Annotated in this window: 49 protein-coding genes (1 of these 49 cut by a window edge); 34 read left to right on the plus strand and 15 right to left on the minus strand. The window is 71.6% G+C overall.

Annotation, left to right across the window (positions count from 1 at the left end; all coding sequences use genetic code 11):
* Positions 1-1303: the 3' portion of a bifunctional 3-(3-hydroxy-phenyl)propionate/3-hydroxycinnamic acid hydroxylase gene (locus KSO97_RS07775; RefSeq protein ID WP_232677602.1), read on the plus strand. The gene continues 221 nt to the left of window position 1, outside the view; 1303 of the gene's 1524 nt are visible here — the last part of the coding sequence; its start codon lies beyond the left edge, outside the window; its stop codon occupies positions 1301-1303.
* Here KSO97_RS07775 and KSO97_RS07780 read toward each other — a convergent pair.
* Together KSO97_RS07780 and KSO97_RS07785 are read right to left on the minus strand one after the other, a co-directional pair.
* Positions 1282-2637: an HNH endonuclease signature motif containing protein gene (locus tag KSO97_RS07780; RefSeq protein ID WP_232677606.1), complete on the minus strand. Its 1356-nt coding sequence runs from the start codon at positions 2635-2637 to the stop codon at positions 1282-1284. The genes KSO97_RS07775 and KSO97_RS07780 overlap by 22 nt on opposite strands.
* Before the next feature lie 86 nt (positions 2638-2723).
* Complete coding sequence (locus KSO97_RS07785) at positions 2724-4538, minus strand: CocE/NonD family hydrolase (RefSeq protein ID WP_232677607.1); 1815 nt, start codon at positions 4536-4538, stop codon at positions 2724-2726.
* 103 nt (positions 4539-4641) lie between these two features.
* Between KSO97_RS07785 and KSO97_RS07790 the strand changes: the two genes are divergently transcribed.
* Complete coding sequence (locus KSO97_RS07790) at positions 4642-5412, plus strand: PaaX family transcriptional regulator C-terminal domain-containing protein (protein WP_232677609.1); 771 nt, start codon at positions 4642-4644, stop codon at positions 5410-5412.
* A gap of 103 nt (positions 5413-5515) precedes the next feature.
* The gene (locus KSO97_RS07795; RefSeq protein ID WP_232677616.1) at positions 5516-7138 is read left to right on the plus strand and encodes an acyl-CoA dehydrogenase family protein; all 1623 of its coding nucleotides are present in this window, start codon (positions 5516-5518) and stop codon (positions 7136-7138) included.
* 21 nt (positions 7139-7159) lie between these two features.
* Here the strand turns inward: KSO97_RS07795 and KSO97_RS07800 are convergent, their stop codons facing one another.
* Positions 7160-7732, minus strand: coding sequence for a hypothetical protein (locus KSO97_RS07800; protein WP_232677617.1), 573 nt, complete (start codon positions 7730-7732; stop codon positions 7160-7162).
* Between the two features lie 241 nt (positions 7733-7973).
* On the opposite strand from KSO97_RS07800, the gene KSO97_RS07805 reads away from it, so the two are divergent.
* Entirely contained in the window at positions 7974-12329 is a 4356-nt protein-coding gene (locus KSO97_RS07805) for an Ig-like domain-containing protein (protein WP_232677620.1), read from the plus strand.
* 12 nt (positions 12330-12341) lie between these two features.
* On the opposite strand, the gene KSO97_RS07810 is transcribed toward KSO97_RS07805, so the two are convergent.
* Together KSO97_RS07810 and KSO97_RS07815 are read right to left on the minus strand one after the other, a co-directional pair.
* Positions 12342-13244: an AraC family transcriptional regulator gene (locus tag KSO97_RS07810; protein ID WP_232677623.1), complete on the minus strand. Its 903-nt coding sequence runs from the start codon at positions 13242-13244 to the stop codon at positions 12342-12344.
* An 88-nt stretch (positions 13245-13332) separates the two neighbouring features.
* The gene (locus KSO97_RS07815) at positions 13333-14049 is read right to left on the minus strand and encodes a TetR/AcrR family transcriptional regulator (protein WP_232677625.1); all 717 of its coding nucleotides are present in this window, start codon (positions 14047-14049) and stop codon (positions 13333-13335) included.
* A gap of 87 nt (positions 14050-14136) precedes the next feature.
* Here KSO97_RS07815 and KSO97_RS07820 point away from each other — a divergent pair, with 87 nt between their 5' ends.
* From KSO97_RS07820 to KSO97_RS07830, 3 genes are all read left to right on the plus strand, one after another.
* Positions 14137-15600 carry an MFS transporter gene (locus tag KSO97_RS07820; RefSeq protein ID WP_232677627.1) on the plus strand — a complete coding sequence of 488 codons (1464 nt, stop codon included), beginning with the start codon at positions 14137-14139 and terminating at the stop codon, positions 15598-15600.
* 107 nt (positions 15601-15707) lie between these two features.
* Positions 15708-16970, plus strand: a complete 1263-nt coding sequence (locus KSO97_RS07825; protein WP_232677629.1) for an MFS transporter — start codon at positions 15708-15710, stop codon at positions 16968-16970.
* Positions 16971-16994: 24 nt separating this feature from the next.
* Entirely contained in the window at positions 16995-17429 is a 435-nt protein-coding gene (locus KSO97_RS07830) for an HIT family protein (RefSeq protein WP_232677631.1), read from the plus strand.
* 67 nt (positions 17430-17496) lie between these two features.
* On the opposite strand, the gene KSO97_RS07835 is transcribed toward KSO97_RS07830, so the two are convergent.
* Positions 17497-17955, minus strand: a complete 459-nt coding sequence (locus KSO97_RS07835) for a PaaI family thioesterase (protein WP_232677633.1) — start codon at positions 17953-17955, stop codon at positions 17497-17499.
* A 140-nt stretch (positions 17956-18095) separates the two neighbouring features.
* Here KSO97_RS07835 and KSO97_RS07840 point away from each other — a divergent pair, with 140 nt between their 5' ends.
* The 3 genes from KSO97_RS07840 to KSO97_RS07850 are packed head-to-tail and all read left to right on the plus strand — an operon-like array spanning position 18096 to position 20922.
* Positions 18096-18857: a hypothetical protein gene (locus KSO97_RS07840; protein WP_232677636.1), complete on the plus strand. Its 762-nt coding sequence runs from the start codon at positions 18096-18098 to the stop codon at positions 18855-18857.
* Between the two features lie 35 nt (positions 18858-18892).
* Positions 18893-19162, plus strand: a complete 270-nt coding sequence (locus tag KSO97_RS07845; RefSeq protein ID WP_232677639.1) for a DUF3039 domain-containing protein — start codon at positions 18893-18895, stop codon at positions 19160-19162.
* The gene (locus KSO97_RS07850) at positions 19159-20922 is read left to right on the plus strand and encodes a DEAD/DEAH box helicase (RefSeq protein WP_232677641.1); all 1764 of its coding nucleotides are present in this window, start codon (positions 19159-19161) and stop codon (positions 20920-20922) included. Before KSO97_RS07845 ends, KSO97_RS07850 begins: the two co-directional genes overlap by 4 nt.
* Positions 20923-20941: 19 nt before the next feature.
* Here the strand turns inward: KSO97_RS07850 and KSO97_RS07855 are convergent, their stop codons facing one another.
* Positions 20942-21454: a helix-turn-helix domain-containing protein gene (locus tag KSO97_RS07855; protein WP_232677642.1), complete on the minus strand. Its 513-nt coding sequence runs from the start codon at positions 21452-21454 to the stop codon at positions 20942-20944.
* 55 nt (positions 21455-21509) lie between these two features.
* On the opposite strand from KSO97_RS07855, the gene KSO97_RS07860 reads away from it, so the two are divergent.
* The gene (locus KSO97_RS07860; protein WP_232677643.1) at positions 21510-21971 is read left to right on the plus strand and encodes a PaaI family thioesterase; all 462 of its coding nucleotides are present in this window, start codon (positions 21510-21512) and stop codon (positions 21969-21971) included.
* Positions 21972-22008: 37 nt separating this feature from the next.
* Here the strand turns inward: KSO97_RS07860 and KSO97_RS07865 are convergent, their stop codons facing one another.
* The gene (locus KSO97_RS07865; RefSeq protein ID WP_232677644.1) at positions 22009-23625 is read right to left on the minus strand and encodes a GMC oxidoreductase; all 1617 of its coding nucleotides are present in this window, start codon (positions 23623-23625) and stop codon (positions 22009-22011) included.
* Positions 23626-23795: 170 nt separating this feature from the next.
* Between KSO97_RS07865 and KSO97_RS07870 the strand changes: the two genes are divergently transcribed.
* The gene (locus KSO97_RS07870) at positions 23796-25232 is read left to right on the plus strand and encodes a CAP domain-containing protein (RefSeq protein WP_232677645.1); all 1437 of its coding nucleotides are present in this window, start codon (positions 23796-23798) and stop codon (positions 25230-25232) included.
* A gap of 53 nt (positions 25233-25285) precedes the next feature.
* Positions 25286-25834, plus strand: coding sequence for a DUF1697 domain-containing protein (locus KSO97_RS07875; protein ID WP_232677646.1), 549 nt, complete (start codon positions 25286-25288; stop codon positions 25832-25834).
* Between the two features lie 27 nt (positions 25835-25861).
* Here the strand turns inward: KSO97_RS07875 and KSO97_RS07880 are convergent, their stop codons facing one another.
* The gene (locus KSO97_RS07880) at positions 25862-27100 is read right to left on the minus strand and encodes an MFS transporter (RefSeq protein WP_232677651.1); all 1239 of its coding nucleotides are present in this window, start codon (positions 27098-27100) and stop codon (positions 25862-25864) included.
* Between the two features lie 66 nt (positions 27101-27166).
* A complete protein-coding gene (locus KSO97_RS07885; protein WP_232677652.1) occupies positions 27167-27940 on the minus strand; it encodes an enoyl-CoA hydratase-related protein in 774 nt (257 codons plus the stop codon).
* A gap of 26 nt (positions 27941-27966) precedes the next feature.
* Here KSO97_RS07885 and clpS point away from each other — a divergent pair, with 26 nt between their 5' ends.
* From clpS to KSO97_RS07910, 5 genes are all read left to right on the plus strand, one after another.
* The gene (clpS, locus tag KSO97_RS07890; RefSeq protein WP_232677654.1) at positions 27967-28275 is read left to right on the plus strand and encodes an ATP-dependent Clp protease adapter ClpS; all 309 of its coding nucleotides are present in this window, start codon (positions 27967-27969) and stop codon (positions 28273-28275) included.
* Entirely contained in the window at positions 28272-28865 is a 594-nt protein-coding gene (locus tag KSO97_RS07895) for a DUF2017 domain-containing protein (RefSeq protein WP_232677656.1), read from the plus strand. Before clpS ends, KSO97_RS07895 begins: the two co-directional genes overlap by 4 nt.
* Positions 28866-28928: 63 nt before the next feature.
* A complete protein-coding gene (locus tag KSO97_RS07900) occupies positions 28929-29459 on the plus strand; it encodes a hypothetical protein (protein ID WP_232677657.1) in 531 nt (176 codons plus the stop codon).
* Positions 29460-29467: 8 nt separating this feature from the next.
* The gene (locus KSO97_RS07905) at positions 29468-29698 is read left to right on the plus strand and encodes a hypothetical protein (RefSeq protein WP_232677659.1); all 231 of its coding nucleotides are present in this window, start codon (positions 29468-29470) and stop codon (positions 29696-29698) included.
* Positions 29699-29722: 24 nt separating this feature from the next.
* Positions 29723-30292: a hypothetical protein gene (locus KSO97_RS07910; protein WP_232677661.1), complete on the plus strand. Its 570-nt coding sequence runs from the start codon at positions 29723-29725 to the stop codon at positions 30290-30292.
* A gap of 22 nt (positions 30293-30314) precedes the next feature.
* Here KSO97_RS07910 and KSO97_RS07915 read toward each other — a convergent pair whose 3' ends face one another.
* On the minus strand, positions 30315-31595 hold the full coding sequence (locus KSO97_RS07915; RefSeq protein WP_232677663.1) for a S1C family serine protease: 1281 nt from the start codon (positions 31593-31595) through the stop codon (positions 30315-30317).
* 72 nt (positions 31596-31667) lie between these two features.
* Positions 31668-32957 (minus strand): citrate synthase, encoded by a 1290-nt coding sequence (locus KSO97_RS07920; RefSeq protein WP_232677666.1) that lies wholly within the window; start codon positions 32955-32957, stop codon positions 31668-31670.
* Between the two features lie 271 nt (positions 32958-33228).
* Here KSO97_RS07920 and rplM point away from each other — a divergent pair, with 271 nt between their 5' ends.
* The 8 genes from rplM (at position 33229) to KSO97_RS07960 (ending at position 41624) form a co-directional block, all read left to right on the plus strand.
* Positions 33229-33672: a 50S ribosomal protein L13 gene (gene rplM / locus KSO97_RS07925; RefSeq protein WP_232677668.1), complete on the plus strand. Its 444-nt coding sequence runs from the start codon at positions 33229-33231 to the stop codon at positions 33670-33672.
* Between the two features lie 44 nt (positions 33673-33716).
* Positions 33717-34217: a 30S ribosomal protein S9 gene (gene rpsI, locus KSO97_RS07930; protein ID WP_232677670.1), complete on the plus strand. Its 501-nt coding sequence runs from the start codon at positions 33717-33719 to the stop codon at positions 34215-34217.
* A gap of 91 nt (positions 34218-34308) precedes the next feature.
* Positions 34309-35694: a phosphoglucosamine mutase gene (gene glmM, locus KSO97_RS07935; protein ID WP_232677672.1), complete on the plus strand. Its 1386-nt coding sequence runs from the start codon at positions 34309-34311 to the stop codon at positions 35692-35694.
* 138 nt (positions 35695-35832) lie between these two features.
* Positions 35833-37194 carry a collagen binding domain-containing protein gene (locus tag KSO97_RS07940; RefSeq protein ID WP_232677673.1) on the plus strand — a complete coding sequence of 454 codons (1362 nt, stop codon included), beginning with the start codon at positions 35833-35835 and terminating at the stop codon, positions 37192-37194.
* Between the two features lie 60 nt (positions 37195-37254).
* A complete protein-coding gene (locus KSO97_RS07945; protein WP_232677674.1) occupies positions 37255-38715 on the plus strand; it encodes a glycosyltransferase in 1461 nt (486 codons plus the stop codon).
* Positions 38712-39443, plus strand: a complete 732-nt coding sequence (locus tag KSO97_RS07950) for a hypothetical protein (protein WP_232677675.1) — start codon at positions 38712-38714, stop codon at positions 39441-39443. The genes KSO97_RS07945 and KSO97_RS07950 overlap by 4 nt, the downstream gene beginning before the upstream one ends.
* A gap of 46 nt (positions 39444-39489) precedes the next feature.
* Positions 39490-40476 (plus strand): glycoside hydrolase family 6 protein, encoded by a 987-nt coding sequence (locus KSO97_RS07955; protein WP_232677676.1) that lies wholly within the window; start codon positions 39490-39492, stop codon positions 40474-40476.
* 128 nt (positions 40477-40604) lie between these two features.
* Positions 40605-41624, plus strand: coding sequence for a response regulator transcription factor (locus tag KSO97_RS07960; protein ID WP_232677677.1), 1020 nt, complete (start codon positions 40605-40607; stop codon positions 41622-41624).
* A gap of 50 nt (positions 41625-41674) precedes the next feature.
* Here KSO97_RS07960 and coaA read toward each other — a convergent pair whose 3' ends face one another.
* Positions 41675-42664: a type I pantothenate kinase gene (coaA, locus tag KSO97_RS07965; RefSeq protein ID WP_232677678.1), complete on the minus strand. Its 990-nt coding sequence runs from the start codon at positions 42662-42664 to the stop codon at positions 41675-41677.
* A gap of 76 nt (positions 42665-42740) precedes the next feature.
* Between coaA and glmS the strand changes: the two genes are divergently transcribed.
* From glmS to rimI, 8 genes are all read left to right on the plus strand, one after another.
* Entirely contained in the window at positions 42741-44609 is a 1869-nt protein-coding gene (glmS, locus tag KSO97_RS07970) for a glutamine--fructose-6-phosphate transaminase (isomerizing) (protein ID WP_232677679.1), read from the plus strand.
* 13 nt (positions 44610-44622) lie between these two features.
* A complete protein-coding gene (locus KSO97_RS07975) occupies positions 44623-44976 on the plus strand; it encodes a holo-ACP synthase (protein WP_232677680.1) in 354 nt (117 codons plus the stop codon).
* Positions 44973-46412 carry an NAD(P)H-hydrate dehydratase gene (locus tag KSO97_RS07980; protein WP_232677681.1) on the plus strand — a complete coding sequence of 480 codons (1440 nt, stop codon included), beginning with the start codon at positions 44973-44975 and terminating at the stop codon, positions 46410-46412. Before KSO97_RS07975 ends, KSO97_RS07980 begins: the two co-directional genes overlap by 4 nt.
* Before the next feature lie 4 nt (positions 46413-46416).
* The gene (gene alr / locus KSO97_RS07985) at positions 46417-47571 is read left to right on the plus strand and encodes an alanine racemase (RefSeq protein ID WP_232677683.1); all 1155 of its coding nucleotides are present in this window, start codon (positions 46417-46419) and stop codon (positions 47569-47571) included.
* Positions 47568-48656, plus strand: coding sequence for an alpha/beta fold hydrolase (locus KSO97_RS07990; protein ID WP_232677685.1), 1089 nt, complete (start codon positions 47568-47570; stop codon positions 48654-48656). The genes alr and KSO97_RS07990 overlap by 4 nt, the downstream gene beginning before the upstream one ends.
* Before the next feature lie 8 nt (positions 48657-48664).
* Positions 48665-49651, plus strand: coding sequence for a tRNA (adenosine(37)-N6)-threonylcarbamoyltransferase complex ATPase subunit type 1 TsaE (tsaE, locus tag KSO97_RS07995; RefSeq protein ID WP_232677687.1), 987 nt, complete (start codon positions 48665-48667; stop codon positions 49649-49651).
* 99 nt (positions 49652-49750) lie between these two features.
* The gene (gene tsaB, locus KSO97_RS08000) at positions 49751-50389 is read left to right on the plus strand and encodes a tRNA (adenosine(37)-N6)-threonylcarbamoyltransferase complex dimerization subunit type 1 TsaB (RefSeq protein WP_232677689.1); all 639 of its coding nucleotides are present in this window, start codon (positions 49751-49753) and stop codon (positions 50387-50389) included.
* Positions 50386-50862 carry a ribosomal protein S18-alanine N-acetyltransferase gene (gene rimI / locus KSO97_RS08005; protein WP_232677691.1) on the plus strand — a complete coding sequence of 159 codons (477 nt, stop codon included), beginning with the start codon at positions 50386-50388 and terminating at the stop codon, positions 50860-50862. Before tsaB ends, rimI begins: the two co-directional genes overlap by 4 nt.
* 6 nt (positions 50863-50868) lie before the next feature.
* On the opposite strand, the gene KSO97_RS17885 is transcribed toward rimI, so the two are convergent.
* Both KSO97_RS17885 and KSO97_RS08015 read right to left on the minus strand, forming a co-directional pair.
* On the minus strand, positions 50869-52209 hold the full coding sequence (locus tag KSO97_RS17885; protein ID WP_269782151.1) for a hypothetical protein: 1341 nt from the start codon (positions 52207-52209) through the stop codon (positions 50869-50871).
* Positions 52209-52712 (minus strand): hypothetical protein, encoded by a 504-nt coding sequence (locus KSO97_RS08015; protein WP_232677698.1) that lies wholly within the window; start codon positions 52710-52712, stop codon positions 52209-52211. Before KSO97_RS08015 ends, KSO97_RS17885 begins: the two co-directional genes overlap by 1 nt.
* Positions 52713-53008 lie beyond the last annotated feature (296 nt).

The following is a 53008-nucleotide window of genomic DNA, read 5'->3' on the forward strand; positions in this document are numbered from 1 at the left end:
AGGGGCCGGGCTCCGGCTGCTGTCGCCCGCCCATCGCACGCTGGCCCAGTTCGATCGCACCGACCCCCGAACCTCGAACGGCTATCCGCAGGCGAACATGTTCGACCAGCCCGACCTGGAGGTGCTCCTGCGTCGCCGCATGCAGGAGCTCGATCTCGTCACCTTCGTGGGCGGGGTCGACGTCACCGCCGTCCGCTGGGATGCGCCGACCGGGCCCGAGGTGGAGTACGTCCAGCGAGGGGACGGCGAGAGGCACGTCGTCCGTCCCCGATTCGTGCTCGGGTGCGACGGCGCGAACAGCCTGACCCGGGCTGCCATCGGCGCGACGATGCGCGACCTCGGGTTCGGCGAGCAGCGCTGGCTCGTCGTCGACGTCGCCACTCCCCGGGACCTCGGTCACTGGGGCGGCGTGCATCAGGTGTGCGACAGCCGGCGGGCAGCCACCTACATGCAGATCGGCCCATGTCGGCACCGCTGGGAGTTCCAGCTCCTCGACGACGAGACCGCCTCGGACTTCACGACGCTCGAAGACCTCGCCCACCTCCTGGCGCCCTGGGAGACCGACCTCGGCGACCTCGAGGTCCTCCGGCTGGCGGAGTACACCTTCCGCGCGCAGCTCGCCGACACGTGGCGCCGCGGGGACGTCTTCATCGCGGGGGATGCCGCGCACCTCACGCCGCCCTTCATCGGGCAGGGGATGGGTGCCGGCATTCGCGATGCCGCCAACATCGCCTGGAAGATCGCCGGCGTCCTCCACGGTGAGCTCTCGCCCGAGGTGCTCGACAGCTACGAGCGAGAGCGCGCACCCCATGCACGGTCCATGATCCGGCTGGCGACCTTGGTGGGTCGCTCGATGACCGGAGGGGGCCGTCTCGGTGACGGGCTGCGCAGGCTCGCACTGCCGCTGCTGCCACGCCTACCAGGCCTGCGCAGCCGGGTCGTGGAGAGTGCGACTCCCCGTCTGTCTGCCTCGGCGGTGAACCGGCGTGGCGCGTTCGGCCGCGGTCCGGCGGGGAGCCTGTGCCCCAACGCCCTGCTGGCCGCGGGCGGTCGGCTCGACGATCTATCGCCCTACTCCTCCCTGCTCCTCCACCAGTCGTCGGTCGCCACGACAGCGGCCGGGCTCGCCGGTTCACCGGTACGCCTGCTCGACGTCGGAGAGTCGCCCGAGTTGGAGCGTTGGCTGGGAGACGCGGAGGCGGCCCTGGTGCGCCCCGACCGGTATGTGCAGGTCGTCGGCGACATCAGATCGGTGATGGAGCAGGCGCCGGCGTGCTCTGCTCAGAGCAGACGGGTGCCGTGACGCGTCACCAGGTACTCGAACCCGTGAGGCGTGCTCCAGTGCACGACCCCCGGCTCGACGACGGCGGGCAGATACCCCGCATGGGTCTTGAGTCGATGGTGGTGGCGGCAGAGCGCGATCAGGTTGTCGCTGGACGTCGGTCCGCCGCGCGCGTGGGGGATCACGTGGTCCTTGTCGGCGCGACTCGCCGCCCGGCCGCAGTGGGGGAAGCGGCAGGTGACGTCGCGTAGCTCGACCTGCCGAGCGAGTGCGGCGCTCGGCCGGTATCCGTCGCTGCGGGCCGTCTCGTGGAGGTCGATCACCGGGTGGACGGTGATCGCCGTGCTCGGGCGACCGCACCACGCCGCCACGGCGTCGGCGAACACCGGCGTCGGGGTGGCCCCGAGCGAGTGGCCGATGCCCGCCAGGACGTCGGTGCCGGCGAGCGCCGCGTCGGAGAGATGTACGACGAGGTGCACCCGACGGGCGGGCGCCTCGGCGCCGTCGGCCGCGCCGCTGCCGTCACCCGGCATCGACGCGAGGAGGGCCGCCGCGGAGGCGGGGTCGGAGAGGAGGCCGAGCGCCCGCGCGCGTCGGTACTCCTGCGGAGCGTCGACCGGGATCGTCTCGTCGTAGACGTCGATCACGGCGGCGAGCCGGGTCAGTGTGCGATCGAGATCGTCGAGCTCGGCGTACTCGCCGCAGGCAGCGAGGTGGGTCAGCCCGGTCTCGGTGATGTAGCCGGTCTCGACCCGGACGTACATCGCGTCGAGTCGTTCCAGGGATGCCGCCTCGACCTCGTCGGGATAGAGCGCGATCATCGCCGACCGGATCGCGCGGGTGAGGGCGACGGTGCCGAGCGTCTCGGCGCGATCCGCCACGGCGGCGTCGACGTGTGCGCAGACGTCGTCCGGCGCGCCGGCGACCGCCGTGGTGATCAGGCGTGCTCGCCAGGCCGGCACCGCGCCGGCGCGGACGCGCGCCCACGTCGACGGGAGCCGATGGGCGAGGATCAGCGCGTCCCGCAGGATCGTCGAGGCGGCGACGGTCGAGATGTTGGCTGCCGCCCCGAACGCCGCGGGTGCGTCCCACGCGACGCGAGGCAGGCCCGCCCACGCCGCGGAGTCCAGCGGCTCCTCAGGGTCGATGCCGACGAAGTGCGCCGCCAGCACGTGAGCCGCGACGCGCGGGGTCGGCACGATCTCACCGGTGCGCTCGTCGACGAGCGGGTGCGCATGCGCCCACTGCACGGCGAGCTCGAGCACGGCGATCTCGTGGCGCTGTGCGGCCGCCCGATGCTCGGCCACGGCGGCGAGCAGGCCGGTCTCGGAGAGCTCGGTCGTCGCGATGGGCATGGGGAGATTCTACCCGAACATATGTTCGAATACCAGTATGATGTGCCCGCCCTGTGGACCGGACTCGCCCCGAGAATCCTCGGTGCTCAGCGCAGTGGGTCGGGCCGACAGGGCTGAGACACGAGCGTTCCGCAGGCTGGTGCGTTGCCGGGGGCGTCGTCGCCCACCCGTCCGACGACCAGGGCCGAGGGGTGCTCGGCGTCGTGCAGCACCTCGAGGCGACTCGGCGGCGTCAGCCCGGTCGGCAGGGAGTTGGGCAGGAACGCCCAGAGGCCTGTGGCGCTGGGGCTGTCCACGTAGATCCGAAGCCGGGATCCGGCGCGGAAGGCCTGGGCGAACGGAAGGATCTCCACCCGCGCGAGGACGGCGCGCCCGATCGGCAGGTTGCGCTGCGCACCGCGAGTGAACGGGTGCACCGGCCGACGCGACGTCGACTCGGAGCGGACCAGGGCGCGGTGCGAGAGTCGCAGCCAGCCGCGTTGGACGTAGACCTCCTGGCCGTCCGGCCGCACCTCGGTCACGGTGACCTGCACGTCGGCGTCGCGAGTCTGGGCTCGCACCCACAGGTCCAGGCTCGCCGACCCCGCGAGCAGGAGGTCGCGCTTCAGCGGCGGCGTGGTGAAGGCTGCTGAGGTGCCGGGCAGTACTGGCGAGAGCTGCCAGGTCAACCCGCCGGCGAAGGTGGCGGGGTCCACCACGAGTGCCTCCGAGACGAGCGACGGCGAGATCCCGGGCGTCAGGTAGCCCGTCGCGGGCGACGCCGTCCGCGGTCGAGCGGTGTCGAGGCGGCCACCCGCGCCGAGGTAGAGCCGGCGTGTCGTCGTCGGCATCCGATGCCGACGGGTCGACACCACGAAGCGAGGCTCGTAGTCGGGCAGGCTGCTCTCGAACCACAGTTGGTGGTGCGGTGTGCGCTGCCAGCCGTTCTGCTCGCCCTTGAGGAAGTGGTCGAAGTACCGGTGGAGCAGGCGCCGCGACGAGGGCGAGGCGGCGTACATACCGTGGATGCCGTTGGTGCCGACCGTCCAGGTCGTCTCCGGATTCGTCTTCTCGAAGGCCAAGCCTCCGCGTGGGCCGGTCTGCTCGTCCTGCCAGGCCATCTCGCCCAGCACCGGCACCTGGATGCGACCGAGCCCGCGTTCGGGGCTGCGGCTGGTGAAGAAGGCGTCGCGGTAGGGGTGGGCGAGTCCGGAGAGCACGACTCCGCGCGGAAGCCCGAGCGCCTGGTGCCGCAGCACGTTGACGACGCACTCGACGTCGCCGTCCGCGCGTGCCTGGGTCAGCGCCTGGGCCCACGACACGTGCAGTGCCGCCTCCCAGGCGACGGGGAAGCCCGAGTTCGCGATGCCGCCGGGATAGCCGACGTCGCGGTACATGTCGCTGACGACCATGCCGGGGGCGATCGCCGCGAGCCCGGCCGGGCGTCGAGCCGCGGTGAGCAGCTGGGCGATGCCGGCGTAGGAGAAGCTGAACATGCCGACCTTGCCGGTCGACCACGGCTGACGTGATGCCCAGGTGACCGCCTCCGCGCCGTCGCTGCCCCATCGAGGGTCGAACAGCTCGAACTCCCCACCTGAGCATGCCGTGCCGCGGATGCTGACGCCGAGCACGGCGTAGCCGTCGGCGAGCATCTCGGCGACGAACTCCTCGTTCACCCGGCCCGGGTTCGACCCGGCGTTGTAGCCCTCGTACTGCATCAGGACCGGGTACCTACCCGGGCCGGGGGAGAGCAGCGTCCACTTCAGGCGGGTGCCGTCGGAGACCGTGAGGTACCCCGTCGTCCTCCGGACCTCGGTCGGGGAGGCGGCCGCGTGCGCCGGCATCGCGCCGGGGCCAAGTGTGATCACGGTGAGAAGCGTCGTGAGGATGACGACGAACGTCGCGCGGAGTCGAGGCAGCACGGAGAGCCCAACGACCGTGGGCGTCCGGCGTTACGAAGACACGCCGCACTGGCGGTCGCCTGAAATGTCGAAGGGCGGCTCGGGTGACCACGAGAATGGCGCCGTGACGACGCATGAACGCGAGGGCGATCTCGACGGACTCGATGAACTGGTCAGACCACTGACCAATCGGTCGATCATCCTCAGTGTGCTGCTCGGGTACGAGCGGCCGACGCTGAGCGCGCGGGAACTGGTGCGCGTCGGGGCCTCGTTCGGGGTCGGCGAAGGTGCCGTCCGCGTCGTCCTCAGTCGGATGCTGGCGAGCGGCGACCTCGAGCGCTCCGACGACGGCTACGCCCTCGCGCCACGGCTGCGCGAGCGTCAGCGGCTCCAGGACGCGTCGCTGCAGCCTGCGGTCTCACCGTGGGACGGCGGGTGGGACGTCGTCGTCCTGCCGGCGGCGACGGACCGGGCTGAACGAGCACGGCGGCGGCGTGATCTGGACGATGCACGCATGGGCGAGCTCCGCGAGGGCGTCTGGCTGCGTCCGGACAACCTCGTCTCGACCCTGTCGGCCGAGACGGAGGCCACGTGCGTCCGGTTGCGTGGCGCCGTCTACGACGAGGCCGGTGCGATGGCCTCCCGGCTGTGGGATCTCTCCGCCTGGGACCGCACCGCGCGGGCGTTGGGCGAGCGGTTGGACGCCGAGCAGTCGCCGGCCGATCAGATGGCCGTGGCTGCGGCGATCGTCCGGCATCTGCGACGCGACCCGCTGCTGCCCGAGGAGTTGCTGCCCGCGGGGTGGGTGGGCGCGGAGCTGCGCGGGGCCTACGCGGACTATCGGACGGCATTGGTGGCGCGGCACGTACCCGACCCGGTGGGCACCGGCTCGTAGCCAGGAGGCGCGAGCATCGCGTACATTTCAATACGTGCGATGGATGACGCACAGTTGAAATGATGACGGCGGACGCCGATCCGCCTCGAGAGGAGATCCGGCGATGCCGACCCACGTCGTCACGAACCAGGTGCCGCCCCTGGTGGGCCACGACACCTCTGCCGACCCGGCGCTGCGCGAGGCGCTCGAGCGCGAGGGCGCGGGGTGGGCGCTGCCCCAGCTCGAGCAGATCGGCCGATCGGCCGGCAGTGCAGCCTCCCAGGAGCTCGGACGGCGTGCCGAGGCGCATCCGCCCGTCCTGCACACCCACGACCGGTGGGGCCACCGCGTCGACGAGGTCGAGTACGACCCCGCGTACCACGACCTGATGCGCACCGCCGTCGACTTCGGACTGCACGCGGCTCCGTGGGCCGATGATCGCGCCGGTGCCCACGTCGCCCGCGCGGCGGGATTCATGGCGTGGAACGTCGACGCCGGGCACGGGTGCCCGATCTCGATGACCTACGCCGTCGTGCCCGCGCTCCGCGCCGCTCCGGAGCTCGCGTCGGTCTACGAACCGCTGCTGACGTCCCGCCTCTACGACCCCGCTCTCGCGGTGCCGTCGACCAAGCGCGGACTCATCGCGGGGATGTCGATGACGGAGAAGCAGGGTGGGTCCGACGTCCGCTCGAATCGCACCGAGGCGACGCCCCACCCCGACGGTTCCTACCGGCTCACCGGCCACAAGTGGTTCACGTCGGCGCCGATGAGCGACGTCTTCCTCGCACTCGCGCAAGCCCCCGGCGGCCTCTCATGCTTCCTGGTGCCGCGGGTGCTGCCCGACGGCGAGCGCAACGCGATGCACCTGATGCGGCTCAAGGACAAGCTGGGCAACCGCTCGAACGCGTCGTCGGAGATCGAGTACGACGGCGCCCACGCCTGGCTGGTCGGCGAGGAGGGGCGCGGCGTGCGGACCATCGTCGAGATGGTCAACCTCACCCGCCTCGACTGCACCCTCGGGACGGCGTCCGGCATGAGGTCGGCCGTCGTCCAGGCCGTTCACCACGCCCGGCACCGTGCGGCGTTCGGTCGTTCTCTGATCGATCAGCCGCTGATGCGCAACGTGCTCGCCGACCTGATCGTGGAGTCGGAGGCGGCCACCGTCACGGCCATGCGGCTCGCCGGCGCGACCGATCGCGCGGTGCGGGGTGATGAGGAGGAGGGTGCGTTCCGTCGGCTCGCGCTCGCGGCCTCGAAGTACTGGATCTGCAAGCGCGGTCCTGCCGTGGCGGGCGAGGCGATGGAGTGCCTGGGAGGAAACGGCTACGTCGAGGACGCCGGACTCGCCCGGATCTATCGGGAGCTGCCGTTGCTCTCGATCTGGGAGGGATCGGGCAATGTCGCCGCCCTCGACGCGCTGCGTGCGATGGCTCGCGAGCCCGGTTCGCTGGATCGCACGATCGCCGAGGTCGAGCTCGCCGCCGGCGCCGATCATCGGCTCGACGACGCCGTCGCCGCACTGAAGAAGGAGCTGGGCGACCTCGGCGATCTCGAGTTGCGCGCGCGGCGGATCGTCGAGCAGCTCGCTCTGGTTCTCCAGGGCTCGCTCCTCGTGCGCCACGCGCCGTCCGCCGTCGCCGACGCGTTCTGCGCGACGCGACTCTCCCGCGACTGGGGCGGCGCGTTCGGCACCATGCCGGCGGGGCTCGACCTCGACGCGATCCTCGAGCGCGCCGCGATCGACTGAGATCGCGACGCCGGCCGGCCCTCAGCCGCCGAGGTCGACGACGAGCCGCGGCGGGCGGGCGAGTGCGGTGACGTCGACGTCGGGGGCCTCGCCCGTCAGCCCGACCAGTACCTGGGTGTAGCCCTCGAACGTGCCGACGAGGTTCACCTCCGCCACCCGGCCGCGGGACGGCGCGATCCGAGCGGGCACCCGGTAGGCACGCGCGTCGTCCGCGGCCGGCAGGACGGTCCCCGATGCGTACACGTCGAGGTAGGAGTCGCCGTCGAGGCGTACGAGGTCGCCGCTGCCGTCCTGCGCCGGCCGGTCGACCGGCCCGACCGACCAGCCGGGGCGCCCGCTCCCGGCGAACGTCAGCACGAGTCGGTCGCCGGCACCTCGAGACGACACCTCCACGTCGGTGAGCACGAGATCCCACGGACCTGAGGGCTCGGCCGTCTGCACGGCACCGTCGCCGATCGGTCCCGACGTCGGCTCCGGCCGCGTGGGGGCGCTCGTGCTGGACGCCTCGGCGGCGCCGTCGTCCGCGACATCGGCACAGGCGGCGCTGACGAGGGCCGCGGCGAGGGCCAGGCTGCAGATCCTGAGAAGGCGCATGACAGGGAGACGCCGGCAATGCGCGTTCGGTTGCCATGGTCCATCTGGGCGGTTCTTCGATGATTCGGCAGACAGGACCGGCCGCACCCCCGATCCTGATCCGGGCACGGGACGCGAACGGCGTTCGAACTCGGAGCCCAGCATCCGCGCACCCCCACGCGGGCCGACCCGATGAAGCAGTCCGTCGAGGCTCGGCGTCCTTGTCGTGCCCGCCGATCGTCCGCACCTGCCCGGAGTCCACATGCCCCACGCCCGCCCCGCCCATCGGTTCGACGACGCCGCGGTCGCACGCGTCGTCCGCCGCGGTGTCGCGCTGCCGATCGTCGCCGTCCTCGCCCTGCTCGGGGCTCTCCTCTCGGTGGCACCGGCGGCCTTCGCCCTGCCCGAGGTGCCCGTCGCCCACCCGGTGTCGATCACGGTGGCGTTCGGGTCGAGCACCAACCCGGTGACGCTGAATGTCACGGGCGGCACCCCCACGACTGTGGCGGTCGCAGCCTCGGCCTCTCACGGATCCGTCGTGGCGTCGGGTACCTCGATCACCTACACGCCCTACCCGGGCTTCGCGGGCGGGGACAGCTTCACCTACACCGCCACCAACGAGGGCGGCACCAGCGCTCCGGCGACCGTCTCGGTCACCGTGACGGCGCCGACGCTCTCTGTCTTCCCGTCGTCGCTGCTGCCCAACGGAACTCAGGGCACGGCGTACTCGCAGACGTTCACTGCCGTCGGTGGCACGGCGCCGTACGCCTACGGCGTCACCTCCGGAACCGTCCCGTTCGGCATGACGCTCGGGCCGTCGGGAGTTCTGAGCGGCACGCCCGGTGCGTTCGGGAACTTCTCGTTCACCCTCACCGCGACGGACTCCTCCTCGGGGAACGGCCCGTTCACCGTCTCGCAGTCGTACATGATCACGATCTACCCGCCGCCGGCCGTCGCGCCGGTCGTCCATGCGCAATCGGTGAGCGTGTCCTACAACACCGCGACCCCGATCACCCTCACCGCCAGCAACGGCCCGACGTCGTGGCACGTGGCCACCCTGCCGACGAAGGGAACGCTGTCCGGCCCCGCGCCCAACCTGACCTACACGCCGGATGCCGGTGCCGCCGGGCTGGACTCCTTCACCGTCACCGCCGCCAACGACGGCGGCACGAGCAACGTGGCGACCGTCTCGGTCTCGATCGCGCCGCCGGCGCCGACGCTGATCACGCCGGCGAACGGGGCGGTCGTCGCGACGTCGAGGCCGACCTACGGCGGAACCGCCCGCGCCAACGCGACCGTCGAGGTCTTCGTCGCCGGGTCGTCCATCGGGTCGACCACCGCGGACCCCTCGGGCAACTGGTCGCTGCAACAGCCCGTCGCGCTCACCGACTCCATCCGGACGGTGCGGGCCGTGGCGCTCGTGGAGGGAGTCGCCAGCGTCAGCTCGAACTCCAACACCTTCACGATGGACACCGTTCCGCCCGCGGCGCCGGTGATCTCGACGCCGGGGAACTTCTCGACCATCGATGACAACACCCCGACCTTCACCGGGACGGCGGAGGCGTTCTCCGTCGTGACGGTGTTCGCGGGCAGCCAGGCGCTGGGCACGGCCGTAGCGACCAACGCCGGCGCGTGGTCGTTCACTGCGGCGGGCGCGTTGGCCGACGCGACGTACGAGTTCACGGCGACGGCGAGAGACTTCGCATACAACGTCAGCCCTACCTCGGCGACGAGGACCGTCACGATCGACACGGCGCCGCGAGCGTTCCTCCAGACGTCGACACCGATCATCGACGGTGCGGGCACTCGGTCCCCGAGCGTCGATCTCACCGCCAGTGTCGACGAGTCGCTGTGGTCGCCCACCGGCGCCACGTTCACCTACGAGTGGCGCTCCTCGACGGATCCCTCCGGGCCTTTCTACGCCGTGCCCGGCTCCAGCGGATCCCAGCCGGTCGACGGCGTGGTGACGCTGCCGGCGGCGACGCTCACCGGCGGCCGCTACTACGTGCTCGCCATGTCGGGCGCCACGGGCCTCTACGCCTCGACGGTCATCGCGGTCCCCGTCTATGTCGGGATCGGACAGGCTGCGCTCGACGCACCGACGATCTCGATCCCCGGCGGCGGGCCGGCGCCGGCGGTCGGCCAGGAGCTCACGGCGTCGGCCACCGGCGTGACGCCGATCGGTGCCGACGTCACCTACACCTGGTATCGCGTGGCCGACGGCGGCGCCGAGACCCAGGTGGGCTCGGGTGCGACCTATGCGGTGACTGCCGACGACGAGAGCCAGCGCCTCCTGGTGCGTGCGAGGGCAGCGGCGACCGACTACGCGCCCTCGGCGACGGGTTCTTCGGCCGCGACCGCCTCCGTCGTCGAGGGATCTCTCAGCGGCACGGTGACCTTCGGCTTGGCGACGAGCGCAGGGTCGGTGACCGAGCTCTACCGGGGTGACGTCGTGACGGTCTCGACCACCTCTGCGTCGATCACGCCGACTGTCGACCCCGAGGACACGGTCGTCTACGACTACTACCTCTGCCCGGCCTCCTACGAGGCGGGGGATTCGATCCTCGACTGCACGCTGGCGCCCGTGGTGCGCATCAGTCCCGAGCTCGGCCTGGCCGTCGACCTCACTGTGGCGAGCAGCGATCCCCTCATGGACGCGGTGATCGAGTCGGGGATCGTCGGCGCGCGCCTGGTCGTGGCGTGGAGCGTCGACCGCGCGGGCTACCAGACCCTGACCGGGAACACGGCGGTCGCGACCATCGGCAAACGAGCGGTCACCGGCCTGACAACGCCGACCCTGACCGGGCTGCCTTCGGCCGGGCGGCCGAAGTCAGGCGACGTGCTGGGCTTCACCGGCGGCGGCACCGTGAGCCCTGCGGACGCGGTGCTCGCGCGACAGTGGCTGGCCGACGGGCTGCCGATCGACGGTGCCACCGGCGAGACCTTGATCCTGACGAACGCGCTCGCGGGCAAGCAGATCAGCCTGCGGCTCACGGCTGAGAAGACCTTCCACTCCTCGCAGTCGGTCACCTCGCTGACGTCGGCCGCCGTCGAGGGGACCTACGTCACCAAGCCGAGCGCGACGTTCGCCGGAGCGCCGACGCACGCCGTCGTCGGCGACACCCTTGCCGTGAACGTGACGCAGGGGTCGCCGTCCGGAGCGGTGCCCAGCTACCGGTGGACGGTCGGCGGCGTGGTCGTGACGGATGTCGGTGGGCAGCCCCACGACCTCGGCACCTTCACGGTGCGACCCGGAGACCTGGACAAGAGCGTCGGTGTCACGGTCACCTTCACCCGCACCGACTACGTCACCGAGACCACGATCCTGAGCGTGCCTGGCCTGGTCGGGAAGGGCGTGCTCGGAACGGCGCCGACGGTCGGTGTCACCGGCCGTCCGCTGGTCGGCTCGCCGCTGGCCGCTTCGATCACCGGCGGCACGATCCCCTCGGGCGTCGTCCCGACGTTCGTGTGGATGGTGAACGACCACGTCGTGGCCGGCGCCGTCGGCTCGACGTTCGCGCCGCGTTTCGACGACGTGTTCGGCATCGTGTCGGTCGAAGTGACCTGGGAGCGCGTCGGCTACGAGGTCGTCCGCGTCCGGGCCAGCGCCGCGGACGACGTCCGACTTCCGGCCGGCGGTGGCTCGACGCCGACCAACCCGCCGACCGACCCGCCGACCGACCCGCCGGGGGACAAGCCCTTCCCGACGCTGCTGGACCCGGTCGTGACGGGGACACCGCAGGTCGGCGGCCTGCTCTCGGGCTCGATCTCGCTGCCGGACGTGCCTGGCGTCGCCGCGGCCTATCAGTGGCGCGTTGTGCGGTCCGACGACACGGTCGAGGACATCCCCGGTGCGACCACCGCGAGGCTCGAGATCCCGGCCGCCTACGCAGGTCTGGAGATCGTGTTGGTGGTCACCGTCACCGCACCCGGCTACGAGACGACGGCGAAGACGTTCCGCTTCCCCGAGGGCGGGCAGACCGTCGCCCGGGGTGAGCTGCGGAGGTTCGCGCCGGCCGTCCGCGGCCTGCGCGGTGCGCCGATCGCAGGTCGCGCCCTGAGGGTCGTGCCCGGAGCCGTCTTCGGCGCCGAGCGCGCGACGTCGACCCAGCGTGCGAGCGTCGCCCCGGCGCCCGCGCCGGCCGGGCTCACGATGCGCGTGCGCTGGTACGCCGACGGCGTTCCGGTACGCGGCGCCGAGCGCGTGGTGTTCCGCCCGGGCCCCGCCCAGATCGGGAAGCGGATCGCGGTGCGGGTCACCTTCACCGCCCCGGGCTACCAGACCTCGACGCGGACGTCGGAGCGCACGGCGCCCGTGCGTCTGGGCCGACTCCTCGCCGCGCCGGGTTCGTCGTCGGCGGGTACCAAGGTCGCGCTGGCCGCCATCGCACCGGGGGCGGCGTCGGGCTACCGCGTCGTGATCGACGGCAAACGTGTGGCGCGTGGTGTGGTCGCGCGCCGGGCTGTTCGCTCGGGTCGCCCGGTGTCGTGGACTCGCTCGGTGCGGCTGCCCTCGAATGCCTGCGGTCCGACCCGGGTGGTCGTGTCGTGGACGGACGCGCGCGGCCGCTACCTCACTAGCCGCCTCGGGGTCGTGCGGGTGACCGGCTGTTCCTGAGCCGAGGGCGCCTCAGGTCGGCTCGACCGGCAGCCACAGCTCGCACGTCGCCGTCGCGGTCCCGGGTTCGTGGCCGGGATCGTAGGCCTGCATCGCGACGACCTCGGGCCCGGGACGCAGCCGCCACGGCTGTGACGGGAACCAGCTGGTCGCCGTGGCTGCCCAGGTCTCCTGGAGCACTTGGGGGTGGGGCCCCTGGGTGCGGAACACCGCCCAGGTGCCGGCGCCGGTCTCGATGACATCGAGACCGGCCACGTCGTCGGGAACAGGCGCCGTCGTCGAGATCGCGACGCCGTGCAGATAGGTCAGCTCGGTGCCCTCGGCGCGATCCACGTCGAGGTCGTCGCTGACGGCGAGCACGCCGCGGGGCTCGACGTCGTTGAGGTGCTTGAGGCGCGCGACGTCGTCGGCGGGGATGGCAGCGACGTGTCGCGCGATGTGAGGGTTGACGCCTTCGTGCATGAGCGGCACGCGGGCGGCCCATCCGACCAGCCGGAGAGTGGGCAGGGTGACGATGCGGGTGTCCATGGGGATGCTCCCTTCGACGGTCAGGTGGAACCTGATCCGTGCTTGTGTCCGTAGCGGGCCGCCGTGTCGACGCACCTCGCCGGGGCGTACTCCGTGGACCGCGTGGAACGCGCGACCGAACGCCTCGGTCGAGCCGTACCCGTAGCGGACGGCGATCGTGAGCAGGTCGTCCTCGGCGGCGACGAGGTCGGCTGCCGCGAGCGACATCCGGCGTCGCCGTACATACTCCGAGACCGGCATGCCGGCCAGGGAGGCGAACATCCGGCGGAGGTGGTGCTCGGTCGTGCCGATCCGCCGCGCGATCTCCGCGACGTCGATCGGATTCGACGCGGAGTCGGTGAGCAGTGACTCCAGGTCGTCCACGGCCCGGTTGAGCTCGGCGATCACGGGGCCCTCCTTTCGCCTGCCACTCTCCCCGCGGCGACACGCGGGGCACCCGACCATCGCGGTCCGATGTGATCGGGTCGCGGTGGCCTCAGCCGGCCGCTTCCAGCCGGAGGCCGGCCAGGATCAGCTCCAGCCCGGCGCGGAACTGGTCGACGTCGTCGTGGCCGTCGAACTCGTCCACGATGTCGTGGACGAAGGGATAGTCGTCCGCGTCGAGCGCGCGCCACCGGTCGGCGTAGCGATGCAGCAGCTCGTCGCGGTCGGCGCCGTCGTCGAGCATCGCCTCCGGTGGTTCCTGCCCCAGATCGGCCGCAGTGCCCACCGCGAAGCCGGTGACGGCCGAGACCGCGTGGAAGCGCTGGCGCGGTGTCAGGTCCATCCGCAGGGTGGGGCGGCCGAGCCGCTCGTACAGGCGCAGCGAGGTCACCTGGATCTCCATGCTGCGCATGAAGTACGCGCTGAGCCAGGGCCGCTCGACGATGGCGTCGAAGAGGACGATCGCCATCCGTCGCAGGTCGTCGATCGGGTCCTCTCCCTCGGGCACCGCGTCGATCGCTTCCAGGACGGGGCCCAGCGCGTGATCGGTGGCGCGGTCGAGCAGCTCCTCCTTGCTCGCGACGTACCAGTAGATGGTGCCGACGCCGGTGCGCAGACGGGCCGCGAGGGAGCGGAAGGTCAGAGCCGCACCGCCCGCCTCGTCCAGGAGCTGCACCGTCGCGTCGAGGACGGCGTCCAGCGAGTGCGACGAGCGACGGCGTCCGCGTGCGGGACCGGCGCCGGCGGTAGATCGCGGGCGGGTCGTCATGGGTCCATCCAACCACGGACTTGTCAGATATCGAACGTCGTTCTATGTTGATCGAACATTGTTCGATAAGCTTCGAGAGGAGGCCCGATGACCGCCATCACCGCGCAGGCCACCGCGTCTCGTACCTATCCCTCCCTCCGCGCCGCCTGGATCCCGATGACGGCGTTGTGTCTCGCCTTCTTCGTGGAGATGGTCGACAACACCCTGCTGTCCATCGCGCTGCCGACCATCGGGCGCGACCTGGGGGGTGGCACGACCGCCCTGCAGTGGGTCACCGGCGCCTACTCGCTCACCTTCGGCGGACTGCTGCTGACGGCGGGGTCGTTGGCCGACCGGCTGGGGCGTCGTCGGGTTCTCCTGGTCGGGCTCGCGCTGTTCGGCACGCTGAGCCTGCTCGTCGCGGCCGTGTCCTCGACCGGCGAGCTGATCGCTCTCCGTGCGGGTCTCGGCATCGCGGCCGCGGCGATGGCGCCGATCACCAATTCACTGGTCTTCCGGCTCTTCGACGACCAGGTCCTGCGCATGCGCGCGATGACCGTGATGATCGCCGTCGGCGTCAGTGGGTTCATCCTCGGCCCGTTGCTGGGTGGCACGGCGCTGGCGCACGTGCGCTGGGAGTGGTTGTTGCTGGTGAACGCGCCGATCGCGCTCGCGGCGGGGATCGGCGTGTGGCTCGGCGTCGCCGCCGACCGCCGCGACGACCTGACCGAGGACCGTCTCGATCTCCCCGGCGCCGCGGCGAGCATCGCCACGATCGGCCTGGCCTGTCTCTCCCTCACCAGCGGCGTCGAGCGCGGATGGACCTCGATCGTGACCGTTCTCGTGGTGGTGGGCGCCGTCGCCTCCGGGGCGACCTTCGTCTGGTGGGAGCGGCGCGCGGCGGCTCCGATGCTGGACCTGACGATCTTCCGTGACGGGACTGTGCGGGGTGCCGTGATCGCCCAGGCGGGCACGTCCATCGCGATGGCGAGCGTGCTGTTCGGGCTGATCCTGCATTTCCAGTACGCCTACGGATGGAGCCCGGTACGCGCCGGCCTGGCGAATCTCCCGCTCATCGCGACGATGCTGCTCGCGACGCCGCTCGCCGAGCGCCTCGCCGCCTCGATCGGCCACCGTCGTGCCTGCCTGGTCGGCGCCGCCTGTCTCGCGGGGTCGCTGGCCGGGCTGTCGTGGGGCGTCGACCACGGCTACGCGAGCATCGCGGTGGCGATGGTCGTGATGACGATCGGGCTCCGCCTCGTGATGACGATCTGCGCCGTGGCGTTGGTCGAGGCGATGCCGGCCAACCGGACGTCGATGGGCACGGCCCTCAACGACACCGCGCAGGAGGTCGGCACCAGCATCGGCACGGCCCTGCTCGGCACGCTCCTCGCCGTGCTCGTCACGACGCGTCTGCCCGACGGCGCGTGGAGCCCGGCCCTGGTCGCCTCGTTCTTCCAGGGCGAACGGATCGCCTACGCGGTGCTGGCCGTCGTCGTCGGCGTCGTGGCCGGCCTCGGGGCGATGACCCTGACCGACGCCCGCACCACCGAGGCGCCTGCGGAAGGATGACAACGCGGATCAGCAGGTGCGTTAATGATAACGACTCTCGTTAGAGTAATCTCCCCCTTTGTGTTCCGGGGATCGCGTGTTGCACGCACGGCGTGCAGGTGGTGCGCGTGAGGGGCGATCGGCCATCGGACACCCTCTGGACGCCGCTCTTCCGTCGCTACTTCGCGCTGCGCGTGGTCGCCATGGTCGGCAACGCTCTGAGCCTGGTGGCGTTCCCAGTGCTGGCCTATCGGCTCACCGGGCGAGCCTCGGTGACGGCGCTGATCACCGCGGCCGAGAGCCTGCCGTATCTCGCGGTCGGACTCATCGCCGGCGCGATGGCCGACCGCTGGAATCGCCGCCGGATCCTCGTGCTCACCGGTGCGCTCGGTGCCGTGCTGATGGCATCGATCCCGCTGGCGGCCGCGCTCGCCTCGGTGAACATCGTCCACGTGCTGCTCGTCGCCGTCGCGGTGGCCACGCTGTGGGTCTTCGCCGACGCCGCGACGTTCGGCGTACTTCCGCAGTTGGCCGGCCGATCGAAGCTGCCCGAGGCGACGTCGGCGTTGGCCACGGTCGGCACGGGCATCGGGGTGGTCGGGCCGGTCGTGGCCGGAGTGCTGGTCACCACCGCCTCGCCCGTGGTGGCACTGGCGATCGACGCGGTCGCCTTCGCGTTTCTCACCGCCGGGATGATGGCGCTGCGCTGGCCCGGAAGCGAGGACCGACCCGGGCGAGGTGCCGACCGAGATCTGCGCCGCGAGATCGGTGAGGGCGTGAGATTCCTGTGGGCTCAGCCGGTGGTGCGCTGGCTCACCGTCCTGGGCGTGGGATCGAGCCTCGCGGGAGGCGCCGTCTCGGGGCTCCTGGTGGTGCTCGGCGTGGAGCAGCTCGGGCTGGCGCGCGACGACGCCCGACTGGGGTGGCTCTACGCGGCTGCCGCCGTCGGATCCTTCGTCGGGTCCCTCGCGCTCCCGCGGGTGCAACGACGTCTCGGGGTCGGACTCATCACCACCGTCGGGTATGCCGGGATGCTCGCTCCCATGCTCGTGCTGGCCTCGCTCGGGTCGTGGGTGCCCGCACTCGTCGTACTCGCCGTCTTCCACCTCGCGTTCACCGTGGTGATCGTCAACGGCATCGTCACGCGGCAGGTGATCACGCCCGACCACCTCCAGGGCAGGGTCAACACGACGGCCCGCTTGATCGCCTGGGGCGGCGCGCCCCTCGGTGCCGCGCTCGCCGGCGTGCTCGCCGACGTCGCCGGTACGGCGTGGGCGTTGCGGCTCACCGCACTGGGCTTGGTGGTGAGTCTGACCGCGGCGTCGGTCGTCGGCGTCCCGCGCTACCCGCGCGTCGCCGTCCTGCGGGAGCGCTCGGCCCTCCCGGGATGAGACCTCCCGTGCGAGAGTCGAGGGGTGGCAACCACCTCGTGCGTCTTCTGCCAGATCGTCGCGGGGGAGACTCCCGCAGACGTCGTGCTCGACGAGCCCGACCTGCTCGGCTTCCTGGACCAGCGCCCCGTCTTCAAGGGGCATGTGCTGCTGGTGCCCCGCCGCCACGTGGTCACCCTGCCCGAGCTCCCGGCTGAGCTGCGTGACCCGTTCCTCGCCGCGGCACAGCGGCTCGCCACCGCGGTGGTGGACGCGTTGGGGGCGCAGGGGAGCTTCGTGGCGATCAACAACGTTGTCAGCCAGTCGGTGCCGCACCTGCACCTGCACGTCGTGCCGCGCACGAAGGGCGACGGTCTGCGTGGCTTCTTCTGGCCGCGTCAGAAGTACGACGATCTGGCCGAGCGGTCGCACTACGCCGAGCGACTCAGGTCGGCGCTCGCCGGTGATCGACCGGGGTGAGGAACGGCTCCCGCAGCTGACGTGCTGGGCGAGCAGTCAGCTGCGCGAGCACGGCCCCCGCAGCACCTCAGCTGCGCGGACGCCAGCGCTTCCAGACGGCGGTGGCCTCCGCCCGCGGCTTGCCGTCGTGGACGACGCGCACCCGCGCCGTCATCTCCTCATAGCTCGCCTCGGTGACCTCGGCCTCGAGGCGCAGCTCCGCCTCCAGCGGGGTCGGACGCAGGTAGGCCAGGTCGATCCCGGCCGTCACGTAGGGCAGTGCCGCGCCCGGCAGCGCAGGCCAGTCGCGCAGGTGCGCCTCGTGCACCACGGCGGCGGCGCTGTGGCAGTCCAGCACGGTGGCGATGATGCCGCCGTTGAGGTAGCCGAGGCCGTTGTTGTGCTCGGGCCAGGGTGTGAAGCGCGCGACCACCGTCTCGCCGTCGGGGAAGGAGCGGAGCCGCAGACCGCGCTCGTTCGCCGGGCCGCAGCCGAAGCAGGTCATGGTGGGGAAGTACTGCTCCTGGAGGCTGATCGCGGTCGTCACGGCTGTCATCGTGCCAGCGGCGCCCGAGCCCGACGGCAGGCGGCGACGTCGATCGCCGTCTCCGCTGGCCCGATCGGACTACCGCCACCCCGCGCGCTCGGCCGAGGCGGTGGGTGCCTCGGCGCTCCTAGCGTGGAAGCGTGAACGATGGGGCGTACACGACAGGGAATCCGCATGCGCACGTGCCGGCGATCGAGGTCGCGCGGCCGACCAGCGGTGGGGCGGTGGTGGCGATCGTGACGGCCGGGGTGCTCAACCTCGCGCTGGTGCTGGGCGGCGTGTTGGCGGCCTGCGCGCTGGCATCCGGCGAATGGACGGCCACGGACTCGAGTGCCGTCACGAGCGGTTCGGGACCCGCTAGCGTCGAACGGGAACCGGGCGACTGGCACTGGAGTGACGACGAGATGCCCGCGGACCTGACGCCGGGCGGGCCCGTCGTCCGCGCGTCCGTGGCGTTGGCCCAGGCTGATGCCCTGGCGATCGAGGTCTATGCGACGGTCCCGAGTGACGGTCGATTGGACGCGTGGCTGACGACGTCGGGGAAGCACCTGGACACCATCGACAGGTTGGTGGACGTGGCGATGGTCGCGGCTCGTCAGACCCTTGACGTCGAACTGCGCGGGCTGATGGTCGAGCAGGTCGACCTGTCCGAGCGAGGCGCCCGCCTGGTGGCCGCCACGCTGCGGACGATCGAGGACGACGACCCGGCCGCTCACGCGCGTCTCGAGCCCCGGTTCGACGCCGCCGATCGCGCCTGGGATCGCTGGATGGCCGACTATCTCGACTACTTCCGGTCCCACGGCGCTCCCGAGTCGGTGATCGAGACGTTCGAGCGGCAGCAGGCCGAGGCCACCGAGGAGGCGCTGCGGCGGATCGAGCAGGGGCCGGGCCTCACGGCCTGAACCCAGCGACCCTCGCCACCTCCTACACTGACCCGGTGACCTCCTTCGGCTTCGGATCCCGCACCGCGACCGACACCGCCGTCCGCGAGGAGGAGCGCACCATCCCGGTCGAGGACGGCGACCACGAGCGGTTCAGCCACTACGTGGAGAAGGACAAGCTCACCGAGGCGATGGTGATGGGCACGCCCGTCGTGGCCCTCTGTGGCAAGGTCTGGGTGCCGAGCCGTGCTCCGGAGAAGTTTCCGGTCTGCCCGGACTGCAAGGAGATCTGGGACTCACTCCGCGACGACGAGGGCGAGGAGTGACCCTCGGGCCTGCCTGGCCCGAGCGAGCTGCCTGGGGTACCGCGACGTCGCTGCGCGCTTGGCAGTCGGCCGCGCTGGATGACTACCTCGGGCGCGGGCCGCGCGACTTCCTCGCCGTCGCGACGCCGGGTGCCGGCAAGACGACGTTCGCGCTGACGGCCGCCGCCGAGCTGATCGGACGGCGGGTGGTCGACCGGATCATCGTCGTCGCGCCGACCGAGCACCTCAAGCAGCAGTGGGCCGAGGCCGCGGACCGCATGGGCCTGCCGATCGACCCGACCTACTCGGCCGGGTCCGGCAAGATCTCCAGCGACTACGTCGGTGTGGCGGTCACCTACGCCGGGGTCGCGGTGAACCCGCTCGCGCTGCGGATCCGCACCGAGCGCTTCAAGACCCTGGTCATCCTCGACGAGGTGCACCACGCCGGCGACGCTCTCTCCTGGGGCGAAGGCGTCCGCGAGGCCTTCGAACCCGCCGCGCGGCGACTCTGCCTGACCGGCACGCCGTTCCGCTCCGACGTCAACCCGATCCCCTTCGTCTCCTACGCTCCCGGCGACGACGGCGTGCCTCGTTCGGTCGCCGACTTCACCTACGGCTACGGCCACGCGCTCGCCGACCACGTCGTCCGGCCGGTGCTCTTCCTGGCCTACTCCGGCGAGATGTCGTGGCGCACCCGGGCCGGCGACGAAGTGGCGGCCAAGCTCGGCGAGCCGCTCACGAAGGACATGACCAACCAGGCGCTGCGCACGGCGCTGGACCCCACGGGCTCGTGGATGCCGGCCGTGCTCGAGGCGGCGGACAAGCGGTTGGACGAGGTGCGCAGGCACGTCCCCGACGCGGGTGGACTGGTGATCGCCACCGATCAGGATGACGCGCGCGCCTACGCCAAGCTGCTCCGTGCGATCAGCGGCGAGGCGCCGACCGTCGTGCTCTCGGATGAGAAGGCGGCGTCGAAGAAGATCTCGACCTTCAGTGCCGACGAGTCCAAGTGGATGGTCGCGGTGCGGATGGTCTCCGAGGGCGTCGACGTGCCGCGCCTCGCTGTCGGCGTGTACGCCACGACGACCTCCACCCCGCTCTTCTTCGCCCAGGCGATCGGCCGTTTCGTGCGGGCCCGCACTCGCGGCGAGACGGCGTCGATCTTCCTGCCCTCGGTGCCCACGCTGCTCGGGCATGCTGCCCAGCTCGAGCTCGAGCGCGACCACGTGCTCGGCCGTCGGGTCGACGACGAGTCCGACATCTTCGCCGCCGAGGACGATCTCCTGGCCCGGGCCCAGGCCGGCGAGGGTGCCTCCGACGAGCTGGCGCAGCTGCCGTTCGAGGCGTTGGGCTCGGAGGCGCGCTTCGACCACGCGCTCTACGACGGCGCGGCCTACGGCTCGGAGGAGGAGATGGACTTCCTCGGGATCCCGGGTCTGCTGGACGCCGACCAGATGCGCGACCTGCTCCAGCAGCGCACCCGCGACCAGAACTCCGCGCGGGAGCGGGCGCGCGAGTCCGCGCGGGCGACCTCGGCGAAGGAACGTGCCGCCGACGACCTGGCCGAGGTGAGCACCCACGAGCAGCTCGCCGTGCTGCGCCGCGAGCTCAACGGCCTGGTGGCAGCGTGGAACCACCGCACGGGTCAGCCGCACGGGGTGACCCACGCGGCACTGCGCAAGGAGTGCGGCGGCCCTGCTGCCGCGGTGGCCAACGCCGAGCAGCTCTACGCGCGCATCAACCGCATCCGGGAGTGGGCGGTCGGTCGCAGGTCCGGGTGATCGCCGGCGGCGGTCCCGGTCAGCTCGGCGTGAAGGGCCGCGCGCCCGGGCCGGGCCGGGGTACGACGTCGCGTCGGCTGTCGATGCGATGGCCGTCGGCACAGACGAGCGCCGCCGTGGCCGGAGCGCCGCAGTCGCGATGCACCAGTTCGACCGGGACGCCGTCGGCATCGGTGTAGTAGCGGGTTCCCCAGTCGGACAGTGCCGCGAGGACCGGGTAGAGGTCGAAGCCCTTCTCGGTCAGGCGGTACTCGTGCCGCTCGCGGGCGCCGTCCTCGCGATAGGGCACGCGGCGGAGGACGTCGTGCTCGACCAGGGTCGCGAGCCGGTTGCTCAGCACTTGGCGGGGCAGCCCGCTGTGGCGCTGCATGTCGGCGAAGCGCCGCACCCCGTTGAAGACCTCGCGGAGCACGACGACGCACCCTTTCTCGCCCAGCACCTCCAGGGCGCGCGCGATCTGGCAGTTCTCGGTCGAGATGGACAGCGCGGGCGGAGGGGCGTCGGTGGACGTGGCGGTCGCCTCGGGGGCCATGGCGCGAGTCTAGGTCTTGTTGACAGATTCAGCCAGCATCGCCGATGCTGGATCCATGAATGAGACTCAGGAGGCCTTCGACGTCTCGACCGCGACCGGCCTGGAGCTGCTGCGGGCGATGATCGAGGGTCGCATCCCGCCTGCGCCGATCTCGGAGACGATCGGGATGGTCGACTTCATCGCGGAGGAGGGCTCGGTGTCGGTCTCGCTCGATCCCGCTCCGCGCCACTACAACCCGATCGGCTCGGTGCACGGCGGCGTCATCTCCACGCTGCTCGACACCGTGGCTGCCTGCTCGGTGCACTCCACGCTCGCGGCGGGGGAGGGCTACACCTCCTTGGACCTCACCGTGAAGTTCCTCCGTCCGGTCACCGTCGCCTCGGGCCGTCTCACCGCGACCGGACGCGTGATCCACCGCGGACGCCGTACCGCCCTCGCCGAGGGGGAGATCCTCGACGCCGCAGGCAAGCGGGTCGCGCACGCGACGTCGTCCTGCATGATCTTCCCGGCCGGCTGAGCGGCGCCCGGTATCGCGTCGAGCCGACCCTGCCGCCTCACGGCCCCGACCGGGGCGGCACCCTGCTCATCGCGCGCTCGGTCATCGCCGCGATCGTGAGGGAGGGGTTCGTGCCGAGATTCGCCGGCACCACGGAGCCGTCGCACACCAGCAGGTTGCGGTAGCCGAACGCGCGGTGCTCGGGGTCGACGACGCCGTCGTCTGGTCCGACCGCGACCACGGCCCCGCCGAGGGGATGGGCGGTCGTACCGATTCCGCGGAGCGCCTCCAGGACGGGCGTCTCGGCGATCCCACCGACGGCTGCGGCCATGCGGGTCGTCACGTCGTCGGCGAGCACGGACGAGGTGGGCACCGGGTCGGTGCGGCTCTGCTCGCTGACCAGCCCGCGCCGTCCGAGGCGGAGGCGGAGTGCACCGCCGCCGGTGCGCATGTGCAGCACCACGACCTGGCGGGCTGCCGCCCCGAACGGCACCGCCACCCTGAGCGCGCGCAGAGGATGGCGCAGCACCGTGCGTGCCCATCCGCGGCGGGTGCGCCCGGTCGGACCCTGCGGCGCCATGACGGTCAGGCCGGCGCCGAACACGGTGGCGTGCCGGCCGTACACGAGGGTCTCGACGTGGCCGCGACCCTCGGACGAGTCCAGGTGGATGCTGGAGGTGATGCTCGGTCGCGACCCGACCGGGGATCCGCCGCGCGGCATCAGCAGCGCGGGCACGTGTTCGCCGTTGGTGCGCACCTGGTCGCCGATGCGGGGGGACAGGCCCGGCAGCGCGCCGGCGCGCAGGCGGTGCAGCAACTCGACGGTGCCCAGGACGCCGCCGGCGACCACGACGCCGTCGCAGGTCAGCTCGCGACGAACCCGCCGCGCGCGCCCGGTCCGCAGCGTGACGCGGTACCCCGCGGTGCCGTCGGAGCCCGGCGTGCGCGGAGCGACGTCGACGACCTCGTGCTCGGCGAGCACCCGGACGCCGCGCCGCTCGGCCCACCACAGGTAGTTCTTCACCAAGGTGTTCTTCGCGCCGACGCGACATCCGAGCAGGCAGTCGCCGCACCGTGTGCAGCCCGTGCGCTCGGGTCCGTGGCCCCCGAAGTACGGGTCGGGGACGGTGCGGCCGGGGGTGCCGAGGAACACCCCGATCCGGGCCGGCGTCATCGCCTCCGCCCCCAGGTCGCGGCCGGCATCGGCCAGGGCGCCGGCCGCGGGGTCGACCGGATTCGCCGGGTCGGCGGGGTCGTAGGCCGCCACCCCCAGCATCCGCTCGGCCTCGTCGTAGTGCGGCGCGAGCTCGCGCGCCCAGTCGACGCCCGCGGGCCAGGCCGGATCGGCGAAGGCGACGTCGTCGGGCCGGTAGAGCACGTTGGCGTAGGCCAGCGAGCCGCCGCCGACTCCGACCCCGCTCACGATGCTGAGGTGCTGCAGCGTCGTCATCCGCACGATGCCCCGCAGCCCCATGCGGGGTGCCCACAGGAAGCGCCGCAGTTGCCACGACGTCCGGGCGAAGTCGCCGTCGGCCCATCGCCTGCCCTGCTCCACGACCACGACCCGGTAGCCCTTCTCGGCCAGTCGGAGCGCGCTGACACTGCCTCCGAAGCCGGATCCGACGACGATCCAGTCGACATGGTCGGGGTCTTCGGTGGAGATGGTGTCGCCCATGCGACCAGTGTCGGGTGGCGGGCGCTTCGCGGCGATCATCCTGGCCGGTGGGCCGTCTGGACATTTGCTCTAGTCAGCTGGGGTGGTTCGGCGCGCGCATGGCTTCAGTGACGCATCGGCGCGCCGAACTCGAGGTCATGCGACGGAGCGCAGGAGGAGTGGTCACCACGGTGGCGATCGCACTCCTGCTCGCCGCCGCCCCCCCGCCCCCCGCCCCCCCCCCCCCGCGGGGGTGCGGCCCCCCCACGTCCGACTCGGGAGGATCGCCTCCGGCCGCCCGTGCCGTCGCGGAGCCGGCGTGGCTCGAGCGGCTCAACGAGGTTCGGACCTCCTCGGGACTGCCACCGGTCCGTGCGGACGCCGGCGGGGTCAGCGGTCTCGCCCAGCACCTGACCTACCTGGCCAAGACGCCGGACCGTCTCCGCTCCGGCGCCTTCGCCAGCGGCCACTCCGAGAACCCATCGAGCCCGTGGTACTCCGCCGCCGGCGCCAAGGCCGGCAGCCGCAGCAACATCGCCTACGGGACCTCCGACGGACCGAACGCCATCGACCAGTGGATGGCCGCGCCGTTCCACGCGATCGGCATGCTCCGCCCGGGCCTGCGCTCGGTCGCCTTCGCCCGCGACAGCGCCAGCGGCAACGCCGGTCTCGACATCATCAGCGGCCTGGACTCCGACGTCCCGATCCGCAAGCCGATCCTCTTCCCGGGCCACGAGTCGGTGACGGACCTGCGCACCTTCGACGGCGAGCGCCCCAACCCGATCGAGACGTGCACGCGCGCCAGTCCGCGCGCCGACTACTCCTCGCCGTCGCTGCCGATGATCGCGCTGCTGCCGCAGGCGCCGTCGACCAACCTCGTCGCCCGACTGACCGATCCCGACGGCCGCGTGGTCTCCTCCGCATCGGCGGACCTCTGCGTCATCACGGCCTCGACCTACTACTCCACCGATCCGGTGCACGGTGCCAACGGCCGCAAGACGCTGGCCGGGGACAACGCCGTCGTCGTCATCGCCCGACGGCCCTTCGAGTCGGGTCTCTACCAGGTCTCGCTGAGCCAGCCCGGCCGGGACGACGTCGTGTGGCGCTTCGTCTACAGCACGCGACCGCTGCAACGAGCCACCCATCGGGCGCAGGTACGCCGTTCGGCGGACGTGACGATGACCGCGGTCAGCAAGGTCGTCCGGACCCGCCAGGCCGGCACCGTCTCCCGCAGGCTCGCCGTCACCGTCGACGGACGGCGCTACGTCGGGCGGGGCACCGCGCCCGTCGTCGTCGTGGCGAGCATCGAGCGGCGCGTGGCCGTCACCCGGAGCGCTGTGGCCGCCCGGACGGCGCGGGTCACCTGCGTCGCGGTGACCCGCCTCCTGGCCCTGAACTGCGCCAAGACCCACGCGGTCGACGCCGCGGCCTCCGTCGCACTCAGTCAGGCCCGTCGCGAGGCGGCCACCCTGGCCCGGAGGCTCGCTCGAGCCCGAGCGCGCGAGCTCGCCACGGCCGACGCCGAGCGCGAGGTTCGCCGCGCACCCTCGAACGCCGAGCGGCAGTCCGCCGCCACGCTCGCCGAGCGCCGCGCGGCCGAGTCGATCCGGCGGCAGCTCGGGCTCTGAGAGGTCGGCGCTCTCCCGGCGGTCGGGTCGCCGCGTAGGCGATGATGCCGACCATGGCCGTCTACGTCGCGTTCCTGCGGGCGATCAACCTCGGCGCGAAGCGCAAGTTCCCCAAGGACGCCATCGTCTCCGCCACCGAGGCGGCGGGGTTCGCCGGCGTCGCCACCTACATCAACACCGGCAACGTCCGGATCGAGACGACGATGCGCTCACGGGCCAGGATCGAGACGGCTCTGGAGCAGAGCTACCGCGACGCCACCGGCTTCGAGGTCCCGACGATCGTGTTCAGCACCGCCGAGCTGCGCGACGTCGCCCCGGCCGCCGAGCGGCTCGCGGCCGAGACCGATCACGTGAGCTGGGGCGTGCAGCACTACGTCTCGCTGCTCAAGGACGAGCCCGAGGCGGCGCTGGTGCGGGAGATGGAGGAGTGTTCGCGTCCGGGGGCGCTGGCCCGGGTGAGTGGTCGCGCCGCGCATCTCCTGGTCGGCGAGAACTACCACCAGGCGCCCCTCACCAACGCCACGGTCGAGAAGAGACTGGGGGTCGCGACCAACCGCAACCTGACCGTCGTCCGCGCGGTGGTGGAGAAGTGGTGCGGGTGATCTGCCGACGTCGCCGGAGAGCGCCGATCAGCCGGTGCGCTCGGGAGCCGCGACGACGCGCGGCAGGCGTCGCACCTGAGGGGATGCGAGCACGGCGAGCGCGATGAGCACGTAGGCGACGCCGGCCGTCGTCATCACCTCGGCGAAGCCGAGCCCTGCGGCGAGCGCCCCGAACACCAGCTGGCCCACCGGCATCGCCACGAACGAGCCGAGCATGTCGTAGGAGTACGCCCTCGAGAGCATGTCCTCGGGCACGTTCTCGGCCATGGCGAGGTTCCACGCCATCCCGAAGACCTCCGTGCCGGCACCGGCGACGAATGCGGCCGCCAGCAACAGGCCCAGATGAGGGTAGGCGCCCAGGAGCGCGATCGGCACGCCCAGCAGACTGATGCCGAGCATGCCCCACAGCAGGGGTCGCTGCAGCGGCACACGCAGCAGGACCAACGTCATGATCAGCAGCCCGATCGCCTCGGCGGAGAGCACCAGCCCCCAGCCCTGCTCGCCGATCGTCTCCTTCGCCCGCGCCGGCCCGAGGGCGAACCAGGCGCCGGAGTGGATCGCATTGAGGAAACCGAAGCCGAGCACCACCGCCCACAGCCACTGGGTCGAGCGCACGTAGCTCCACCCGGCCGCGAGCTCCGACAAGGTGCTGGGTGCGGCTTCGGCGCGGTCGCGCGCCGGCAGTCGGACGAAGCCCAACAGCACCGAGGAGGCCAGCCAGGTCAGCGCGTCGAAGGCGAGGGTCCACCCCGGTCCGACGGCGACCACCAGCAGCGCACTCAGCGTGGGGCCGAGGATCGTGAGTCCCGAGCGAGCCAGTGACAGCAGGGCGTTGGCCTGCTGGAGATCGGCCCGGTCGACGACCTGCGGCAGCATCCCGGCCATGGCCGGCATCCCGAGACCGGACGCCGTCCCGTGGCCGAGGCTGAGCAGGACGAGCGCGGAGAGCGAGGCGCTGTCGGTGATCACGAGCGCCGCGATCGCGCCCTGCAGCACCGCCGAGGCCAGGTTGGAGACCTGCAGGACGACATTGCGCGGGAACCGATCGGCGATCACCCCGCCCCAGAGCAGGAACACCACCATGGGCACGGTGTGGGCGGCGAGCACGTAGCCGAGCGCGCGCGGGTCGTCGTCGGTCACGTGCAGCACCGCGAACGCGAGCGCGACCCCCGCCATCGTGTTGCCCAGGTTGTTGACGACGCGCGAGGCGAAGTAGAACCGGAAGGTGCGCGAACGCAGCGGCGCGAACGCCTGGCCTCGCGCCATCAGCTCAGCGCTCCGCTCGCGGTCGTCGGCACCGCTCCGTCGTGCCGTGACGGCCCTGTCATGGGCTCACTCCCCGCGGAAGACCGGCTTGCGACGCTCGTTGAACGCGTTCATGCCTTCCCGTGCGTCCGCGGTGCGCATCAGCAGCGTCTGCCCGCTGCGCTCGCGTTCGAGGGCGTCCTCGAGTCCGGTGAGCGTGGCTGCGTTGATCGTGCGCTTGGTGGCGGTCTGGGCCAACGGCGCCCCCGCCGCGAGGCGGCGCACCAACGTGGCGGCCAGGTCGGCGTACTCGGTGTCCGGCGCGACATGGGTGATCAGGCCGCAGTCGTGGGCCTCCCGCGCGCCGAGCGGCTCGGCCAGCAGGGCCATCCGCATCGCCCGCGCCCGCCCGATCGCCGCCGCCACCGTGGTCGAGGTGCCCCCGTCGGGCATGAAGCCGATGCGGGCGAAGGCGAGGAGGAAGGAGGCCGACTCGGTCGCCACGATGATGTCGGCCGCCAGTGCCGCCGATGCCCCCACCCCGGCGGCGACGCCGTTGACCGCTGCCAGTACCGGCCGCGGGCACTCCACGATCGCCCGGATGAGCCCGTTGGCCGCGTCCATCGCCCGGACGTCGAACCGGTCGATCGCGTTCTCGCCGGAGATGTCGGCGCCGGTGGAGAACGCCGCACCGCTGCCGGTCAGCACCACGACGCGGACGTCGTCGTCGGTGCCCGCGGCACGGATCCGCTCGGTCATCTCGACGCACATCTCGCCGCTCAGTGCGTTGAACACCTCGGGTCGGTTCATCGTGAGCCACAGCGCGCCGTCGGTGAGGCGGACGTCGAGGTCGGAGGTCATGGGCGCGAGTGTGCCACCATGGAGCGGTGACCGCCGCCAGCCCCGTCGAGGTCGATCCGGGACTCGCCACGACCCCCGAGGACGACGCGCTCACGGTCCTCTCCACCCCCTGGGTGACGGTGGTGTGGAACGACCCGGTGAACCTGATGTCCTACGTCACCTACGTCTTCCGCAAGCACTTCGGGTACGACCAGACCAAGGCGGAGAAGCTGATGATGGAGGTGCACGAGGACGGCCGGTCCGTCGTGAGCACCGGCACCCGCGAGGCGATGGAGCGCGACGTCCAGGCCATGCACGAGTACGGCCTGTGGGCCACGTTGCAGAAAGCCGAGTGACCGGGGTGAGCGCCTTCGCCCGCCACCGTCGCAGCGGCCGCATCATCGCCACGTTCACCGGTTTCGAGGCCGACCTGCTGCGCTCGCTGGTCGGTCAGCTCGTCGAGCTCCTGCGCAACGAGGCCGCCGTCCCACGCGAGGACGTCGACCCGCTGGAGGCGCTGTTCGACTTCGACGGGCCGACCACCGAGCCGGACGACCCGGTGCTGGCGCGGCTCTTCCCGACCGCCTACCGCGACGACGAGGAGGCGGCCTCGGAGTTCCGGCGATTCACCGAGGGTGCGCTGCGCGACGGCAAGGCCGCGGCCGCGAGCCTGGTGATCGACAGCCTCGAGGAGGCCGGCCTGCCACCCCAGGTCGACGAGGGTCTGATGATCGATCTGGAGCTGGACGAGACCGCCGCCGAGACCTGGATGCGCTCCTTCACCGACGTCCGCCTCGCGCTCGCCGTCCGGTTGGAGATCGAGGAGGGCGACGAGGAGTACTGGTACGGCCTCCCCGACGACGACCCCCGTGCCCAGGCCCACGACATCTACGAGTGGGTCGGCTACCTCCAGGAGACGCTGGTCGCCGCACTCAGCGAGAGCTGACCCGTCCTCCTCGGATTCGCGGGTCGTGCAGACGCCGACGCTCTCGCGTGGGATCGTTGCGGCGTGAAGACGACGCGTGCAATCGCCGCGGCCAGCTCCCTGGCCCTGGCGCTGATGCTGACCGCCTGCGGCGGCGATGACGACCAGAAGGACACGTCTTCCGGCGCGGACACCAGCGCCGGGCAGTCGGACGAGGACGCCGGCTCGGGAGACTCGGGCGACGGTGCCGGCGACGAGGCTCCGGTGCCGCTCATGCAGGGCGATGCGTGCGACGCCCAGGTCGAGGTGACCGGCGAGGTCGCGGCCGACTGGCAGGGCGACGGCGTCGTGTCGACGTCGGAGTCCGACGTCGCCCCGCTCGCGACCTACCAGAGCGCCGACGGTGGCGCCGTGCTGACGCTGTACGCCGAGGGCAACGGCTTCGATGCCAGCGCGATCCTGCTCGTCGGCACCGACCAGTCCTACGGCACCAGCATCGATGCCGACGGCCTGGACATCGCCGACGACGGTTCGGGCGCGACCATCGACGCCGACTTCGTCTCGCCACTCGGCACCGAGACCGACGTGCACGTCGTCGCCACCTTCGCCTGCTGAGGCGACCGGTGGCAGAGCCCTCCCGCGGGGTCGGCGACGACCCGTTGACCGCCGTCCTGCGCACAGATCCGCCGCCCGGCATCCAGACGCTGCCGGACGACGTCCGCGCACGCCTGGCCGACCAGATCCGGGTCGGCAAGGCGCGCCAGGCGGAACTGGTCGCCGAGGCCGAGCGGCAGGCGATCTCAGGCGTGCCCCTGCCGCTGCGCGGCATCGTGAAGAAGGCCCTCGGTGCCTAGGCCCGCGATGACGGAGGCGCGGGGATGAGCAGCGCGACGCAGCAGGCCCAGATCGCCCGCATCGCCCGTCTCCTGCACCTGCGGGCCGAGGAGATCGAGGGGCTCGACGACGTCGCGAGCGCCGACCTGCGCGTCCTGCACGACCAGATCGCGACCTCGCTGTTCGCAGGTGGGCAGCGCCGGTTCGCCGGCGTCGCGCAGCTCTCGGGCGCGATCCCGGTGCCCGCCGCCGCCAAGCTCGCCGAGAAGTTCCTGCCGCCCATGCTGGCCGCCCGTGTCTCCGAGCTGCTCGAGCCTGCCAAGGCGGCCGAGCTCGTACGCCGCATCGGGCTCGACTACCTGGTCGAGGTGGCGATCGCGCTCGACCCGGCGCGCGCGACGCCCGTCGTCCGCTCGATCCCGGCCGAGCGGGTGGGTGAGGTCGCCCGCGAGCTGATCGCCCGTCAGGAGTACGGGGTGCTGGCGGAGTTCGTTCGCATCGTCGACGACCGGGCGCTGGCGGCCGCCGTCGTCCACGCCGACGACGACGACCGCGACGGGATCGCGCCCTTCCTCGACGTCGAGGACCTCGCCCGCCTCGACGCCCTGCGCTGACCGGGCCGCGGGTGCAGACGGGTCAGCCGTTGGTGGTGTCGGCGTCGGAGTCGAGCGTGAGGGACGTCGTGCGCTCCTGGCCGTCGCGCTCGTAGGTGACGCGGACCTCGTCGCCGGGCCGGTAGGACCGCACGGTCGCGATCAGCGAGTCCGACCCGGTGATGATGGTGTCGTCGATCTTGGTGATCACATCGCCCGCCTTCAAGCCCGCCTCGCCGGCGGCCGATCCGTTGCCGATCTCCTGAACCTGGGCGCCGTCGGTGACCAGCGCCCCGGTGGGGTCGCTCGCCACGTTGCCCACCGAGATGCCCAGGCGGGCGTGGGTCGGCGTCTCGCCGTTCTTCATCTGCTCGATGACCGGCAGCACCTCGTTGATCGGGATCGCGAAGCCCAGGCCGATCGATCCAGCCTCCCCGCCGGTGCTGCTGCCGGTGGACTGGATGGAGGAGTTGATGCCGATCACGTGGCCGTTGAGGTCGACCAGCGGGCCGCCGCTGTTGCCGGGATTGATCGCGGCGTCGGTCTGGATGGCCGGGTACACCGTCGCGTTGCCCTCGCTGTCGGAGCCGACGTCGACCGGGCGGTTCAGCGCACTGACGATGCCGGCGGTGACGGTCGCGTCCAACCCGAACGGCGACCCGATCGCCACGACGTCCTCGCCGACGTCGACCTTGCCGGAGTCGCCGATCGTGGCCGGCGTCAGCCCCGAGACGTCCTCGGCCTGCACCAGCGCGGTGTCGGTCAGCGGGTCGACACCGACGATCGAGGCCGCGGCATGGGAGCCGTCGCTGAACGAGACGACGATGCGGCCGCCGTCGCCGGCGACCGACGCGACGTGGTTGTTGGTCAGGATCAGCCCGTCGGAGTTGAGGATGATGCCCGAGCCGGACCCGCGCTCCTGGGCCCCCGCGACGTCCAGCTTCACCACCGAGGGCAGCACCGCCGCGGCGACCTGCTCGACCGATCCTTGCGGGGCGTCGGCGTCCGGCAGGCTGACGACGGGACTGCTGGTCGCCGAGCCGGACGACGTCTGCGCGCTGCCGCTGTTGCCCTGCAGCGCGGAGTAGGCGGCCGCACTTCCGATTCCCGCGCCGCCGCCCACCACCAGGGCACCAGCCAGGACGGCGGCGGCGAAGCCCGCCCGACCACGCTGGGCTGACCGCTGGGGAACGGCGGACTGCAGGGTCTGCGTGGCCGCGGGCCACGACGGCGGCGGGTACTGGTAGGGGTTGGGCGGGATGTCGGCGAAGTCACGGTAGCCGCCGGGGTCGTTCGGCGTCGGGTGCGAGGGCTGATCGTTCATGGCCTCGACCATCCCCACCGTGGCTGTGATCAGCCTGAGACCCGGCTGGCAGCCGGCGAAGAAGCGCTCGGCTCAGCTCCAGCGCTCCGAAGCGGGCGTGAAGTCGAGGCCCCGGGCGCCGATGTAGATCTGCTTGGGGCGCGCGATCTTCTGCTCCTTGTCCTGCACCAGCTCGTTCCACTGCGCCAGCCAACCCGGCGTACGGCCGATGGCGAAGAGCACGGTGAACATCTCCGGCGGGAACTGGAAGGCCTCGTAGATCAGGCCCGAGTAGAAGTCGACGTTCGGGTAGAGCTTGCGCTTGACGAAGTACTCGTCCTCGAGCGCGATCTTCTCCAGCTCCTGCGCGATCTCCAGCAGCGGGTTCACACCCGTCACCTCGAACACGTCGTCGCAGGCCTTCTTGATGATCTTGGCGCGCGGGTCGTAGTTCTTGTAGACGCGGTGACCGAAGCCCATCAGGCGCTCGTCGCCGTTCTTCACGCCCTCGATGAACGCCGGGATCTTGTCCTTGCTGCCGATCCGCTTGAGCATCCGCAGCACGGCCTCGTTGGCGCCGCCGTGCAGCGGTCCGTAGAGGGCACCGACGCCGGCGGCGACGGCCGAGTACGGGTCGACCTGGGAGGAGCCCACGGAGCGGACCGCGTTGGCCGAACAGTTCTGCTCGTGGTCGGCATGCAGGATGAACAGGACGTCGAGGGCCTTGACCAGGCGCTCGTCGGCGACGTACTTCTGCTCGCTCATCTTGAACAGCATCGACATGAAGTTGGCGGTGTAGCCGAGGTCGTTGTCGGGGTAGACGAACGGCTTGCCCTGCGCGTGGCGGAACGACCAGGCGCCCAGTGTCGGCATCTTGGCGATCATGCGGACGATCTGCATGTGCCGGTTCTCGGCGTCGCCGATCTCGCCGGCGTCGGGGTAGAACGTGGACAGGGCTCCCACCGACGCCATCAGCATCCCCATCGGGTGCGCGTCGTAGCGGAAGCCCTGCATGAACTCCTTGATGTTCTCGTGCACGAAGGTGTGATACGTGATCTCGTGCACCCAGGAGTCGTACTGCTCCTTGGTGGGGAGTTCGCCGTGCACCAGGAGGTAGGCGACCTCGAGGAAGTTCGACTTCTCGGCGAGCTGCTCGATCGGGTAGCCCCGGTACTCCAGGATTCCCTTGTCGCCGTCGATGTAGGTGACGGCGGAGCGGCAGGAGGCGGTGTTGGTGAAGCCGGGGTCGTAGACGGCGAGTCCGGGGGCGTCGTCGCCCTCGCGGATCTTGCCGAGGTCGGCGGCCTTGATGGCGCCGTCGACGATCGGGACCTCGTACTCCTGTCCGGTGCGGTTGTCGCGGACGGTGAGGGTTTCAGTCACGCGACCGACCCTAGACCGGATGGGGGAGGCGCGGTACGCCCGGCCCGCTACTGGCCAGTAGCGTGAGCGGTCGACATCGCGCGTGCGGTCGTTTTGCTCCCGCCGTGCGCCAGCCGTAGTCTTGGCGATTGCGTCATCTGCCGCTTCGCGCCGGGGTCACCCGAGCGGGGCAGTCCCGGACGATCCTGAGCCGGGCCGTGTTCGTCAGATCTCGCAGCACACCACCGGGCGGGCACTCCCGCACGGTTCCTACGAACGAAGAGGTTGCGCCATGCGTACCTACGCGCCCAAGCCCGGTGACATCACCCGGGAGTGGCATGTCATCGACGCCGAGGACATCGTCCTGGGCCGGCTCGCGGTCGCCACCGCGAACCTGCTCCGCGGCAAGCACAAGCCGATCTTCGCGCCGAACGCCGACACCGGCGACTTCGTGATCATCGTCAACGCGGAGAAGGTCGCCCTGTCGGGCAGCAAGAAGACCACCAAGCTCGCCTACCGTCACTCGGGCTACCCCGGTGGTCTGACGGCGACGCCGATCGGTCAGATCCTGGAGAAGGACGCGCGCAAGGCGATCGAGAAGGCCGTGTGGGGCATGCTCCCCAAGAACAAGCTCGGTCGTCAGATGATCAAGAAGCTCAAGGTCTACTCCGGCCCGAACCACCCGCACGCGGCTCAGAAGGCCGTCCCCTTCGAGATCACGCAGATCTCGCAGTAATCCCTCCGACGACCTACCTACCTGAGCTAGCAGAGGACATCATCGTGGCTGACACCACCACCGAGGTCGAGGAGACCTTCGAGACCGACGAGCAGGGCGTGGCCTACACGTCCGAGACCGTTCCCGGCGCGGACACCCCGTCCCGTCCGGCGACCATCGCCCCCGCCGCGGCCACCGGCCGCCGCAAGGAGGCCGTGGCCCGCGTCCGCATCGTGCCCGGCACGGGCCAGTGGACGATCAACGGCCGCGACCTCGACTCCTACTTCCCGAACAAGCTGCACCAGCAGGTCGTGAACGAGCCGTTCGCCGCGCTGCAGCTCGACGGCCGCTTCGACGTCATCGCCCGCATCCACGGCGGTGGCATCACCGGTCAGGCCGGTGCGCTGCGTCTGGGCGTGGCCCGCTGCCTCAACGAGATCGACGTCGAGGCCAACCGTCCGACGCTGAAGAAGGCCGGTCTGCTGACCCGCGACGCGCGCGTGATCGAGCGCAAGAAGGCCGGTCTCAAGAAGGCCCGCAAGGCTCCGCAGTACAGCAAGCGCTGATCCCGACAGTCTCAGCACTGTCGTTCGGTGGCCCGTCTCTGTCCAGAAGACGGGCCACCGTCGGTTTTGGCCTCGACGGAAGGATGATCGGGTGACCAGGATCTTCGGCACCGATGGCGTGCGTGGTCTGGCCAACGGAGTGCTGACCGCTGAGCTCGCGTTGGACCTCTCGGTCGCAGCCGCCCGGGTGATGGTCGACGGCGGAGAGTGGCGCGGACGCAACGACAAGGACGACGCCACCCGCCCCCGGGTGCGGCCGCTCGCGGTCGTGGGGCGCGATCCCCGGATCTCCGGGCAGTTCCTCGAACACGCCGTGGTCGCCGGGCTGACCTCCGCGGGTGTCGACGTGCTGCGCCTGCGCGTGCTCCCGACGCCGGGCGTCGCCTATCTGACGGCCGCCCTGGGCGCCGATCTGGGCGTCGTCATCAGCGCCTCGCACAACCCGATGCCCGACAACGGCATCAAGTTCCTCCAGCGCGGCGGCCACAAGCTCGACGACGCCGTCGAGGAGGCCGTCGAGGCGGTGCTCGGGCAGGAGTGGGAGCGGCCCACCGGGGGCGACATCGGCCGGGTCGAGCCCTACGGCAAGGCCGTCGAGGAGTACGTCGAGCACCTGCTCGGCACGCTGGCCGCGCCCCGGCCGCTCGCCGGACTGCGGATCGTGCTCGACTGCGCGCACGGCGCCGCCTATCAGGCCGGGCCCATGGTGCTGCGAGCCGCCGGTGCGGACGTGATCGCGATCGGCGTCGATCCCGACGGCCTCAACATCAACGACGGCTGCGGCTCCACCCATCTCGGCCCGCTGCGCGACGCGGTGCTCGCCCATGGTGCAGATGCCGGCATCGCGTTGGACGGCGACGCCGACCGCTGCCTCGCCGTCGACCACGAGGGTCACGACATCGACGGCGACCAGATCCTCGCCGTCCTCGCGCTCGCGCTCGCTGAGCGCGACCACCTGCCACAGCGCACCGTGGTCAGCACGGTGATGAGCAACCTCGGCTTCGTGCAGGCGATGAGCGCGGCCGGCATCGCGGTGGAACAGACCAAGGTCGGCGACCGCTACGTGCTGGAGTCGATGCGGGCCGGTGGGTTCGCACTCGGTGGCGAGCAGTCGGGCCACGTGATCATGAGTGAGCACGCCACGACCGGTGACGGCCTGCTGACCGCGCTCCACCTGCTCGCGCGGATGGCGAGCACCGGCTCGACGCTGCAGCAGCTGGCCGCCGTCGTCACCCGCCTGCCGCAGGTGCTGGTGAACGTTCCCGACGTCGACAAGACGCGCGCGGAGACCGACTCCGAGCTGGCAGCTGCGGTCGCCGCCGAGGAGGCGGCGCTGGCCGGCAACGGTCGCATCCTGCTGCGCCCCTCGGGCACCGAGGCGCTGGTGCGGGTGATGGTCGAGGCGCCGTCGCAGGCCCAGGCCGACGACGTCGCGCACCGCCTCGCTGTCGTGGTCAAGGAGCGGCTGGGGCGCTGATCCGCCGTGGGTCTCGACGTCCTCGACCACCGGTTCGGGTCTCGAGCTTGTCGAGATGCGCCTCTCGTTGCCGAGGTGTTGCCGTCTCGTTGATCTGACCTGGAGCGGGTGTGGTCGGTGCCTTCGTACGATGGGGCCGTGCTTCCCCGTCAGCGCCGCCTTCCGGCTGCCGCCATCGTCGCGTTCGCCGCGGCCATCGCGGCCGCCCTGCTCGTGATCGTGCCGACGTCGCCGGCGAGCGCCGTCGAACGGGGCACGGTGCGCGGCGCGATCTACCAGAACGGGGATCTGGTCGGCCGGGTCAAGATGCTCTGGTTCGACCGCAACTGGACCTTCATCGGATCGCGGATGGTGCGAGGCGGCGTCTACGGTCTGACCCTGCCGGTCGGCACCTACCACCTGCAGTTCGTCGACCAGAAGCCCGCCTACGACGTCACCAAGGCCGCGCCCGCCGATGTCACGGTCACCATCCGGCGAGGCACGGTCCAGAAGGACGTCCGGCTGACCCGCGGTGCCGCGATCGGCGGCACCGTGCGCGCCGGCGGCAAGATCGCCGGAGGTGCGACCGTCATCGCGGCGAACACCTCCGAGCAGTCGTACACGACCAAGGCCAACAGCCAGGGCCAGTACGCGATCGGCGGCCTGCCACCTGGCCGCTACTCGATCTTCACCTACGACCGCACCAAGCAGTGGGTGGACAAGTCCATCTACCTGTCGACGGTGAAGGCCAAGCCCTTCCGTCGGGTGAACGTGAACCTGCGCAAGCGGGCGGGAACGCTCTCCATCGACCTCCTCACGGCATCGGACCGCTACAAGGCGCGAGCCACGGTGACCGTGGTGAGCCGCAAGACCGGTCAGTTCTGGACCGCGCGCGCGGCCGGAGGACGGGTGACGATCCGCGGGCTCTACGCGGGGGGATACGACATCCAGTTGCCCGGGTGGGACGTGTGGCTCGGCGGTCGGGTGCGCGTGAACGCCACGGTGAAGCCGGGCAAGGTCGCCTTCGGCAGCGCCACGCTGCGCCAGCGTGGAGGCTGGATCACCGGCACGGTGCTGGACGCCTTCGCCCCCGCCTACGTGCTGCCAGGGGCGCGGGTTCGCCTCTACGACGAGCGCGGTGGCCTGCGTGACACGGCCGTGGCCGGACGCGGCGGGCGCTTCATGCTCGACGGCGCCCTGACCACCGGCTCGTACACCGTCGTCATCGACGCCGGCGAGATGTCGGGCGGCTACCTGGGCACCGAGCCACGACGCTGCCTCTACACCCAGGTCAAGGTGAGCAACGTCAGGTTGACCACGGGCCGCGGCACCGAGATCGGCGCCGCCTACCTGCCGCCGGCAACGGGTCAGCAGAAGTGCCCCTCGCCCACGGCGACGCCGACACCCACGCCGTCGCCCACGCCGACCGCCTCGCCCACCGGGACCGCGACCGCCACACCCACCCCGACCGCGACCCCGACGACGACCCCGACCGCCACCAGCGCGCCCAGCGTCCGCTGAGCGAACCCGACTGCTGACAACCTCCGGACCGCACGGTCCGCCGTCGATAGGATCACGCCCATGAGGGAGGACCTCGCTGCCGACGGCAACGCGACTCCTGGCTATGTGATGACGCCCGATCCGGGCCTGAGCGCCTACGCCGAGGAGTTCTTGGAGAGCCTCGACGCGATGCCCGAGCATCGTGCCACCGTGGGGTGCATCATCCCGGCCTACAACGAGGCCGAGACGATCGCGAGCGTGCTCGACTCGCTGCTGATGCAGACGCGACTGCCCGACGTGATCCACGTGATCATCAACAACACCTCCGACGACTCCGTGGAGATCGCCGGCCACTACGCCGGTCCGCACAGCCGTGTGACGCCGCTCGGCGAGCAGAGCACGATCATCTACGTGCACGACATCGGCAAGAACCCCGACAAGAAGGTCGGCGCGCTCAACTACGGGTACTCGCTCGTGGAGACCATGGACTACCTGCTCGGCGTCGACGGGGACACCACGCCCGAGCCGGACGCCGTCGAGCACCTGGTGAACGAGATCGCCAGCGACGACCGGATCGGCGGAATCTCGGCGATCTACTCCATCGACGACTCCGCACTCGACGGACCGATGGCCAAGTTCCTCATCGCGGGCCAGCGGACGCAGTTCTCGGCCTTCAACATGCAGAACCTGCTCAAGGGCCGCAACATGGCGGTGCTCGGGGGCCAGTTCTCGATCTTTTCCACCCAGGCGCTGCGCGACGTCATGCGCGACAGCCACCAGCGCACCCCGTGGGTCAGCGACAGCGAGGTGGAGGACTCCCTGCTCTCGCTGCAGATCAAGAGCGCCGGCTACCTCACCAAGATCAGCGCGAACGCGCGCGCCCACGTCGGCGGCATGACGACGCTCCGCGCGCTCGACGCCCAGCAGGTCAAGTGGAACTACGGCGCCATCGACCTGATGTGGCCCGGGCAGCGAGGCGACACCCGGGGCCAGCCCTTCCACCCGAACCTGCGGCTGCGCTGGTTCGAGCACTGCTCGATGGTCATCAACATCATCACCCGGCTGATGTTCGTGCTGCTGCTGGCCGGCGCCCTCAACATCGGCGCGTTCGTGTTCAGCCCCTGGTGGCTGATCCCGCCGGTCGCCGCCGTCTGGCTCAACTACCGCGTGGCGCGCTCGATGGAGTTCGCCAATCCACGCGACTACCTGTTCGCACTGCTGATCGCTCCGGCCGAGATCTACATGTGGATCCGGATCGGCCACTTCGTACGGGCCTGGTGGAAGTTCTTCACCAGCCAGCAGACCGACAACTGGGCCGCCCAGGCCAAGGCCGAGCGCGGCAAGGGCAGCGCGTGGCTCTATCCCTACTTCATCCTGCTCGTCTTCTTCGTCACGGTGGGTGCCATCTGGGTGCAACTCTCCATCCCGTTGCGCTCCGACATCCTCTCCGTCGGGTGGCCGATCCTCGGGGTCGTCACGATCCTGCAGACCGGCTGGATGACGATCCGAGCATCCAAGCGCTATCGGGGGTTCAAGGCGTGACACGCACCAACGATCGGACGACGAGCAACTGGCGCCGCGCGGCCGTCGCCACGGGCCTCGGCCTCAGCCTGATGCTGAGCGGCTGCTCGCTGTTCGAGAAGGAGGACGACGCCGTCGTGCCTCCGCCTCAGGTCAAGACGGAGGAGCTGGTGAACTCCCAGTTCACCCGCGACGGAACGTTCCAGTCCCATATCGAGGCGCGCGGCGTCCCGGGGCTCGACTTCGTCTACACGCTCTACCCGACCAAGGCGACTCCGCGCACCAACGAGTGGTTCCCCCAGGGCAACAAGTTCTTCACCTTCACCCTCCAGGCCTACGACCTCGATCGGGGCCTGCGGGACCCGTTCAAGACCAAGCGGCTGGTCTACCTCGACAGCGTCTCGGTCACCTCGCGCACCATCACCGTCGACGGCGGGCCGACGCAGCGTCCCTACAAGCTCGACGTCGTCGCCAAGCAGGCGACCTTCGACCCCGAGCCGCTGGCCACCCGGTACGGGATGCTGATCACCTCGCCGAAGGGCGCCTTCGAGCTCCGGAACCAGCGCATCGGATCGATGTCGGACGACACGCGGGGCGTCGAGCTGACCTTCCGCGCCGTCGTCAACATCCAGGTCGAGGCGGGCAAGCCGCGCTACGTCAAGCGCGCCATCGTGCAGCGCGTGCCGATCGCGATCTTCGAATCCGACACTCCGACCCAGGTGGCGAGGATCCCGATCAACGCCAACTGACACCGGCCCGATCGTGACGCTCGGTGGGGTCGGGTTCAATGAACCCATGCGTACCCGGCCCCTGCTGATCGCGGCGATCCTGCTGGTGGCGCTGTCGGGGCTCACCGGGTGCACCTCGGCGTCGGACGACGAGCCCGGCGACCCGAACGCCTCCAACCCGTTCGCGGCGAAGGCTCTCTACGCCCTGCCGAGCCCTCGGCTGACGGCGGCCGCTGCGCAGGCGGACGCGGACGGCGACGCCCGCGCCGCCGAGGTGCTCGAGGACATCGCGGCCGTGCCGACCGGGATCTGGCTGACCCCCGAGCGCTATCCGGCCGGCTCGGTCGGACCGTTCGTCAGCTCGGTGATGGCCGCTGCCGATGGCCGGACGCTTCCGCTCCTCGTGCTCTACGGGCTGCCCGATCGCGATTGCACGGGCGGATTCTCCGCCGGGGGGTTGAGTGCCTCGGCGTACCTCCCGTGGGTCCAGGAGATCGCCGACGCCGCGAGCGGTGCCGTCGTGGTGCTCGAGCCGGACGCTCTTCCGAGCCTCGTCGAGTGCGGGAACCGCGGTCAGCGGATCCGGCTGATGTCGGGCGCGGTCGATGCGCTCGTCGCGGCCGGCGTCGCGGTCTACCTCGACGCGGGTCACTCCGACTGGGTCCCGGCGTCGCGGATCGTCACCCTCCTGGAGGCGGCCGGCATCGATCGGGTCCGCGGCTTCTCCACCAACGTGTCCAACTACCAACCCGACGGCGCCGAGCTTCGCTTCGCCGAGGAGGTCAGCGACGCGCTCGGTGGCAGCCACTACGTCATCGACACCTCCCGCAACGGGTCGACCACCGGCTCGGAGGAGGCGGTCTCGGACTGGTGCAACCCGCCGGGTCGTGCCTTGGGGCAGCGCCCCGGCTTCGTCGACGACGGCACGTCGCTCGACGCCTTCCTGTGGGTCAAGCCGCCCGCGGAGAGCGACGGCACCTGCCACGGCGGCCCGACCGCGGGCGATGTGTGGATCGAACGCGCCGTGGCGCTCGCGGAGGCAGCGGGCTGGTAGGCCGCGGGCGGCGGTGTTGCTCCGCTGTTGCCGTGCCGTTGCCCTCGCAGGCACTCTGTTGATCGCCGGGTCACCGGGAGTGCACGGAGTGGCCGCGGGCTGCCCCAGCCGTTGTTAGGCTGAGGGCCGTGTCAGAGCAGAAGACGGCAGTGGTGGCCGAGGACGACGTGGACGTCCGTGAGCTGATCCAGGTCGTGCTGTCCCAGTCAGGGTTCCACGTCGTCGTCGTCGAGGACGGCGCCGCCGCGATCGAGGCCGTGCGGCAGTACGACCCGATCCTGACGACGCTCGACGTCAACATGCCCGGCATGGACGGCTTCGCGGTGGCCAAGCGCCTGCGCGAGTTCAGCCAGACGTACCTGATCATGATCACCTCCCTCGCGCAGGAGGTCGACATCATCCGTGGCTTCGAGGCCGGCGCGGACGACTACCTGGTCAAGCCGTTCCGCCCGCGCGAGCTGCGCGCCCGCGCCGACTCGATGCTGCGGCGCGCCGCCGCCGGCATGCCCGGCGCCGCACCGGCCCCGGCTCCCGCCGCCACCGAGCCGGAGGCCGAGCCGGAGTCGTGGGCGGCGACCGCCGCCCGCGAGTTCCAGGCGTCGATCGACGGCTCGCCGAACCGCGACTCCGCGCGCGAGCCGTACTCGCCGCCCCCCAGCGCGCCCGTCGCCCCTGTCGCCCCGCCCGAGCCGGCTCCGGTGTTCCAGCCGGCGCCGCCTCAGCCTGCCCCGGTCATGCCCGCGCCCGCGACGACGTCGGTGTTCGGCACGGGATCCCCGGCCGGCGCCGCGTCGCCTGCGGGTCCGGACGCCGGCGCCCCCGGGTCACTCCGCTTCTCCGACCTCTCCTTCGACACCGGTTCCGGTGTCGCCACGATCGGCGGCCGCGCTCTCGATCTCACCCAGGCCGAGGCCGACCTGCTGCTCTCGCTGATGCGCACCGGACGTCGGGTGCGCAGCAAGGCCGACCTGGTGCTGGTCATCCGTGGCCAGCAGTACGTCACGTCGTACTTCGTCAACGAGGCCGACAAGCGTGCAGTGGAGGCCCACATCGCCAGCCTGCGCCGCAAGCTCGGCGACGACGGCCCGAGCGCTCGCTACATCGAGACCGTCAAGGGCGTGGGCTACCGCCTGGCCGAGGCCGCCTGAGCGCTCAGAGTCTCGAGGGCGCCCGGGCTCCTTCGTCGCCCGAGCTGCGCTCAGAGTTTCCGTAGGCGCACGTAGCGGACCGAGTGGTCCTTGTCCTTGCGCAGCACGAGCGTCGCGCGGGAACGGGTGGGCAGCACGTTCTGGGCCAGGTTCGGGCCGTTGATGGAGTCCCAGATCCGACGGGCCTCGTCGACTGCCTCGTCGTGCGTCAGGGATGCGTACTTGCGGAAGTAGGACGTCGGGTCGCGGAACGCGGTCTCGCGCAGCCTCAGGAACCGGTCGACGTACCAGTCGCGGATGTGGGTGGTGCCGGCGTCGACGTAGACCGAGAAGTCGAAGAAGTCGCTCAACGTGAGTCCGGCGCGGCCGTCCTCGCGCACGCGCGCGGGCTGGAGCACGTTGAGGCCCTCGATGATCACGATGTCGGGGCGCTTGATGACGACCTTCTCCTCGGGCACGACGTCATAGACGAGGTGGGAGTACGTCGGTGCCTCGATCTCGTCCTTGCCCGACTTGATGTCGACGACGAAGCGCAGCAGCGCACGGCGGTCGTAGGACTCGGGGAACCCTTTGCGCTGCAGCAGCCCCCGGCGCTGCAGCTCGGCGTTGGGGTAGAGGAAGCCGTCGGTGGTGATCAGTGCGACGTTGGGGTGCTCGGGCCAGTGGGCCAGCATCTGGCGCAGCACGCGCGCCGTCGTCGACTTGCCGACGGCGACCGACCCGGCGAGCCCGATCACGAACGGGGTGCGGGGCGGCGTCCGCTGGTGCAGGAACGCCTCCTGCTCGCGGTGGAGCTTGCCGGCCGACTCCACGTACAGGCTGAGCAGCCGGGAGAGCGGGAGGTAGACCTCCTGGATCTCGGCGAGGTCCAGGGCGTCACCGAGCCCGCGCAGCGACGCGATCTCGTCGGCGCGCAGCGGGTTCGACGTCTCCTGTGCCAGTTGGGACCAGGCGGCCCGGTCGAGCTCGGTGTAGGGGGATGACTCCCGGGGGTGTTCCTCCAGATGAGGTGGGGGCTGGTGCCCCCCGCCGGCGGTCATGGGTGTGATTCTTGCAGCGCCCGGCCCGCCCTGGCGCCGGGGGCGGTGTCCGGCGCAGGACCGTAGAGTGAGGCCCATGTGCGGCATCGTCGGCTACGTCGGACCTCGGCAGGCCCAGGGCATCGTGGTCGAGGGTCTGCGGCGAATGGAGTACCGCGGCTACGACTCCGCGGGCGTGGCCCTGGTGGTGTCCGGCCCCGAGGGCCATGACGGCGGCACGACGGTGGCGACCGCGAAGAAGGCCGGCAAGCTCGCCAACCTGGAGAAGCTGATCGCCGACGAGCCGATGCCCGCCGCCACGACCGGCATCGGCCACACCCGCTGGGCCACCCACGGCGCGCCCAACGACCGGAACGCCCACCCGCACCGCGGCGACACCGGCCGGGTCGCGGTGGTGCACAACGGCATCATCGAGAACTTCGTCGAACTGCGCGACGAGCTCGAGCGCCAGGGCCACGTCCTGCTCTCGGAGACCGACTCGGAGATCGTCGCCCACCTGCTCGAGGTCGAGGTGCTCGGCGGCGCCGACCTGACGACGGCGATGCAGCGGGTCTGCTGCCGGCTGGAGGGCGCCTTCACCCTCGTCGCCGTCGACGGCGGCGACCCCGACCGCGTCGTCGCCGCGCGCCGCAACAGTCCGCTCGTGGTGGGCATCGGCGAGGGGGAGAGCTTCCTGGGCTCCGACGTCGCGGCGTTCATCGAGCACACCCGCGAGGCCCTGGAGCTCGGGCAGGACCAGGTTGTCACGCTCACTCGCGACGGCGTCGACGTCACCACCTTTGCCGGGGAGCCGGCGCAGGGTCGCCGGTTCAGCGTCGACTGGGACCTCTCGGCCGCCGAGAAGGACGGCCACGACTGGTTCATGCGCAAGGAGATCTTCGAGCAGCCGCGCGCCGTCGCCGACGCCCTGCTCGGACGTCGTTCGCCGGCGGGCCAGCTGCAGCTGGACGAGATGCGTCTCGACGACGACGAGCTGCGCGAGATCGACAAGATCATCGTGATCGCCTGCGGCACCTCGTTCTACGCCGGCATGGTCGCCAAGTACGCGATCGAGCACTGGACCCGCACGCCGGTGGAGGTCGAGCTCGCCAGCGAGTTCCGCTACCGCGACCCGATCCTGACCCACGACACGCTCGTCGTCGCGATCAGCCAGTCGGGGGAGACCGCCGACACCCTGCAGGCCATCCGCCACGCCCGCACCCAGGGCTCGAAGGTGCTCGCGATCTGCAACACCAACGGCTCCACGATCCCGCGCGAGTCCGACGCGGTGATCTACACCCACGCCGGCCCCGAGATCGGCGTCGCCTCGACCAAGGGCTTCCTGACCCAGTTGGTGGCCTGCTACCTGCTGGCGCTCTACATCGCCCAGGTCAAGGGCACCCGCTACGGCGACGAGATCGACCAGATCATGCGCCAGCTCGAGGAGATCCCGGCGCACATCGACACGGTGCTCGCCGGGGCAGAGGAGATCTACACCCTCGCGCGCGAGCATGTGGGGGCTCGGTCGGTGCTGTTCCTGGGGCGCCACGCGGGCTTCCCGGTCGCCCTGGAGGGGGCACTGAAGCTCAAGGAGCTCGCCTACCTGCACGCGGAGGGGTTCGCCGCCGGCGAGCTCAAGCACGGCCCGATCGCGCTGATCGAGGAGGGTCTGCCGGTGCTGTGCGTCGTGCCTCCCCGCGGCCGCGACCAGCTGCACGAGAAGATGCTCAGCGGGATCCAGGAGGTGCGGGCCCGCGGAGCGCGCACGATCTGCCTGGCCGAGGCCGGCGACGACAAGATCGCGCCGTACGCCGACGTGCTGATCCGGCTGCCCCGGGTGCCGGTGCTGTTGCAGCCGCTGGTGGCCGTGGTGCCGCTGCAGCTGTTCGCCTGCGAGCTGGCGACGGCGCTCGGGCACGATGTCGACCAGCCGCGCAACCTGGCCAAGTCCGTCACGGTCGAGTAGGCGCGGGAGCGACATGGCGGTGCTCGGCGTCGGGATCGACGTGTGCGATCTCGCCCGGTTCGCCCTCTCTCTGGAGCGGACGCCGGGACTGCGCGAGCGCCTCTTCACCCCGGCCGAGGCGCTGCGGCAGCCGGCCTCGCTGGCGGCGCGGTTCGCGGCCAAGGAGGCGTTGGCCAAGGCGCTCGGCGCTCCGGCCGGGATGGCCTGGCACGACGCCGAGGTGGTCAGCGAGGAGAGCGGCCGCCCGCGCTTCGAACTGCGCGGCACCGTGCTCGAGCGCGCCCGCGAGCTGGGGGTGGCCCAGGTGCATCTCTCCCTCTCCCACGACGCCGGCATCGCCTCGGCGATGGTGGTGCTGGAATCGTGAGGCACGCGCACACGGTCGCCGAGATTCGGGACGCCGAGGAGGCTCTGCCGGCGCGACTCCCGGACGGCGCGCTGATGCAGCGCGCTGCGCACGGACTGGCCCACGTCGTGCTGGACCTGCTCGGCGGTGGGTACGGGCGCCGCATCCTGCTGCTCGTCGGAGCCGGCAACAACGGCGGGGACGCGCTCTACGCCGGGGCGGTGCTCGCCCGGCGGGGCGCCCAGGTGGAGGCCTGGCTGCTCGCCGACGACGTCCACGCCGGTGGGCTGCAGGCCCTGCGCGACGCGGGCGGCCTCGCGCGCCGTGACGTGCCGCGGGCGCCCCTGCCTACGGGGCGCCGCCCCGACCTCGCCGTCGACGGCATCGTGGGCATCGGCGGACGCCCGGGCCTGCGATCCGCGGCGTCGGAGGCTCTCGCCCTGCTGGACGGCGTCACGATCGTGGCGGTCGACGTCCCCAGCGGCGTCGACGTCGACACCGGCGAGGTCGCCGCGTCCGCCGACGGCGACTCCCACGTTCGCGCCGACGTCACGGTGACCTTCGGGTCGCTCAAGCCGGCGCTCCTGGTCGATCCGGCCGCCGAGGCGGCCGGCGTCGTGCACCTGGTCGACATCGGGCTCGACCTCCCGGAGGCGGGTGTCGAGGCGCTGCAGGCATCCGACGTCGCCGCGCTCCTGCCACGACCCCAAGCGCACGACCACAAGTACACCCGCGGCGTCGTCGGTGTCCGTGCAGGATCCTCGACCTACCCCGGTGCGGGGCTGCTCTCGGTGGCCGGTGCCGCCTGCGGACTCGCCGGCATGGTCCGCTACGTGGGCGACGCCGACGTCGCGCGGCTGGTGCGGGAGCGCCACCCCGAGGTCGTCGGCGAGGGCCGGGTGCAGGCGTGGGTCGTCGGCTCGGGCAGCGGCCCGGACGCCGCCGACACCCTCGCCGCGGCGTTGTCCGGGGGCGTGCCCACCGTGATCGACGCCGGTGCTCTCGCGCACCTGCCGCTCACCCGTCGACGAGACGACGCCGACCGGTCCGGGTGGATCCTCACGCCGCATGCGGGCGAGCTCTCCCGCCTCTTGGACGTCTCACGCGCCGAGATCGAGGCGGCACCGCTGCGCCATGCTCGCGCGGCTGCCGAGCGGTTCGGCTGCGTCGTGCTGCTCAAGGGTCGGCACACCCTGATCGCGACGCCTGACGGCGCCGTGCGGGCGACGACGACCGGCACCCCCTGGCTCGCCACGGCGGGTGCGGGCGACGTCCTCGGCGGTGTCGTCGGCGCGCTCGCCGCAGCCGGCATGAGCCCGTTCGACGCGGCCTCGGTCGGCTCCTGGTTGCACGGCGCCGCCGCGACGCTGGCCTCGCGGCACGGACCGATCGTGGCGGGGGACGTCGCCCCGGCGCTCGCCGACGTCGTCCGCGGCCTCGACGGCCTGCAAGGATGAGCCGGTGACACAGTGGGACCGGGCCGAGATCGTGGTCGATCTGGCCGCTATCCGGCACAACGTGCGGCTCCTCAAGGAGCTCACCGGTGTCGCGCTGATCACCGTCGTCAAGGCCGACGCCTACGGGCACGGCATGCTGCCGGTCGCACGGACGGCGCGTGAGGCCGGGGCCGACTGGCTCGCGGTCGCGACGCTCGACGAGGTGCGCGCCCTTCGCTCCGCGGGCGACACGGGACCTCTGCTGACCTGGCTCACCGTGCCCGACGAGGACTACGACGACGCGATCCGCGCGGGCGTCGATCTCACCGCGTACTCCGTCGGCGAGCTCGACGAGATCGAGGCCGCCGTGGTCTACGCGGGCGCGCCCGCTCGGGTGCAGCTGAAGGTCGACACCGGTCTCTCGCGTGGGGGTGCTCCGCGGGCGGACTGGGAGCGCTTCTTCTCCCGCGCACGAGCGGGCGAGAAGGCGGGCCGCTGGGAGATCACCGGGCTCTGGTCGCACCTGGCGTGCGCCGACGAGCCCGAGCACCCGGCCAACCACGCCCAGGAACAGGCGTTCCTCGATGCGCTCGCGATGGCCGAGGAGTCGGGACTCCACCCGCCGCTGCGCCATCTGGCGAACTCGGCCGCCGCGCTGCTGCGGCCGTCGGCGCGCTTCGACGCGGTGCGCTGCGGCTTGGCGACCTACGGTCTCGATCCGGCACCCGGCGTCCCGCACGGCGTCGACCTGCGGCCCGCGATGACGGTGCGCGCGGACCTCGCGCTGGTCAAGGACGTCGCTGCCGGCGACGGCGTCTCCTACGGCCACACCTGGACCGCCCCGGAGGCGACCACCATCGGTCTGGTCCCGGTCGGCTACGGCGAGGGCGTGCCGGTCGCGGCCAGCAACCGAGCCGCCGTCCAGGTCGCCGGCAAGCGCCGGCCGATCCGTGGGCGCGTGTGCATGGACCAGCTGCTGGTCGACCTCGGCGGCGAGACCCCGGACGTCGGCAGCGACGTCGTGCTGTTCGGCCCGCCGGAGCTGGGCCCCACCGCGCAGGACTGGGCCGAGGCCTGCGAGACCATTAACTACGAGATCGTCACCCGGATCGGTGGCCGGCTGACCCGCCGCTACGTCGACAGCGAGCGCGACGGTGCAACGACAGGAGCGCGAGGATGAGCACAGCGAGCACCTCCGGGAACCGCCGCCGCTGGCTGTGGGGATCGATCGGCGGCCTCCTCGGGGTCGCGGCCGCAGGTACGGCGATCGGTCTGTTGCGCCAGCAGCGAGCGATCAGCCACACGGCGGGCGACGACGTCCCGCTCGGCACGTTGCGCTCGGCGCCGATCCACGTGATCGCGACCGACGGCACCCCGCTCCACGTCGAGGTCGACGAGCTGGAGGACTCGGGGAGAGCGGGCGGTCGCTCGCCGCGGGTGACGGTGATCTTCGCCCACGGCTACTGCCTGAACCTGGACAGCTGGCACTTCCAGCGCGCCGCGTACCGGGGACTGGTGCGGGCCGTCTACTACGACCAGCGCTCGCACGGCCGCTCGGGGCGCTGCACCCCCGAGCACGCCACCATCGACCAGCTCGGGCGCGACCTCAAGCAGATCATCGACGAGGTCGCCCCCGAGGGCCCGGTGGTGCTGGTCGGTCACTCGATGGGCGGCATGACGATCGTCGCGTTCGCCGAGCAGTTCCCCGAGTTGATCGGCACCAAGGTGCTCGGCGTGGGGCTCATCGCCACCACGGCCGGGGGGCTCGATCCCAGCCGCATCCTGTTGCCGATGCTGCCGGCCCGTCTCACCGGCCGAGCGACCCATCGTGCGGTCGCGACCCTGCAACGTGGCCACCGCACCGTGGACGCCGTCCGGCGGGTGGGTCGGGTCATCGCCAACAGCGCGACGAACCGCTTCGCGTTCGGTTCCGACGTCCCGGAGTCCTACCTGCGGTTCGTCGATGACATGCTCTCGGCGACACCGTTCGAGGTGGTCGCCGACTTCTTCCCGAGCTTCGGGAGCCTGGACAAGTTCCACGCGGTCGAGGCCCTCTCGACCATCCCGGTCTCGATCATCTGCGGTACCCAGGACAAGCTCACCTCGATCGGGCACTCGCGCAAGCTGCACGCGCAGATCGCCGGGTCGCGACTGCTCGAGTGCGAGGGGGCCGGGCACATGGTCACGATGGAGCGGCACGAGCACCTCAACGCCGAGCTGGACCAGTTGATCACCGCTGCGCTCGACCGGGCCGGAGCCCGTTGACCGTCACCATGGGGACGTCCGACCACCCGGGGGAGCAGGCCCGCGAGCCCGGTGCCGCCATGACCGTGCGTCGCGTCGGGCCGGAGTCCGCCGACGTCGTCTACGCGATCATCCAGGACGCCTTCGGCAGCCGCCCGCCGCTGGATCCGCCGGCCCCGGCACTGATGGAGTCGGTCGAGGCGATCGCGACCCGGCTCGCCCTCAGCGGTGGCCTGCTGGCCCGACTCGGCAGCGAGCCGGCCGGCGCCCTGCTTCTCGACCCGGTCGGCGACACCGTCTGGATCCGCCGATTCTGCGTCGCCACGACAGCACGCGGCCGTGGCGTCGCGGAGGCCCTGGTGACGGCGGCGCTCGAGGCCGCCGAGGGACGCTCGTGGTTGAAGCTGGTGGCGCGCGAGGAGCTGCCCGAGACGATCTCGTTCTGGAAGCGACGCGGATTCGTGCAGACCGACCGCCGTCGCCCCTACGTCGAGCTCGCCCGCCCGTTGCCCAGCCGGCACCGGATCTCCACCGCCGCCCAGATGCGCGATCTGGGCAGGGAGATCGCCGCGGACCTGCGAGCGGGCGACGTCGTCGTGATGAGCGGTGACCTGGGGGCGGGCAAGACCACGCTCACCCAGGGTCTCGGCGCGGGACTCGGTGTCAGCGGCGCGGTGACCTCGCCGACCTTCATCATCGCCCGCGAGCACCCGGGTACCGATGCCGGACCCGATCTGGTGCACGTGGACGCCTACCGGCTCGGTGGAGCGGCCGAGCTCGACGACCTCGACCTCGACACCTCGCTGGACCGCGCCGTCACGGTGGTGGAGTGGGGTGAGGGGATGGCCGAGGGCCTGGCGGAGTCGCGGATCGAGATCCGGATCACCCGCGACGACGGATCGAGCGACTCCGCAGACGGTCCGGAGACGCTCGACGGTGACGAGCCGCGCATCGTCGACATCCTGCGACGTGGCCCGCGTTGGGTGCGCGACCCCGCGCACTACGCCGGCGGTTGAGCAGTCGTCGGTGGTCGAGCTTGTCGAGACCCGGTGGGCATCTCGACAAGCTCGATGACCGGGAGGTCGGCTCGATGACTGGGTGGGTACGGTCGTCCCGTGCTGTTGACCTTCGACACCGCTTCGCCCACGGTCAGCGTCGCCGTCCTCGACGGTGACGTCGTGCTGGCGGAGTGCCGCTCGGCCGAGGCGATGCGGCACGGCGAGCAGGTGGCCCCTCTCATCGACCGTGCGCTCACCGAGGCCGGCGGAACGCGCCTGGACGTGACCGCGATCGGAGTGGGCGTCGGCCCGGGTCCGTTCACCGGGCTGCGCGTGGGGCTGGTGACGGCACGCACGCTCGGTCTGCTGCTCGACGTCCCGATCTACGGTGTCTGCTCCCTCGACGCGCTGGCGATCGAGGCGGTCGACACCGGAGCGGTCGACATGCCGTTCGTGGTGGCGACCGACGCGCGCCGACGCGAGGTCTACCTCGCCGGTTACGACGCGGACGGCGTGCGGACGAGCGGTCCCGCGGTCGCGGCGCCCGCCGACGTCGCCACGAGCGCCCCGGTGATCGGCGAGGGCGGCACGCTGTACCCCGACGCCTTCACCGGTGCGCGCGGGCCGCTGCGGCCCAGTGCCGGGTGGCTCGGACGTGCGATCGCCGAGGAGCGGGTCGAACTGCTCGACCCCGAGCCGCTGTACCTGCGGCGCCCCGATGCCGAGGTGCCCGGGCCGCCGAAGCCGGTCTCGTGACCGCGCCCGTCGTCCGGGTGGCGACGGAGCAGGACGCCTCCGCGATCCACGCTCTGGAGGAGGAGGGGCTCGGCCCCGACGCCTGGTCGCTCGGCCTGGTCGCCGAAGGTGTCGCCGGCCGGGTGCCGACGGTGCGCTACCTGGTCGCCGAGGTGGACCAGCGCGTCGTCGGGCACGCGGTCGTCAGCGCCGCCGGCGACATCGCCGAGCTGCAGCGGATCGCGGTGACGGCGTCGGCGCGACGCTCCGGTGTCGCGACCGCGTTGCTCGAGGCGGTGCGCCAGTGGTCACGTGGCGAGGGCGCCCACCGGCTGCTCCTCGAGGTTCGGGAGGGCAACACCGGTGCCCTCGGTTTCTACGCGCGTCACGGCTTCGTGGAGATCGACCGCCGGCCGCGGTACTACCGCGACGGCGCCACCGCGATCGTGATGCGCCGCGCGCTCACTGCCGGATGCGGCGGTTCAGGAGGCTGAGCCGACTCAGGCGAGGACGCCGGGAGCGCCGTCGTCGTCCAGCCAGTCCTTGCCGTCGTCGTAGAGGTCCCGGTCGCGGGCGTCCTCGCGTTGGTCCCGACCACGTCCGCGGCCACCAGCCGCGCCGGCACCGCCCTTGCCACCGGCTCCGCCGCGACCACCCGCTCCTGCGCCCTTGCCACCGGCTCCAGCCGTGCCGGCGCGTCCGGCACCCCGTCCACCGGCCCCGCCGGAAGCGGCGCCACGGCCGCCGGCGGCACCAGCGCCTCGTCCCGCGGCTCCTGCACGTCCGGGGCTGCCTGCCGTGCCCGGCCGAGCGCTGCCGGCGGTACCGCCGGCACGAGCCGCGCCCGATGCGGTGCCGCGACCCAGCGTCGATCCCGTGCCCGCGGCGCGACTCGTCGCGCCGAAAGAGCCCGGGCGGGCGCTTCCGAAGCCGGGCAGGGAGAGCCCGGCACGGGCACCGGCGACGAGTCCGGCGCCGCCGAGCAGAGCGGCGCCACCCAACCCGGCGACCGCAGCCGGCGACATCCCGCCCGGCCCGGCCGTCGACGGCGACGGCGTCGGGGCGGTGACGCCCGGGCCGACGTCGGTGCCGGGGCCGATCACGGGGGGCTGCGTCGTGGTGGGCTGGGTGGTGGTCGGATTCGTCGTGTCGATGGAGTCGTCGCCGTCACCGTTGCCGTCGGTGTCGGTGATGTGCGGATCCCGGGTCGGTCGGCTGCCGTCGTCGCTGGACGTCGGCGTCGTGATCGGTGAACGGCCAGGGCCGGTCGGATAGGGGTCCTCGGGGCCGACCGGCGGCCAGATGACCTCCTCGCCGTGGATCTGCTCCATCACGCTGGTCTGCTCGTCGAAGACCTCGTCCATGCGGGTGGTCCACTCGCGCGAGGTCTCCTCACGACGGCGCCGGGTTTCCGCGTAGAGCGAGGCCTGGGTGTCGTGGTCGGCCTTGGCCTGGTGGTCCTCGTCGGTCCACGGGCCGACCGGGTCGGTCCAGGCGTCGGGCGCCGCCACCGGCGGCCAGTCGCGATCGAGCTGCTCCTTGGCCTTGCGGGCGCCTGAGATGACGCCACCTGCCGAGCCGAGCGCCTCCGAGCCCCGCTGGAGCTCGGCGGCCCGCTTGGCCATGGCGGAGGCCGCGCGGGAGAACGCGCCGGCCATCGACTGCCCGGTCTCACCCTCGGGCACGATCGCCTCGTCGGCGCTGGCCGCCTTGAGCAGCTGCTTCTCGACGGCGTCCAGCAGGGTTCGGCACTCGTCCCACTCGCGCGAGCCCACTCCGACCTCGTGGTCGTCGCAGCCGAGCAGGTGGTTGAGCCAGCGGGACTCCTCGGGACCGGTCATCAGTTGTCTCCCAGGTTGCAGGCCGTGGGCGTGGCGAAGTCGGTTCCCTCCACGCAGGCACTGGCGTCACTCATCGGGGTCACCGACTCGACACGGGCAGCGGTGTTGTTCAGGTCGGCGCCCGCGTTGGCGTCGGTGTCGAGCACGCTCGCGTGGAACTCGTGGACGTTCTCCTCGAAGCCGCGCAGGCCGGCGATCATCTCGACGATGGCCTCCTGCACCTTCCGATGGGCCACCGAGGTGTTGAGGGCGAGACGCTGACCGGTGTCGGAGGCGCCGAAGGCGGGCTTGGAGACATCGACGGGCTCGCTTCCGGTCAGGTTGTCCTGGCCGCTCTGCAGCAACTTCACGATCGCGCGGATGTGGTCCTCGCGGACCTGGAGTTGACGCAGCGCCTGCTCGGCGGCGACCACGATCGAGGAGATCGGTCCGAGAATCGGGCTGATCGTCGCCAACGGCGAGAGGGCCGTGCTTCCGGAGCTGGAAGTATCCGAATCCGACATGTGAACTCCTCGTCTGACGACGCCCGAAACTGGAATCAGTGCAAGCCCCTACCCGTCCACAGATCGGGCAAACAGGGCTCCTCCACCGATTTCGCTCCCCTGGATTGATCGCCCGCGGGCACGGGTAGGTCGCACCCGTGTTGCGAGTCATGGATCCTGAGTCAGCGCCCCGCGAACACGGCGGCGGCCGCGGTGTGATCGGCCTCATCGCTGCGGTGGTGGCGACGGCAGCGCCCGCCGCCGGCTGCAGCGACGTCGACGACGAACCGTCCCCCCCCGGGGGCCCCACCCCGGGG

The organism is Nocardioides sp. R-C-SC26 (genome assembly GCF_021246465.1).
Classification (GTDB): Bacteria; Actinomycetota; Actinomycetes; order Propionibacteriales; family Nocardioidaceae; genus Nocardioides.

Excerpts from the sequence above, each read along its gene's own strand:
- KSO97_RS07795 (WP_232677616.1), top strand. The coding sequence starts at position 5,516 with ATGCCGACCCACGTCGTCACGAACCAGGTGCCGCCCCTGGTGGGCCAC.
- KSO97_RS07885 (WP_232677652.1), bottom strand. The coding sequence starts at position 27,940 with ATGACCTCCGACCTCGACGTCCGCCTCACCGACGGCGCGCTGTGGCTC.
- tsaE (WP_232677687.1), top strand. The coding sequence starts at position 48,665 with ATGGGGACGTCCGACCACCCGGGGGAGCAGGCCCGCGAGCCCGGTGCC.
- KSO97_RS07910 (WP_232677661.1), top strand. The coding sequence starts at position 29,723 with ATGAGCAGCGCGACGCAGCAGGCCCAGATCGCCCGCATCGCCCGTCTC.
- rplM (WP_232677668.1), top strand. The coding sequence starts at position 33,229 with ATGCGTACCTACGCGCCCAAGCCCGGTGACATCACCCGGGAGTGGCAT.
- KSO97_RS07955 (WP_232677676.1), top strand. The coding sequence starts at position 39,490 with ATGCGTACCCGGCCCCTGCTGATCGCGGCGATCCTGCTGGTGGCGCTG.
- KSO97_RS07990 (WP_232677685.1), top strand. The coding sequence starts at position 47,568 with ATGAGCACAGCGAGCACCTCCGGGAACCGCCGCCGCTGGCTGTGGGGA.
- KSO97_RS07805 (WP_232677620.1), top strand. The coding sequence starts at position 7,974 with ATGCCCCACGCCCGCCCCGCCCATCGGTTCGACGACGCCGCGGTCGCA.
- KSO97_RS07915 (WP_232677663.1), bottom strand. The coding sequence starts at position 31,595 with ATGAACGATCAGCCCTCGCACCCGACGCCGAACGACCCCGGCGGCTAC.
- KSO97_RS07865 (WP_232677644.1), bottom strand. The coding sequence starts at position 23,625 with ATGGGCGACACCATCTCCACCGAAGACCCCGACCATGTCGACTGGATC.
- KSO97_RS17885 (WP_269782151.1), bottom strand. The coding sequence starts at position 52,209 with ATGACCGGTCCCGAGGAGTCCCGCTGGCTCAACCACCTGCTCGGCTGC.
- KSO97_RS07855 (WP_232677642.1), bottom strand. The coding sequence starts at position 21,454 with ATGGCCCCCGAGGCGACCGCCACGTCCACCGACGCCCCTCCGCCCGCG.
- KSO97_RS08015 (WP_232677698.1), bottom strand. The coding sequence starts at position 52,712 with ATGTCGGATTCGGATACTTCCAGCTCCGGAAGCACGGCCCTCTCGCCG.
- coaA (WP_232677678.1), bottom strand. The coding sequence starts at position 42,664 with ATGACCGCCGGCGGGGGGCACCAGCCCCCACCTCATCTGGAGGAACAC.
- KSO97_RS07875 (WP_232677646.1), top strand. The coding sequence starts at position 25,286 with ATGGCCGTCTACGTCGCGTTCCTGCGGGCGATCAACCTCGGCGCGAAG.
- KSO97_RS07860 (WP_232677643.1), top strand. The coding sequence starts at position 21,510 with ATGAATGAGACTCAGGAGGCCTTCGACGTCTCGACCGCGACCGGCCTG.
- KSO97_RS07975 (WP_232677680.1), top strand. The coding sequence starts at position 44,623 with ATGGCGGTGCTCGGCGTCGGGATCGACGTGTGCGATCTCGCCCGGTTC.
- KSO97_RS07945 (WP_232677674.1), top strand. The coding sequence starts at position 37,255 with ATGAGGGAGGACCTCGCTGCCGACGGCAACGCGACTCCTGGCTATGTG.
- KSO97_RS07815 (WP_232677625.1), bottom strand. The coding sequence starts at position 14,049 with ATGACGACCCGCCCGCGATCTACCGCCGGCGCCGGTCCCGCACGCGGA.
- KSO97_RS07780 (WP_232677606.1), bottom strand. The coding sequence starts at position 2,637 with ATGCCCATCGCGACGACCGAGCTCTCCGAGACCGGCCTGCTCGCCGCC.
- KSO97_RS07820 (WP_232677627.1), top strand. The coding sequence starts at position 14,137 with ATGACCGCCATCACCGCGCAGGCCACCGCGTCTCGTACCTATCCCTCC.
- glmS (WP_232677679.1), top strand. The coding sequence starts at position 42,741 with ATGTGCGGCATCGTCGGCTACGTCGGACCTCGGCAGGCCCAGGGCATC.
- KSO97_RS07880 (WP_232677651.1), bottom strand. The coding sequence starts at position 27,100 with ATGGCGCGAGGCCAGGCGTTCGCGCCGCTGCGTTCGCGCACCTTCCGG.
- KSO97_RS07800 (WP_232677617.1), bottom strand. The coding sequence starts at position 7,732 with ATGCGCCTTCTCAGGATCTGCAGCCTGGCCCTCGCCGCGGCCCTCGTC.